The organism is Pararhizobium sp. DWP1-1-3 (assembly GCF_049896125.1).
Classification (GTDB): Bacteria; Pseudomonadota; Alphaproteobacteria; order Rhizobiales; family Rhizobiaceae; genus Pararhizobium.
In genome coordinates this window covers 1-50,789 of the sequence record NZ_JAFCTR010000004.1, presented here as the reverse complement: position 1 = coordinate 50,789, position 50,789 = coordinate 1, and the positions used below count along the sequence as shown (strand labels likewise).

The window sequence follows — 50,789 nt, the reverse complement described above, 5'->3', positions numbered from 1 at the left end:
CCGTGCGAAACGTGGTCTTTTCGCCGTCGAAGTATCTCCAGACTGAGCGACCGGTTTGGAAATCATAGTCGAACAGCTCCCACGCACCGTCACGGATCGTCATGGCTTATTCTCCCGGAAGACGGTCGGCGCGTTCCGCCTTGCCAGCAGCGAAAAGCTCCTTGGCTTTCGAAACGGGCAGATCGACGATTTCGCCAGCAGGCGTACGAACATCGGCTTCAAGCCATGCGTCGTAGAGAAGCTTTACCGGCACCGTTGATTCCTTCTTGTTCATGCCGATCGACGGCACAGGTGCCGCCGTGTCCGGCTTCGGGGCGAAGGTGGTGTTTAGCGTCTCGCCGTTGCCGGCGTTGGCGCCCGTCGTAGAGGCGTTCAGCACCTTGTCGATTTCTTCCTGAATGCGCTTGTCGCCCCAGTTTCCGGGGACCTTGATGCCGAGGTCTTCAGCATCCTTCTTGAGATCAGGCATTTCGATGTTCCTTTCGGGAATGAAAAAAGGCGGCTCCGAAGAACCGCCCCATGATGCTCAGGCTGATGACTGCCCTTACGATACGGCCGCCGAGAACGGCGTGACTTCCGTACCAGTTGCAGAACCGAAGATGTTGACGGACCAAAGGTTTGGACCAACATCTTCAAGTTCGATGCGATCACCTTTTACGCCGCCCTTGGTGGTGCCGTTCATGGTGATCGTGTCGGTATCGGCCGCTGTCTCGAAGGCAAGGGCCGTATCGCCGGCATCTTGCGCACTAAGGGCGTTGCCCGTCATCACATCAGAGCCGTTGGCGACCTGAATGATGAGGTTGTTGGAGGTGATCGTGGTACCGACGAGGATCGAGTATTTACAACCCGATCCGTAGGCCGCTGGCAGGGTCAGAACAGACCCTGCAGCGCGATTGACCACGACAGAGACATCGGCGTGCGTATTCTGATTGAGCGTCAGAGCGGCCGCCGTGATGGCTACGGGATAGTAAGACATCTGGGGTTCTCCTTAGCTCGATGCCGACATGCCGAAGAGGTCAGCGATGACCCCCAGGCCTTTTTCGTTCTTGGGCTTCAGCGTGCCTTCGCCGATCAGGACACCCTTGTCCGCATCGCCCGTCTTGGCGACGTCCTTGTCTTCCTGGATCTTGCGGAGCCAGAGGAATTCAAGGAATTCGGTGTCGATGAGGAAGGCATTACGGGCCAGTGCGGCCGTCGCCATGACGCGGTCGGGCTGGATCATGATCGTACCGAACGGACCTTCGTAGTAGTCCGCCGATGCAACGATGGTGTTGCGCTCGCCACCCTTCGACACGGCATACCGGAACGGCGCAACGTTGGCGTCCGACATGAACGTGACGAACACCGACTTGATGTACGGCGCGCCGACCAGGTGCTGGAAGTTCGCACCGCTGGTGAAGCCGGACGACATCGCACTGTCGAGCAGTGTCTTGGTGAACGCGCGCTGCGTACCGTTGGTCGGAGCGACCGTCAGGCCCGTACCAGAGTTGAACCCGCCGTTGACACCACCAGCGCCACGCGAGGCGTTCGTGGTGATCCAGGTGGGCAGACCGCCCAGCTTGCGGATGGCGCCGCCCTGTGAGGCCTGCGGCGATACAATGGCGAACTCGACATCCTTGCGGAGCTCGACGCCCTTCTTCAGCTTCTGGTACTTGCGCTTCTGCACATTGCCGGCTTCAGAAACGACTTCCTGAGTGCCGGAGATTGCCCAGCTCTTGCGCATGATCTGGGTATAGTCGCCGTACCGGCCGGGCGGCGTGATGGCGTCGAAATTGTATTCGGCACCTTCAGGCACGACGTTTTCGGCAGGCGGTGCGAGTTCGTCCACATCCCATTCAGGGTGAACGGAGACGCACTTGCCTTTCTCGATCATAGAGTAGATCGGGGTGTCTTCCGGCGTAATGCGCGACACGACGTCGGAAAGCTCTTCGCGGTTCCCGACGGCATTCGTCGTCAGGAATGTGTTGGTAACAACAGCCATGTTGGTGATCCTTCGATGATGGCCCTATTCGAAGTCGATCGACATTGCGTCCTTGATCGACCCGGTTTGATCCAACCGTTTCATCGCAGTCTGATTCTGGCGGGCTTGCGCCGCCGCCGGTCCCGTGGCTCTCGCCCGTGGCACGGCATTCGGCGCGTTGTTGACCTTCTCCAACGCCTGGCGCCTGTCCCTCTCAGCCTTCAGGCCGAGACGGGCATAGTGGACCATCTTGAACAGCCGATGGTCTGTTGCCTGGGCGGTTTCCTCTTGCGAATACCCGAACTCGGCAGCCGTCTCGAACGCATTGTTGAAGAACGTTTGGCGGGCCTTTGGATCTGCAAGCTTGGGAAAGGTCTTGAGCAGCTCTGCGTTCTCGCTGTTGAGGCGTTCCTGCTTCTGCTCGTTCGTCAGCTGTTGACCGACCTGCTGCGGCTGTTGGGCAAGCTCGATGATCTGCGAGACTTGCGTCATCGCGGAATCATAGATCGCCTTCTGCCGGGTGTACTCTGCAGGGTCTTTGACCGCCAGGATGGTCTGCGGCTCTTCGGGCAACTGATTAGCCAGAAAGTCTGCGATAGCACGCGCCGTGTTCGACACGCTGGTTGACATAGTCTCAAGAGTGCGGCCGCGATTGGCCACTTCCTGTGTCTTGGTGCGGTAGTCTCGCTCACGCATGTAGCCGAGCTTCAGTTCCTTCACAGGAACCTGCTCACCACCCTTGATGGTAACGACGAGGTCATCGTTCGGGTCGCCTGCTTCGGGCTCTTCGCCCGTGGCTTCCAGATCGAGCTCTTCGTCAGCGTTCGCACCGGTCTCTTGATCGCCTCCGGCAATCTCATCCGTCTCGGGCTCGATCCCTTGTTCCCTGCCCTGCGGGTTGGCCTGTTCGCGCTCTTCGTCGCCAGGCTCCCAGAAGTTCAGGTTTTCGGGGTTGTCGATATCGGTCGAGGGTTCAACGGTTTTGCTCCCGCCGCCTGGCAGGTTGGCACTCTCGTCTGTCATGGCTTGTCCTTCTAGACGTTCGGCGCGGGCGTTATGCCGGCGCACTATTCCCGGTAGCCTTGGCTTCCTCGATCAAGAGGTTGAGCTTGCTCCGGAAAGTTCGGATGGCGCGCGTCTCTGCCGCATAGGCGGCGCGCGTCTCATGATCTGTTGCCGATGCTCCTACGCACCGGTTGATTGCTGATGCCTCCATTTCGTCCATCAGGAGGTGGAACAAAGGCATGTCGAGCAGGGTGCGGGCAGCGGCGGCTTTCTCTGCTGGTGTCATCCTGGCTGACCTCCGATATGGACGGCTGGCATGCGGGGACCGCCGAGCATCATCTCAGCCGTGTTCTGCCGGGTCTGGAGCGCAATCTCCTGGTCGATCTGGTACCGCTTCAGTTCCGTGCTGGAATTGATCTTCTCAAGCTCGATCTCGCGATCAACTTCGATCTTGCGCTGGTCGTTTGCCACATCCGCCTGCATCTTCCGCTCTTGGATGGCGATTTCGGCCTTGGCCTTCTCCGCTGCTGGGTCGGGCTTCTGACCTTGCTCGGCTGCGCGCTTCTTGATGGCCTCCAGATCAGGCTTCGAGAAATACAGATCAGTGGACTTCAGACCGGACGCCTCGACGTGCTTCGAGATCGAATTGTAGAGATTGTCCGGCGACACATACGGATTATCGATGGCACCGAATGACGCCAGCAATTCCTTTTGCAAGGCGATGACCACCTGAGTTACGATCATGTCGCGCTCACGGGTACCGGCGCCAAGGCCAGTGTTCACCGTGGCGTCCATCTCCGCATTCCAGTAGCGCGGGTCAACCTCGACCCATTCGTCTCTCAGGCGCACCACACGGGGCTTATCCTGGTGCTTGATTGTGAGGCGTAGCAGGCCTTTGAAGACCTTCTTCAGGCCGTTGGCGATTGTGCTGACCATAAGCTCGGTCTGACCGATCCCCGCCTGTTCGATCATGGCGGAGGCCTTGGCCGTGACGTTCTGCAGCGCATCTGCCGCCATGCCGCTCGATGCGTCTGAAATCCCGGTGCGGTCTGTGATTTCATTGTCGAGATAAGTCAGCATGCCGAAAGACTGCTGAGCGACGAAGGGGACCGTCGAGAAGCCAACAGCATCGGCGACACTGACCCCGTTCGACACGCGGATCGGCTGGCCGAACTTAGGGTTCAACACTGATTCCGGGTTCTCGATCGTCCCTTCCTGGACAATCGGCTGTTGCATGTTCTGCCAATAGAGGTTGTCGAGCGTCTGGCGCAGCAGGACCGTCTTGATCTTCTGCAGGTCCTTCGTGTCGTCCGTGATCGATGTGCCTTCGCGCTCGTGCGGTCGATCCTCAGAGACGATGTCCGCAAACGGCACCTCGTCGCACTCCTCGTCTTCGAGCAGGTACTTGGCCTTGATGCCGCCTGCGTAGACCTGCCGCCGCAGTTCAGCGATGCCGTCGTCGTCGGCATCAATACGAACGTACAGCTCGTAATACTCGACCTCCTGCATGGCCTTGGCGCTGGTGTCCGACTCCGCCTCGACGTACCGGCGTCGGGTGCTCTCCTCCGCATCCTTGTCGCCGTTGCTCTCGGTCGCGGCCGGGATGTCATCGATCATGGCCCGGTCATAGCCCAGAGCGACCAGATCACTTCGGCGCAGCCGCTTGTTGATCCCGGTAATCGGGCTTTCGTCGATGTCGATCGCATCTGGATGGATCAGGAACTCTTCAGGCGGCACCGCCCCAAGGCGCGTGCATCCCAGTTCCTTACGGCGCCGGATCTTCACATCGTACATCGTTTGCGGCTGTGGGCCTTCGGGCGTGTCGATCATCTCGACTGTCTGGGCTTGCTCCAAGACTGTGATGTCGTCACCTGAAACCAGCTGGACTACAGCGTCCTCGCTCAAGCCCGTGTGCTTCGATACCGAGACCACAATCTTCTTGTCGTACCACCAGCGAATAACGCCGTTGCGAAGCTTCAGGGCGTCATTGACCGCATCCTTGACCGCCTTGTAGCCATTGCTCTCGGGGAACACGATGTTGTTGATGTAGTCGGTCGATTGTTCTGCGCCTGCCTCATCACCCGGCCCCACCGGCTGATACTCGACAATCTTGTCGCTTCCCAAGATGGTCCGAATGATCGAGGGCAGCACCTTCTTGATTGTGGTCCGAACATCGCGTGAGATGACCTGCGAGCGGCCTACAGGCGCCTCCACGTCCTTCATCACGCCATCGTAGTATTCGGTCGCCGTCTGGCGGTCCTTGGACAACTGGCCCCGATAGCTCTCGCAATCCTTGACCAAGCCATTGACCAGCTTGGACATCTCCTCATCGGACATTGCCATCAGACTACCTTCGTTGCTTTGAAGTCCCACGAACTTGCGGGCTTATTCACCACGGCCTTGCGCTTCATCATCAGCCCGTATCGAGAGGCAGAGATGACGTCGTCGTGGAGTTTCACAATCTTGCCGTCCTTGCGGTGATAGAGACGACGCTCTTCAAGCCAGAGACCGCAGGTCCGGAACACCTTCCAGCGTCCGGTCAGCATGCGGTCCAGCATGTCAGTGACGCCCGCCTCGACGCTGTTACCGCCATCGTCGAAGGTCGCCCGCTCCGGAAGCATCTTCAGCCCCTGAGCCTTGTACTGGCTTGCAAGGTTCTCGCCCGCTGCAGTGTCGTTGTTGCCATCGTGAGGCCATGCCCATGGCAGCCAGTTACCCCAAGGCTTCAGTGCGGCCGAATGGAACACCGGTGTGGCTTGCCGCTTGCGATAGTCCTTCGTCACGTAGATGACGTCGGCATCACGGTCCCAAGCAAGGTTGACGGCAGCCGTCGGGTGATCCCATCCGAAGTCGAGCCCGCCAATCTGCGGCCAGTGTTTCGGAATATCGAACGGCTCGACGATGATGTCCTCTTCCAGAACCGGAAAGACAATACCCGAGCCGAGCGTTGGAATGCCTTTGGCGCGCGCCTCACGTTCATGCGCCGGGTAGCTGGCGACAATCTTCGCTCTCTGCTCCGGTGTGTAATGTTCTGCATCGTCGATCGTCATCGAAGTGACGTGCCGCGCTTCTGTCCCGATCTCATCGGCCGCCGGCATGATAAACCTCGCGACGACGGTGGACATGCCAAGCAGGGGCGTGAAAGTAGTCTGAGCGAACTGTCCGCGCTGACCATTGTTAGTTCGGGTCAGTCCCTCGCTGTAAATGTCTTCCGGGGGCTCTTCATCGAACCATATCCCGTCAACAGTCGGTCCCTGCCACTTCTCGCGGCCCTTCTCGTAGGCTTTGAAGGCAACAACGCTGTCTTGTGCCTGGACGTCACCGCCTCCGCCCCACCGAACGACGACATTGTCGAGCAGGTCGGGCACACCCATCGCTCTCGATCGATCCCGGATGCAATCGGCAGGGATAAAGCCGGTGCCCCACTCCGCTTCCTTGGCAGGCGGGCCAACCAGGATGCGCTGCGGATTATCCCGCGTGCTTTCGCCTGTGACAGATCCGGCCCAGAGCAACGGAGGGCTATTGAACGTTGCACCGTCCCACCAGTCCGGATAACGGCCGGTTAGATGCATTGCCCATTCGGCACCGCCCGCAACCGTCTTGCCGAGCTGGTTGCCTGCCATAAAAAGACGCTCTGACTTCGTGGCGCCGGCCGTGTGGAACTCTATCTGCTTCCGGTATGGGAAGTAGAACCGGAGCTTATTTGTCCGTTTCCTTCGTCCCTGTTCCTCCAGAAGCACCATCAGCTCCTGCTTTTCCGAGAAGTTGAGTGATGCGAGCATCGAGCTGTTCCTCTGGCATCGTCTGCAAGCTGCCCGAAACGTTCAGGTCCAGCTTTTCGCCGTACTTCTTCGGTTTCAGCTTGCCGGCCATCCACTTGCGGGCATCGATGCGGAGTTGAGAGCGGCGGATTGCCTCGCCGTTCTCGCGCCATCCAAGGTTTTCGCCATCATCGTTCTTGCGCTCCATCCAGTCGTTCTGACCGTCGTCGGCAATCGTGAGGATGTCGTCGAACAGAGCGTCGGCCTGGGCCTCGCGGGCGCGTGCGTATTTGTCCGAGAACTCTTTGCGCTCCGACAGCCATTTGAACACTGAAGACTTGGACGGCATCGCATCATCGATGCATATCGCCTTTAGGCTTTCCCCGTCAGCAATGCGCTCACAAATCCGATCGGCCGTAGCCTGTTTGAACGATGTTGGTCTGCCCATGCCGACTACGCTTCCAGATCGTCCTGAGAGACCGGAACGAACCCCTTGAACTCCGGCTCGTAGACAAAGCGGTCATGCCCGCCTTCAGTGAGTACGTAGTAGCCGATCGAGTAATCAAGCTCCTGCGTGAAGCCGTCAGCCTCCTGCTTTTCGCCTTCCTTGGCTTTCGGGGCTGGAACAACAGTGACGCGCTGCGGAGAGAACCGGCTCCAGAAGCTCTGTGTCGGCGTGATGACCTCGTCCCCGACATTGATTGTGCCCGCTTCCTGATGGAGTGCGGTGATCTTGCCGGCGTCTACCGTGCCGAAGCGGCTTTGGTACTTCTTCATGGCTGGTCCTTCCGTGGCTGCGTCTGTTCCAGTATCCGCTGGAGGTCATGCCACTGCCGGTCCTGTCGTGACTGACAGGAGGCGAGGAGAACAAAAGCAGCTAGAATGATTGCTCTGGCTATGTGTAAGTCCTAACTGGAATAGTCTCTGGCTGAGGCTCTCTGCGGCTTTGTCGGATTTTTCGGGAACTGCAGAGTCGCAAGAATCGTTTCACCTCCGAAAGGAGATCAAAGATGTCCAACTCAAAGGCAAAAACCCCACTGGAAACGAAGGCTGTCTCTTACGGCGGTAGCTATGACGTTGCGTACTTTGCGAAAAAGCATGGGCTATCCATGAAGGATGCGCTTCGTCTCATCAAAACTCACGGCTCGGACCGTGATGCGGCCGATAGGGCCGCGCAAAGGTTTCATCACTAGCGTCATCTGGTGGAACCTTAGACCCACGCGCCAGTTCCGCAGAGCAGTCCGCTCTGAGGAGATAAACATGACGAAGTCAGCGAAACTTGCCATCGCACTGCCCATCCTTCTTGCGGTGGTACTGCTTCTCAAAATAATTGTCGGCTTGAGTTCCGATGCCGATTTACCGGCGACGGGCAAAGGCGTGGTCGATTCGGCAGAGCCGGGCGGTTAAGCCCGGCTCTCCATTTCTTCCAACGCGCCTAGTCTCATTTTGTTCTCTTGACAGAACCAAAAATGGTCGTTTCGAAAACAACTGCGAACGGTTCCCGAACGGATTAAGGACATCCTTAACAAACAACAGGGTGCCTACTTCCTTTGGAGGAAGTCTCTAGCTGTGGATAACCGAAGCCAAAGGGCGATCCTTAGCTCGCCAAGGGGCACCTACGAAGATGTGAGCAAATTTGCGCGAATCTTGATCACTAATGGAACGTAATGGACGCCCACCAAGCCCTACATGAATACCCGAGTGGAACGCAAGGCTTCGGCCAAGGCAGGCGATGCGTTGCAGGATGGAACGGCTGGGCCTCCCCCGGCCTTCTCAGGCAACGACTGCCTGCCTTCCTGATTGATGTGCCCTACTGCCGGCCCAAGAGTTTACGAGGACCGATTTCAGGCTACCGAGCCGTCGCCCGATCTGCAATTCATCCGGTGATCATTGCCACCGGACCAGCCAACAGAGGGCTTCTATCCGCCCGCGTCTCTATGGCTGCACTCTCTATGCCGCCTGCTGCCGCCTCTTGTTGGCGTCCTTGCAACGGGGATTTTTGTTTCTGCTTCTCGGCACAATAGTAATACCTTGCAGATGCAACTTAAATGAGCCAACTTCCGCCGATCGCCCACACACGAACTCACCGGAGCCAGAATGAAACTCTTTATTGCGAAACTGACGTACAAGAACGGCGATCGGGCTCATCCTTGGTCGCTGTTCGCCAGTACTTATGCCGATGCGGTCGCACGCCTTGAGCAAGGATCACGATCGGACGAATTTTCTCAGATCGCGGTCAAGGAGCGGCCGATAACAGAGGCATCAATTTACGGCAGAGATCCACAAAACGCTGACGGAGCCATCCTGGAACATCCAGAAATTGTCTGGGTTTCAGAAGATTGATTGGCTCCACGTGAGCAATGTAGGAGTTCAAATTGAGCCTGATCGATTACCGCGAACGCTTGATACGAGCGAAAAAAGACAGCGAAGATCAACTGGTTTGGATGGTCGAGCAAAAGGTCAAAACACAAAGCCGCACCGGCGATGAGCCATGGATAGATACGACCGAAGCAGATCTCGCCCGTCACAAAAGCAACATCGCGTTGTATGAAGAGTTGATTAGGGCAGTCGATCTCCGGCTCGCTGATGAAGCCCTCAAATAAGCCACCCAACCGGCATTGGGGTTGACACGTTTTCAGCGAATCGGGGGCATGAGAACTCTTAGGTTTAACAACATGTTGTACCAATTTTAGTCAACAACTCATCTCGGGATGGGAGCTTTTGGGGTCAATATGCGGTCAAGTGAATTTTTATTTTTTTTGTTTTTTCTTAGATAACTTCCGACAAGAAAATCAAAGCTCTTGATTCAAAAGCGATTCCTACTTGCCGGCCTGCGGTCCATGCAGGAGACGCAATGCCAGTCAACGCCAAGCGCCTTCAAAGTGTTAAAAATCACGATTGATCTTGGCTCTACGCGCTGTGCATTATCGAAAAAGGCCGAGGCAACGACAGTGTCTCACAAACACCTGAACGTCGCGCCTCGGCCTTGGTACGACAGTCGCTCGACTGCAACCGCGCGAGGGGATGGATTGGCAGGAACCGGTTCATCCCCAAGCGGACTTATCTTGCTACAAGTCGCCTGTCAGAGCAAACCCCCAGATGTAATGAATTTGCCCGCACCCGGATTTCCCGGTGATCGACTACACAGCGTCGCGGGTGGGCAGGGTCGAGGGCAACCAAAAGGCCGGTTGAACTCAGCGGCCTGATTTGTCGCCGGACGCAATTCCAACGTTGGAAACATATGAGAGGGGTTTGCGTCGAAAGTCAACATCATTTCGATTGCGAAACGATCATATGAACCGAAAATGTTTGGCACAGGCAACAAGGTCCTGCTCCAGAACCACGGCCACATCCCGCTTGTTGATACCGTGCTTCATTCCGATCTGGGCAGCTGTCAGTCCGGACGCGCAATAGTCCGTCAGGCGTGAGCTGACTAACATGCCTAGGACTGGCAACGCGACATTGAGCTCGTCCATTGCATCGAGCCGCTTGTCAGGGATGCCCTTCCAGCCGGCACCAATGTTGCCGCCCAGGTCAGGGGATGAAACCGACGCCATCCCTGCCCGTTCCCACAGCCGGGCGTAGTGTGTCCCCGCATGATAGAGATAGATTCCGCTACCGCCGCGACCATATCGCCACTCGAACGTCCCTGGCAGCGATCGGACGGACTGCCTCGTCGTGCGGCTACCCGAGACCTTGACGCTGACCTTGCTGATTTTGGTTCCGTCGCATCCAGGTGTCGTCGGCTTTGCCTTCTGCGCTTGTCTGCTCAAAGTTTGAAATCCTTCAACTGGTCAATGATCTGCTTGCGGTTGCCGACGTCTGTCCGGCCTTTTGGCGACGTTCTGTTGGCGTAAGCCTGTGGGAGGCCAATTGTCAGCTCGCGAACCGTGAAGCCTTTGGAGCGAAGCGCTATGACCTCACTCCTGCATTCCGCCTCGTCCATACGCTGCTGGTGCACTTCCTGCCGGCCGTTCTCAATCCTATTGATGCGCCAGTTATGATAGGCGCCATCATGCATGCGGTAGAATTCATAGGACACGACAACGGCAGTTGGCCGGAATTTGCGGGCGCCGTCGCTTCTGTTTGCAAGCCGGGCAACGTTGTCCTTGCCAAGGAGCTTTTCCATCATGCGACGCTGAACGTCCTCGGGGAGATGATCGATCATTGACCAGCACCCCGCCCCGTTGCTGCCGGCCACAGCGGCGCTATCCCGCAAAGTGACCGGTATCCTTCGGTCTCTGGCACGTATTCAAGCGTCACATCACCCTTGCGTCCGGACCATGAGAAGCGGGCCTTCTTGATCCAGACGACAGTTTCCTTCAGGTCCGGATCTGGAACATCGATGACAATGCCGTGGTCGGGCTTGTTGTACCAAGCCGCAGAGCCTTCGATGTCGTAGAGCGTCGGGGTGCGAGCCTCACCGCCCTTCCCCACGTCCTTGGTCGGATGTGCCAGGACAATAGCCAGAACCTGATGCTTGAGGGCGAAGCGCCTGATCTGGCGAAGAGCCCGATTGACGTACTGGGTCTCGCTCTCGTGCTTCGGACGCGCATGTTCAACCTCATTCCAAGGATCGATGACCAGCACCTTGATGCCGTGACGCATGACGGCATCGGCAGCCTTCTCCAGCAGCCACTCCAGTGTCATGTCATCGTCGTCATCCCCGGACGGGTCAGCGTCAATGAAAACGAAATGGTCCTGGATGAACTCGTCTGCTGCACTTACAGCATGACGGCTCCAATCCTTCGACGCTAGGCCAGAGACCGCGAGGCGGAGTTTGTAACGTAGCGCCGGCACCGTCGGGATCTCGAACGATGCGACGGCGATCCGCCATCCGTGAGCCCTCGCCAGATTGACGCAGAGGTTCATCGTCCAGGTCGATTTGCCGTGACCGGGAATGCCGGTGACAACCAGCAGTTCACCAAGCCAAACCTTGATGTAATCATCCATGCAGGGCCAGCCGGTCGAGTAGGCCTTAGGTTCATCGACCTCGGGGTAATCCGACAGCTGGTAAACACCCTTGACCGGATAGGGCTTCGCGTCATTGATGACCCTGACGACGGCGTCAGGGCCAAGCTGCATGCGAACGTCGTTTAGATCCTTGCAGCCTTCCGGATAGACGACGAAAGCACACCGAGCGGCACCAAGGCGTCGGACTAGTTCGGCAGCAAGACGTCGGCCCGGTCCATCGCTGTCCACCGCCAGGATGAACCGCTTGATGCGCTTGATCCGGTCGCGGTTGTTGTAGACGTATTCGAACTTGCCGTGCCGATCGTCTTCGGGATTTGCGTCGTCGAGGTTCTCCGGGTCTTCGCCATCCCGTACTGGAGGCGCGCCGTCCGGAACCGAGACCGTGCAATGAAATCCGCAGTCGATCGACGTGAGAGCGTCTATCTCGCCCTCGGTGATGACCAAGGCCTTCCGGCCGTCTTCCAATGCGGCATCGTCCATGCAGTCGGCGTTCCAGAACGTCTTGCGACCCCCCTTCCGCTGCCAGAACTTCTTGCCTGGCGCCCGGTACTTCTCGCCGACCGCCTTGCCACCGTCAATGAACGGGAACACCACGATGTTGCCGGTCGGGTCCGGCTCGACGGATGTTTCGCCGTCGGTGTTCGCGACCGATCTACCCGTATAGGCGCCGGAAAGAACGGCTATTTCCGGGTCGATCTGCCGGCTTTGGAAGGCCTTGACTCCGTATGGTCCCAGAACGTTCGTCATAAAAATCTCCGCCGTGAAATCCGCAATGATGGCAGTTGAAGCGGACGCCATCGGTCCCGATCTGCACCGAGAGGCAGGGCTCCCGTTTGTTCTTCCGGCCCGGCGAACACTCTGGGCAGGTCGTCTTCTGGTTGCCGCTGACGGTCCGCCTCAGGCGTATTCCGTGGGCGGACAGGATCTGATCGGGTGATTTCATATTCGGCCTTCACGGCGCGCTGGGGCGCCGCCTCCTGCCTCCCGGTTCGCCTTCGCCGCGCTGGCACGATCCACGGCTTCCCGTTCTTTTTTTGCCAAAGCTCCACTGACGGCGACAAACCACTTTGAGCCTTTGGTTCCGGCCCACTCGTCCAGCGCCCAAAGCTCTGCCTCCAGCCCAAGGTGAGGAAATGCCTTCTTCCACCGGGCTAGGTCCGTTTCGTTGAGACGGATGGAATTTGCTTCAAAGGCGAGAGGGCCGGACGTCGAAGGCGGCGCAACGACAACGTCGTTACTTTCTTCTTCTCTTCCTTTCCCTTCCCTTCCCTTCCCTTCGTGCCCTGTAACAGTGTCAGTGACATCGCCTGTAACAGGCTCAGTAACAGCGCTAGTGGCTGTGTCTGTAACTGCCGCTGTAACAGCACCGGTCCGCTTATCCTCTGCAGCCTGTCGTGCAGCTTCTGTCCGCTTGCTGTTCTTGCGGAGTTTACCGGCTGCGTCTGTCGCATGTTCTGTGACAGTCCTATGGTAAACACGACCGTCGCGTGTTTCCCAACCCTCCAGGAGCATTGGCCGAAGCTCTTCCCACTTGTCTGGGCTGCACATCGCTGCATCGGCAAGAACGTCGTCATCGTCCTCGATGCTGCCGGCCGGCACCTCGTGCCATGCCCGCATCCATAGATTCATGAGATAAAAGCCGAGTTCGGGTCGGCGGCGGCATCGCAACCACGTTTTGGACTTGCGCAGCTGCTCAACCTGCAAAGGCATGTAAGGCAGGCACCGAACGTCGATCTGTTCTGCGTTGCCTATCATGCGGCGCCGTCCGGGATCGCGGCGCCGGGCCGCGTGCGATGGACTGGGAATATTGCCACGTTCGACCGACGCGGTACCAAGGGTAACTTCCGGTCGTCCGCAAGGAACAGGTTCGCAAAAGTCTTCCAAGCCTGCACGGCGGCGATGCCGTCAGACAGGCTTTTGGTTTCGTCAGCTCGTGACCGAGCGGCGCAGTATTTCTCCCAAGCGCAAGTCAGCTCCTCGATCGTCGGGTGTCCACGGGGCGCAATCATGCCGTCACCTTAAGACGACGCTCGTCGCTCTCGCGAATCCACTTTAATAATTCGAACGGCCGTTCTTTGCCCTCTGGCCAGTTTTTAGCAAACCAGCGCATAACCTCATCATACGTTCGGGCAGTGAAGCTTTTTGTCGGATCACCGATATCTTTGAAGAAGGCCGCGTTGTTTTTTACCCGCCTCGAAACAGTTGAAATGGCGCATCCCGATGCACGGGCATAAACGGCCGCCGTGTTCAGCAGGGACTGGCGGAGCACTTTTTCCATTTGTTAACCTTACGGATCAATCATTCAACATCACGTAACCATGTATGATAAATCACGCTGGCGAGCAACGAAAAAATGTAGGATAGTGCGCGAATGACCGAAACAATTGCAGACAGAATTCAACAGCGGCTTGATTTGCTTGGCAAAACCCCCTCAGGCGCCGCGGTTGAGGCGGGGCTTGGGCGCTCCTCAATCCGTGATATTTTGATGGGCCGTTCCCAGCATTCACGCATCGATACGCTGCGCAAACTGAGTGTCGTTCTTGAAACCTCAGTAGAATACTTGACCGGTCAGACTGCCGATCCGGCGTCTAAAGAACGGACCGACGCCTCTGACTCATTTAATTTCCAAATCACGCAGGCCAGGACGATCCTAGAGGCGGGCGTATTTCGCCCGGCCAAAGACGCCGACAACCGAGGAAGTCCGACGGAAAACTTTGTAGCCCTTCCAGAACCGCGCCTTGCTGGATGGGAACCCAGCATTTATCTGCTCGCCGATGATTCGATGGCAGCCGCCGGATGGTCTAACCGAGATATAATATCAGCTTACCACAATCCAGACGGCGAGGTGATCGAACTTTATCACGGTACTTTTGTCATTGCCCGGCAGGAGATCGAAAGCGCAGGCTTAGTTGAATGGAGCGCGCGGCGGGTCCATGTAGAAGACGACGACCGTGTCTACCTAGAATGCGTCCCAGCGGAAAATAAGAAGACCCAGGACGCCTTCGCGACGGTTGAGATCGGTGAGGAACTTCGTCTCAACACCTACGCGGTCGATCGCGGCAGAATCATCACTATCGAAGGCTTGGTCGGAACGGTGATAAGGGAAATGCCAATCCATCAATCATGATTGATTTTTCACGCACCGCACTTGACGCGTGATTTTTCACGCCGTATCGTTGGCTTTATCAAAATGATGGAGCCGACATGACCACCTCTCTGCACGTCGACAGACACCCGATAGAGATTATCATCAACGGGCGCTTATGCCGGGTGGGTCGCGGAGAACGCCTCACACACACTCCTCAAAGCATGAGAGAGTCCGCGTGAAGGTCAGTCGCCATCATCAATCAGTTTTGACTGGCCCGATGCTCGGAGTGACCTGTAGTGCTCTCGGAGCTTTATCCAATTTTCCATCCGCTCGTCACTTGATGCTTTCTCTGCATCGAACACGATCGCCTCAATTTTATCAATCGCGCCGACGGAATTACGCACTATCTCGCCCAGGTGGGCCATTATTTCCGGCCACGAAATTGGCTGCCCGTCAGCATCAAGAAGAACGTATAGAATATGCCGATTACGCTCCATTTCGGCTTGAAGTGCGCGCACATCCACGACTTGGTATCGACGCTCTTCGTAGCGTTCGCGGATATCCTGAAGTTCTGCTTGAAGCGTTGCCCGCTCGGCGTCTCTCATATCAAGCTGGGCAGATAGCCGCTTTATTTCGTCATGAGCTTCAGACAGCTGCACCCTCCGCGCCTGTAATTCGTCGGCGAGGCGCGTTGCTGTCGTGGTGCGAACGTGATCGAGCTGGGCTTCAAGGCGCTCAAAAGTGTAGTCAATACGTTCGACAATCTCCCCGTTCATCGAGCGCTTGCCCCGCAACGATGCATCTTGCAATTTGTCTCGAAGACTTTGGGGTAAACGGAGTGTTATTCGGACTTCCGGATCAAGCATGTGCACAGCTTTCATTTTAATTCTGACGCTGTGATAGCACTATTATGACACCACGTCTTGACACCATTTCAGTGTGACACTAAAACAGTGTCAACATGGTAAACGGAGAGTTTCTATGCACCACATAACACTCAGGTTACCAGCCGACGCTAAAAAATTTATTGAGCTTCAGGCTGAACGTTTTGGGAGCTCAATGAACAGCGAGATCATCCGCAGCATTCGCGAGCGGATGGAAAAAGTGCATTGTAGGGAAATGCCGGCACCGGCCGCAGAATAGCAGCAGACGGGGAAAAGTTTCGAAGGCCCATCCCCGCCTCTGCCGAAATACCCACTTTTAACAATGAGGATGTCAAAAATGGACAAGCAGTCCAATAGCACAACTGCGCCCGAAGCTTCAATAGGTGAGCTTTCCGCTGCCATAGTCGAACGCCTCCGCGCTTCAGTCGCGAACCCCCCGATAGACGACGCCGTTATGACCATCGCCCGAGCACTCGGAGCTGCGGAAAAGCGGCGGGATTACGCTGAGGGCAAAGCGAGACACCCTAACTATAACATCAAGGAAACCTACAAAGGCGACGAGGAGCACGCCTCAGACCTAACCTACACCTTGCGCGAGATGCTTTCGCATCTTCCCGCCGAGTCGCTAGACGGAGCTGCCGTGCAAACAGCTGAACTGATCAGCCTAGTCGATTTGCTATGGGACGGAATTCCGGAAGACGCCATCGATTACCGAATGAAGAAAATGCACCGCTCAATTGAGCGCCTGCTCTTTTCCGTTCTGGGCTGCCTCAACGGCAAGCTGAGTGAGCCAGTTGAAAATTTTGTCTACCCGGATTTCACGAATAGGCACATGAACCCTTGGACGCCGATCGGCGACAGGTTCGCATTGCGGGGCATGGGGGAGGAGGCGTCATCATGAGCAGTCTTTCTCGCCGCCAGGCGCTTGGTCTCATGGCTGCGGTCGCCGTTCCCCCGACCGTCGTCGTGGCCGTAGCCGCAGCTTCGCCGATCGAGCAAGAGCCCCTTCAGCATTGGCTCGAAACGAGCGAGCCGGCTCAAGTGGCAGAATACCACGCCGCACGCCTAGCCGAGGTTATGGGGCTCATTGATCCCGAGCGGAGTTGGCGCTTCCATATCGATCACAAGCACGGCTTTGCACTCGTGTGCGGTGACAGTCGCCCGGAAGGAGCAAACGTATGAAAAAGGTTGGCCACCTATCCCCAGTAGTCTCTCTTGCAACGCTCATTCGCAACTTCACCGAGGCGCGGGCGGCTTGGGAAATTGTTTCCACCTGCGAAGGTGATTCAGACGAGTGGGCAGCGTACGAGGCTTGCGGACTTTCGGTCGTCGAATACCCATGCAAGTCGCTCGACGACGTCAGGGAAAAAGCTGCCTTCTTCCTCGAAAGTGACGACGGCGTCGAAAGCTTGGCAAATGATAGCATTACCAAAGGAAAGCTATTCATAGCGCTCTTCCTCCAGTCGCTGCTCGGCGGCGAAATTACCGTCCCTGCAATGAGTGGGGATAATGGTGCGAAGCAATGACGGCACCGGCTTCGCAGGATGGCCGCACCGCGACAAATCCAAGGTCCCGAACGAGAGTCAGTGAACGTGCCCTGACCGTCACCCTGAAGGCAATGCAGGAAGCTGGCATGCCTGTGGATAGAGTGTGCATAACCGGTGGACAGATTGAAATCCACTGTACCCCAATTGCCGGTGAAACAAGGAAAGCGAACGATGGAGGCCTCGAAAAGTGGTGAGGCCGGAAATGAAAATCGATTACCCTGGGCTGATAACGCAGAAGCTGCCGTCCGGCACCGTAATATACCGGGTGCGGCCGGCGGGCCAGCACAGCAAGCGGATCCAGATTTCAGGGTACATTGGAAGCGAAGAGTTCATCCGGCAATACTGGATCGCTCGGGCCGGCAAGAAGCCCGATCCCGAGAAAAAGCCGTCCGAACAAGAGAAGCCGAAATCCATCGGCTTTCTGGTGCGTGCCTATTTCGAGTATCTGGAAGCCCGGGTCAGTGCGGGGACGACCAGCGCAAAAACGTTAAAAAAGAAGCGCAACTTGCTGGCAAGGCTTCTGGATAAGCCCGGCAGGGAAATGCTGATCCCCCGTGAAAAGCTGATCGAGATGCAGGATAGAATGGGCGCCACGCCGGCGCAGGCAGATGCGTTCATCGAAGCCGTCAGCGTTATGTATGCTTGGGCTGTCGAACGGAAGCACATACCTGAGAACACAGCCAAGGGAATCAAGCAGGTTTACAGCAAGGGGGACGGCGCAACACCTTGGAAAGCCGCTGATGTGAAGGCTTTCCTTGCCACACACAAGTACGGTAGCAAGCCCTATGTGGCCATGCATGTCCTTTTGTGGACTGGATGCCGCATCGAGGACCTGACGACGCTAGGCCGCAAGTCGGAGTGCGTGATCGACGGTATCGAGGCGCTGCGGTGGCTGCCGAACAAGAAGGGGTCGTCTGAAGTCTGCATTCCCCTCTTCGAGACGCTCAAAAAGGCCACCAGGTCGACCAAAGTCCAGGGCGCGACGTATGTCTTGGGACGTGGAGGAAACCCTTACGCCAGCGGCGATTCGATGTCTTCGATGTTCAAGACGTGGTGCCGGGAGGCTAACCTTGACGACCTATCGGCACATGGCGTGCGCAAGGGCCTTGCCGAGATCCTGGCAGAACTGGGATGCAGCCAATACGAGATCATGGCGATTCTCGGCCATTCGGAGGCCAAGACGAGCGAGGTTTACACGCGCCGCGTGGAGCGTTGGAAACTTGCACAAACTGCTATGGGGAAGGTTGTTGAGGCGGGGGTTTTAGGTTGATTGGTCCAACGCCTCTGAGATGTTGGACCATTCCGCCTTGTATATGTTCAACAATTTCTTGTTGAATGGTGCGGTCGAGAAGACTCGAACTTCCACGGGTTGCCCCACAGCGACCTCAACGCTGCGCGTCTACCAATTCCGCCACGACCGCATCGTGGTAGATGCCGAACTGCTCCGGCGGGGCTGCATGTAGCAAAAGCGTTTGGGGTGCACAAGGGCAGGATGACAGAAAGTTGACGACAACATCAACTATTTCAACAGGCTGGTTCCTGCACCCCTGAGAATGCTGGACTCTTGGCCTTTGACGTACCATTTAGAAAAACAAATCAACAGGATTGCTTTGGTCATGCAGCGCGAAAATCTGGAAAAAACGTTCTTCGCAGCGGATGGCTGTCCGCCGGTGCGGTGGAGAATCGCGCCTTCGCTTGTCGACTATGCCGACGCGATCGAAACGATGGAGCGCGAGGCTGCGGCGATTGCCGCTGGCGAAGCGGACGAACTCGTCTGGCTCGTCGAACATCCGCCGCTTTATACCGCCGGAACCAGCGCCAACGCTGCCGACCTGGTCATGCCGGGCCGCTTTCCGGTATTCCAGACCGGCCGTGGCGGCGAATACACCTATCATGGCCCGGGGCAGCGCGTCGTTTACGTCATGCTCGACCTCAAACGGCGCAAGCAGGATGTTCGCGCCTTTGTCGCGGCGCTCGAGAGCCTGGTCATCGAAACGCTTGCCAGCATGAATGTCAGGGGCGAACGGCGCGAGGACCGCGTCGGTGTCTGGGTCCGGCGTCCGGAACGGCCTTCCCTCCCCGACGGCTCGATGGCGGAGGACAAGATTGCCGCGATCGGCATTCGCCTGCGCCGGTGGGTGAGCTTTCACGGCATGTCGCTGAACGTCGATCCCGACCTCGACCATTTCAACGGCATCGTCCCCTGCGGCATTCGCGGGTATGGCGTCACCAGCCTGGTCGATCTCGGCCTGCCGGTGATGATGACCGATGTCGACATTAAGCTTCGCCAGGCATTCGAGGATATTTTCGGCCCGGCCATCAATGACGCCGACTGTCTGCACTCCGGTCAGGAAAACAGCCGGTCCGTTGCATAGACGATCGCATAGCCGTGCAGGGCCACGGCCGAGTAAAGCCCCAGGCCACTGAGGATCCGCTCTCCGCCCGTCATCTCGTCCAGGCGGTGGCGCGGCTTGCCCCCACCGCTGCCCATCATGCTCAACAGGGCAAACACCGCGAGCCCTGCCAGCAATGCCGGCGTTGAAAGGCCGATCCGCCAGCCGACACCGGCAATGATCAGGGTGATGAGGAAGCTTCCCGCCATTCTGCTGGCGCGCGAGCGGAATATTTGGCGCAAGACCTGGCCGCCATCGAACCGGTTCATTGGCAGGAGGTTGAGCAGGTTGAAGGCGCCGAGAATCAGCAGGAAGATCAGAACCTCCGTCCCCGAGGCGAAGACGTCATTGCCGGCTGCCTTGTGCAAAACGACCGCAATCGGAATGAGGAAAGCCGACATGCCCGCTCCCATAAGCGCGCAGGTGGCAACCTCGAAGAGAGAATTGTAGGGCCTGCCGCCGATGGCAACACCACCCAGCAGCGGCACGAAGATCATCCGTACGGTCTTGTGACCAAAGGCGCGGTAAGCAGCCATGTGCCCCAGTTCGTGCAGCACGATGACCAGTGTCAAAAGTGCCGATAGCAGCAGGCCGATGCGGGTGAGACCAAAGAATGGCCACAAAAGCAGCGTCGATACAATCGCCAACCCACATTGGACAAGCGGATGTTCAAACACGGCCCGCGCCGGTTTGCTCTGCCCGGTCTCAAGCCATTGCTGCAACGCCTTTACCTCGCGCCGCAAGGCAAAAAAGCGAAAGATCAGAAACGCCAGGCCGCGGTAGCGGTCGGTCTGCTCGATGGTCAGGTGAACCCTGTCGCCGTCTTCGACGAGCCGGCGGCGTTCGCGAAAATCCTTCCAGAATACCGCGTCGAGCGCGCTGTCATCGAGCACATGAGCCTCATACTCGGTGTCCGGCACCGTTCCGGTAACTTCGATCAACCGGACGATCGGCTCTCCGTGCCGGTCGAGATGGGTATAGGTCTGCTTCACCCGGTTGGGGGCGTCCGGCACACGGTGACTGGTCAGCACCGAATGATGCCAGTCGGCGGAAGTCCCAAGGGGAAAAATCGCACTCCAGACTTTGGCCCGGCCTTCACGGAACGATCCATGCACACGCACCGTGCGCAAACCGAGCGGCACCGCCAGCAGAAGCCATAACAGTCCGACATTGATGACAAGAAGCGCGATCGCCGGTGCATGCGTCGCCATATGCGCTCTCCCATTGGTCGTCAGCCGACGTTAGCTGCAGAGCGTGAACAAATCGTGCGGGAGGCCGACATCCGCCGGCTTCCCTGCCTTTCCAGCACTATGCTGCTTCGATATGGTCGCTCGACAGGCCGGTCAGAATACCGACCTGCTCAAGCATCTTACGTTCGCGTGCCGTCAACCGGCTGCCGCGTGAGCGGGCAATGGCGCTCATCACCCGGGCGATCAGCAGAATATCGGCTTTCTGCAGCCCATTTTGCCGGCTGCCGCGCAACCCGGCCCAGACACCGTCATCCCCGGTCATCGCCATACGGATCTGTTCCAGCGCAAAGATCGACAGACTGTCGGGGATGTGCTTGGAGATGTCGATGATGTGAAACAAAAGGTCGAGTTCGATCCGCGAATTCACCACGCCGCGCGTCGAGATCATCGCAATCAGCCAATCGGCGTTCCATTCGTCCATGGCGCCTTGCGGATAGCAGGAGTGGACAATGAATTCCGTCAGGGCATCGATGAAATAGTGATGCCATTCCGGACATTTTTCGCTGCACGAGCCGTTGATCGCCAGGAGGATTACCGCGTCTTGCGATGCGGTAATCCCTGGAACGAAAACATGTTCGCGCAGAATGGCGATATCATCGGCCGTCAAGCGCGTCTTCCCGGCGATGACACATGCCGGATAAGAAAGACGAAGTTCACCCATCGTTTCTCTCCCGTTTCATCATGAAACTGAACCGAACCTAGACCAGGTGCGTTTCCAATCCGGAAAGAATGAGTGTTAGTATAGGCTTGACGGATTCAATCAATTTTTAGCATTAACCCGACCCGCCGTTCCCGCCAGATCATGAACAGGCCGGAGCCGACGATGATGGCGATACCCAGCCATTTCGACAGGGTCGGGAATTCGCCAAAAATCAGGAAGCCCAGAGCGGTTCCGGTGATGATCTCCAGATAATGGAACGGCGCTAAAAGCGACACAGGTGCTGCCTGAAACGCCTTGACCACCATCAGATGGCCATAGCCGGAGATGGTGCCGAGCGCGATGACCAGAACCCAGCCCAGCGTGGAATGCGGCAGCGACGGGATGAAATCCACCGAACCTGCGCTGTAGCCGATCGCGATGGCGGCGACCATGAACAGCGACCCGCCGATGCCGGCAATGGTCTGCATTGTCAAAGGCGTATCGGCATTGCCGACAACCCGGTTCAACAGCAGATAGCACGCAAACAGGAAGGCGCAGAATACCGGCATCAAGGATTTCAGCCCGAAAATCTCGAAACTCGGCTGGATGACGATCATGGAGCCGCCGAACCCGATGAAGATGGCAAGCCAGCGCCGCCAGCCGACTCTTTCGCGCAGGATCAGGGCCGAAAGGCAAGTGAGGATGAACGGTTCGACGAAATAGATTGCGAAGACGTCGGCCAGCGGCATGTATTTGACCGAAACGAAAAACAGCAAGGCGGCGGCGGCCAAGAGAACGCCGCGCAACAGGTTGAACCAGAGACGCTTCGGTTTCAACGCCCGCAGGCCACCCGTCGACAGAAGCATCGGCAGCACCGAGACCAGCTGGAAGAAGAACCGGTAGAACGTCACCTGCGCCGGCGACATGCCCTGATAGACCGCCATATATTTGGCGATCGCATCCATGCACGGCAGGATGATCATCGCCACAAGCATGATCGCAAGGCCCTGCATGACGGTATGCGCAGGCGTGGCGGCAGTCGGCATGGATGTGCTCAAGGGGAAAGTCCCATTTTGGGCGCCGTCCTGACAGGACGCGCACAGAAGACGCTTTTGGCGGCATTTTTGACGTGGAAGGGTGTCCAATTTCGCAGCAGGTTCTATAAATTGCAACAATGAAGTCTTCGACCGCAATCGCGGCCGCCCCGGAACTCGACCCATCCAGGCCCACAAGGCACAAGGAGAGACCGATGCGTCTATCGACCGAAACCGCCCTGGCAATGTTGCGCAGGCCAAGCGACAACGACACTCTGGGAGGCCGCATCTGGCGGGCGCGCGATGCGATGAACCTCTCGGTCAAGGATCTTGCCAACCAGCTCGGTGTCCGCGGCGATACCATTTCCGCCTGGGAGCGCGACCGCTCCGAACCGCGCACCAACCGCTTGTTCATGCTGGCCGGGGTGCTGGGGGTCACACCGGCCTGGTTGATCGCCGGTATCGGCGAAGCGCCGAAGGATGATCTTTCGAACACGGTTTCCGGCCAGTTGCGCGATCAGCTGGCGCAGGTGAAGAAACTGCACGAGCAGACGGGAAAGGCGATCTCCGCCCTTGAGATGGAGATCAACCGCGTCCTACAGGACATCTGATATTTCACCACCGATTCTCAGCCGATTCCGGCTTGAGCGCCACCGGCCACTCTGCGATTGTGGCGCAAACTCATTTCAGGGAGACGATACTCATGGACGTACGCGCCGCTGTTGCCGTGCAGGCAGGCAAGCCACTCGAAATCATGACCGTTCAGCTCGATGGCCCGCGCGCCGGCGAAGTGCTGGTCGAGGTCAAAGCGACCGGCATCTGCCACACCGACGAGTTCACGCTGTCGGGTGCCGATCCGGAAGGCCTGTTTCCAGCGATCCTCGGCCATGAAGGCGCCGGCATCGTCGTCGATGTCGGCCCGGGCGTCACCTCGCTGAAGAAGGGCGATCACGTCATCCCGCTCTACACGCCGGAATGCCGCGAATGTTATTCCTGCCTGTCGCGCAAGACCAATCTGTGCACCTCGATCCGTTCGACGCAGGGACAGGGCCTGATGCCGGACGGCACGAGCCGCTTTTCCATCGGCAAGGACAAGATCTTCCACTATATGGGCTGCTCGACCTTCGCCAATTTCACGGTTCTGCCTGAGATCGCGCTGGCCAAGGTCAACCCCGACGCGCCGTTCGACAAGATCTGTTACATCGGCTGTGGCGTCACCACCGGCATCGGCGCCGTCATCAATACGGCGAAGGTCGAAGTCGGCTCGACGGCGATCGTCTTCGGTCTCGGCGGTATTGGTCTGAACGTCTTGCAGGGCCTGCGCCTTGCCGGTGCCGACATGATTATCGGCGTCGATATCAACAATGACCGCAAGGCCTGGGGCGAAAAGTTCGGCATGACGCATTTCGTAAATCCGAAGGAAGTCGGCGACGATATCGTCCCCTATCTGGTCAACCTGACCAAGCGCAACGGCGACACGATCGGCGGCGCCGACTACACGTTCGACTGCACCGGCAATACCAAGGTGATGCGTCAGGCGCTGGAGAGCTCGCATCGCGGCTGGGGCAAGTCGGTGATCATCGGCGTTGCAGGGGCCGGCCAGGAAATCTCCACCCGTCCGTTCCAGCTGGTCACCGGCCGCAACTGGATGGGCACAGCCTTCGGTGGCGCCCGCGGCCGCACCGATGTGCCCAAGATCGTCGAATGGTACATGGAAGGCAAGATCCAGATCGATCCGATGATCACCCATACGATGCCGCTCGATGACATCAACAAGGGTTTTGACCTGATGCACCGAGGCGAAAGCATCCGCAGCGTGGTGATCTACTGACCGGGACCCGAGGCTTCGACGCCGGTTTCGGGATCACCGAACAATAGTTCCATGGGCGCCGCGTCTGTTTTAGGCGCGGCGCTTGTGTCTGAGGGCTATCTGCTCAGTTGATATGGTTCTGGATTTCAAACCGCCGGACGGTTATGCGTTCGAAAGACAACGACCGGAAACGGTCCCGTGGCGAACAGCGTGACGGGCGGAATGATCAGGCGCTGTTTCTTCGTGCCGGTGGGTCCGGCCTTGCGGCCAAGATAACAATGAAGCGATACGAGCAGTCATGTCAGAGCCAACAGAGCCAGCAAGCACCATCTATGTCGATGCCGACGCCTGCCCGGTCAAGCCGGAAATCCTCAAGGTCGCCGAGCGCCATGGCCTGCCCGTCGTGCTGGTCGCCAATTCCGGACTTCGCCCCTCCCGTGACCCGATGGTGCGCAATGTCATCGTCTCGTCCGGCTTCGACGCCGCCGATGACTGGATTGCCGAGCGTGCCCATGACGGCGACATCGTGATTACCGCCGACGTGCCGCTGGCTGGCCGCTGCGTTGCCGCCGGCGCGCAGGTGACCGGACCGACGGGCCGCATTTTCGACAAGGCCAATATCGGCATGGCGACTGCCATGCGCGATCTCGGTGCGCATTTGCGCGAGACCGGCGAGAGCAAGGGCTACAATGCCGCCTTCTCGCAACGCGACCGGTCGGCTTTTCTCGAAACGCTCGACCGGCTTTGCCGCCGCGTCAAACAACGCTAGCCAGCAGATCGGGAGCCTATATGAGCATGTCGGACAGGAAGATCGCGCATCGCCGCCATACCCCGTTCTACGCGGGCGGCATCTGCGCCGCGATCACGTTTGCGGTGTGCCTCTTTGCCAAGCCGAGTTTGGCGGTCAATCTGGCTGCCGTGGTCTTCTTTCTCGTCTATCTGCTGATGATCGCCTGGCGTATTCCGAGGCTGACCGGCGCATACCTGAAGCATCATGCTGCCGGCACCGACGAACCGGCCATCATCATCTTTGCCGTGACGCTGGCAACGGCCGCGATCTCGCTTGTCTCGCTGTTCATGGCGTTGAATACCGGTGGCAAGGAGACCCTGCTCGAACTGGTACTGGCATTTTCCTCCGTCACCCTCGGCTGGCTGACGGTCCACACAATGGCGGCGATGCATTACGCCCACAGCTATTGGAGCCTGCAGGCGACGGGGAGCGATGGCGATAATCGCGGTCTCGAGTTTCCGGGCACCAAGGACCCGGGGGGCTATGACTTCCTCTATTTCTCCTTCGTCATCGGCATGACGGCGCAAACCTCCGACATTGCCATCACCTCGACCGCCATGCGCAAGATCAATCTTGTGCATGCGGTCGTCTCGTTCTTCTTCAACACGGTGCTGGTGGCGGCTGCGGTCAACGCGGCGGTGTCGTTGGCCTAAAGCGCGGCATCGCAAAATCGCTACGCACGTTTGCGCGACATGCGCTGGTTCGTTTTCAGATTCAAGGGAGCACAGCTTGAAAGTCCTTTCCCAGAACACCGCCTTCGGCGGCATGCAGGGCGTCTTTTCGCACGATTCACAGGCCTGCGGGGTCGAGATGACCTTCGCGGTCTATATCCCGCCACAGGCGATCACAGCGCCCTGCCCGGTCGTCTGGTATCTTTCCGGGCTCACCTGCACCCATGCCAACGTGATGGAAAAAGGCGAATATCGCCGGATGGCTGCCGAGCTTGGCCTGATCATCGTCTGCCCCGATACCAGCCCGCGCGGCAGCGATGTTCCGGACGAACTGACCAACTGGCAGATGGGCAAGGGGGCAGGATTCTATCTCGACGCTACAGAGACGCCCTGGGCCGAGAACTACCAGATGTATACCTACATCACCGAGGAACTGCCGGCGTTCATCGCCCAGCACTTTCGCGCCGACATGGCCCGCCAAGGCATCTTCGGCCACTCCATGGGTGGCCACGGCGCCATGACCATCGCACTGAAGAACCCGGACCGGTTCAAGAGCTGCTCGGCCTTCGCGCCGATCGTCGAGCCCTCGACGGCAGACTGGTCGATCGGCGCCTTCGAAAAATATCTTGGTGAGGACAAGGCAAGCTGGCGGGCATATGATGCCTGCGCATTGGTGAAGGACGGCGCGCGTTTCCCGGAATTCCTGATCGATCAGGGCAAGGCCGACAATTTTCTCGAAACGGGCCTGCGGCCATGGCTGTTCGAGGATGCCATCAAGGGCACCGGCATCGGCCTGACGCTGCGTCTGCATGAGCGCTACGATCACTCCTACTATTTCATCTCGTCGTTCATGGACGAGCATCTGAAATGGCATGCCGAACGGCTGGCTTAAGCTTCAATCGTATGAATTGAGGAACCGCACCGTCCAGCACCGTGCGGATCTTTTCATTTTTCAGGATGCGGACTGGAAACGCGGCGGCGTGGCGGTTTCAACGATGCGGATGCTCGATTCGCATTGGCCATGATGACCTTCCATATCGACGACCACGTGCCAGTGGCCGGATTGCGGAATGGTCAGGCGGATCGGTGACTTGCGCGCTATGCCGCCGACGAACTGATGCTTCAGCGTTTCGGTGTAGAGCTGGAAATTGTTAGCCGTCATCAGACGCACGTTGGCGACGGCCGACAGGGTGATCTCGATCGTCACACCGGCGCGCTGCTGCTTGAGGTCGTAATGGGAGAAATTGAACTTCAGTTTTGTCATTGCACGTCCGCTCGAACCGCCTGGCCAGTGGCGGTCATATTAGAATTTGCGTGTTAAAAATTGGTTTTCCTTTGGTGCACGGTTTAGCAGCGAACTCACTTCAGATGCACCAAAACGGGCGGGCATCTTTTCCGCCACGCCGGTTTCGGCTATGGCATTTTTCCATGACACATATCTTTCTTGTTGCCGCTGGTGGCGCTGTCGGTTCCGTGCTCCGCTATCTCGTCGGGCTCTGGACGTTGCGCAGCTTCGGCCCCTCGTTTCCGTGGGGAACGCTTACGGTCAACATCACCGGATCCTTCCTGATCGGCGTCTTTGCCGAGGTGATCGCCCGTAAATTCGGCGCATCGGCGGAGATGCGGGTGTTCCTGATCACCGGCATCCTGGGCGGCTACACCACCTTTTCCGCCTTCTCGCTCGACGCGATCACCCTGCTCGAACGCGGCGAACCGGTCACGGCATTGATTTATGTGGCTTCCAGCGTGCTTCTTTCGGCACTCGCGGTCTTTGCCGGGCTGGCCCTTATGCGCGCAATGGTCTAAAGGGACCTCTCAGAGCGCCATGCGTCCAATTGGGACCGGCCTGCTCTGTCATATCAGTTTGCGCACGGATTTCCGGTCGGCACCATTGTCGAGGCGCGATGGCAATTGGATGCAGGTAGAAATAAATGGCGGGCATTGAACACAAACAAGTCGAATCCGACGAGGCGGGCATGCGCCTCGATCGCTGGTTCAAAATCCATTATCCGGGCCTCGGCTTCGGTCCGCTGCAAAAACTGCTGCGCTCCGGCCAGGTCCGCGTCGATGGCGGCCGCGTCAAATCGGACATGCGCGTCCAGCCCGGTCAGGTCGTGCGCATTCCGCCGATGGAAGTCGATCCGAAGACACGGACAGGCCCGATCGCCGGCCGTGACCTGCGGCACGCATCCGACCATGAACTTTTGTCGCGCATGCTGTTGCATGAAGACGCCAAGGTCATCGTTCTCAACAAGCCGCCTGGTATCGCGGTTCAGGGCGGCTCCGGCATCAACCGCCATATCGACGACATGCTCGAAGCCTGGACCAGCCCCAAGGGCGAAAAGCCACGCCTCGTCCACCGGCTTGACCGCGACACGTCCGGCGTTCTGGTCATCGCCCGCACCCGCGGCGCCGCCCAGAAGCTGACGGCAGCCTTTCGCGAGCGTGATACCAAGAAAACCTACTGGGCGATGGTCAAGGGTGTGCCGCGCAAGAGGGAAGACAAGATCTCGACCTGGCTGGTCAAGGAACAGACGCCGGACGGCGACCGCATGCGGATTGCCAAGCATGGCGAAGATGGCGCCGATCATGCGGTGTCCTACTACCGGATCATCGAGACGGCCGGCCAGAACCTGACCTGGCTGGAAATGGAGCCCTATACCGGCCGTACCCACCAGTTGCGCGTCCATGCCGCCCATATCGGCCACCCGATCATCGGCGATCCGAAATATTTCGGCGCCGAATTCAATTGGGCCTTCCCCGGCGGCGTTCAAAACAAGCTGCATCTGCATGCGCGGCGGATCGACGTTCCGCATCCGGATGGCGGACGCCTGATCGTCACCGCCCCGATGCCGCAACATATGGTCCAGAGCTGGAACCTGATCGGCTTCGACATGGCCAGCGCCGAGGAAGCCGACGACTGATGAAACTCGCTCTTTTCGATTGCGACGGCACCCTGGTCGACAGCGCCGGGCTGATCCACGAAGTCATGGCCCGGACGTTCGAGGATTTTGGCCTTGAACGCATCTCGCTGGAGGCCACCAAGAGCATTATCGGCCTGACGCTCGATATCGCCATAGCCCGGCTGATGCACCAGCCGCACGTGGACGATCGTGCCCAGGCGATGACGGCGCATTACAAGAAGATTTACGGCGGCGTCCGCACCGAAATGAACTTTCGCGAACCGCTGTTCGACGGCATCGCGCCGCTGATCGCTACCCTGATGAGCCGCGACGAACTGCTCTTAGGTGCCGTTACGGGAAAATCCCGGCGCGGACTTGATCAGATCTGTGCAAGCCACGGTTACGAAAAGACATTTTTCGTTTCGCGGACGGCCGACGACTGCCCATCGAAGCCGCATCCTGCGATGGTGACGGAGTGCTGCTCCGAGGCCGGCATCGACGCCAAGGATACGGTCGTTATCGGCGACGCGATCTACGACATGCAGATGGCCAAGAGCGCCGGCGCATCCGCCATCGGCGTCGCCTGGGGTTATGCGTCCGTTCCCGAGCTCATCGACGCCGGTGCGGATTACATCGCCCGGACCCCGCATGATATTCTGGACTGGATGGAGACACATCATGCCTGATATTCGCGACGATCTGCATCAGGCGCTGAGCGACCCGGATCCCGTGCGCCGCGCGCAGATACAGATGCACAAGCCATTGGCGAAGCGTTTCTACAAGAGTGTCGGCATCGGCCCGGCGGAAGACGGCGGCCATGCCATCCTGCTTGACGGCCGTACGGTCCGCACCCCGGCCAAACACTATCTGACCGTTCCGACGCAGGCCGCAGCCACTCTGCTGGCAGCCGAATGGGATGCCCAGAAGGACGAGATCGACCCGGCAACCATGCCGGTCACCCGCCTTGCCAACACGGCGATCGATGGCGTCTCCAAGGATATCCGCGCCGTTTTCGACGACATCCTGAATTTTGCCGGAACCGATCTTCTCTGCTACCGCGCAAGCGATCCGGAAGGCCTCGTCGCCCGTCAGTCGGAACGCTGGGATCCGCTGATCACCTGGGCTGCGGAAAAGCTTGGTGCGCGTTTCGTTCTCGTCGAGGGTGTCGTGCATCAGCTTCAGCCCCGCGCCGCCATCAACGGTGTTGCCGAAGCGCTGCGCGCCTATGCCACGCCGCTCGGCCTTGCCTGCCTGCACACGATCACCACGCTCACCGGCTCCGCCCTCATCGCCATCGCCTTTGCCGAAAAGCAGCTGTCGGCGCAAGAGGCCTGGGCGCTTGCCCATCTCGACGAGGACTGGCAGATCGAGCACTGGGGTACCGACGACGAAGCCTTCCAGCGCCGCGAAAACCGCTGGCGGGAAATGCAGGCGGCAACGGCGACACTCGACGCCCTGCGCTGAGTTTGAAGGCGGCCAGCAACCGACAAAAATACCCCGCGTGGAGCCCCGCGCGGGGTATTTCTCATTTCTGGCCGGTGTTGTTCAGGCGGTCAGCTTCAGCCCGGCAATACCGGCAATGATCAGCGCGATACAGCCGATCCGAACCGCTGTCGCAGGTTCGGCAAACAGCACGATGCCCAGGATTACCGTCCCGACCGTACCGATGCCGGTCCAGACGGCATAGGCGGTGCCGAGCGGCAATGTGCGCACGGCGATGCCGAGCAGAACGACGCTTGCCACCATCGAGGCGCCGGTCAGAACTGTGGGCAGAAGCTTGGTGAAGCCCTCGGTATATTTCAGGCCGATCGCCCAACCGATCTCAAGAATTCCTGCAAGGAAAAGGATTACCCAGGCCATCAATCTCTCCGTCTCAAGGGAGCGAGGCCGTCCTCGCAGATGTTCGGGTGCGGGCTGGATGCCGACCCCGTGCAGCCGTCTGCATGGGCACTCTATGCCATCCCGATCCGACGGTGACAAGAGCTTGCTATCCGTGCCAATCCTTCGCAACGTGGCCGTCCGGCGGCAAAGACAATCCGGTACCACAGGCGGTTTACCCCTTGTGCGGATGATTTCGAACGGGGAAGATAGGCGCGAAACAGGGAGTATTCCGCAATGTTTGACCATGTGTCGATTGGCGTTAAAGACCTCGATCGTTCGCTTCGTTTCTATGATGCCATCCTGACGCCGCTCGGCTACGAGCGGCTGTCGAAAACGGATACGGTGCTCGGCTATGGTTCGGACCGGATCAGCCTGTGGATCGCCAAGGTCGAAAGCCCCGTGCCCGCCGACCGCAGTTCCGGCCTGCATTTCTGCTTCATCGCACCTGATGCCGCCGCGGTCGATGCCTTCCACGCAGCCGGCATTTCCAACGGTGGCGAAGACAATGGTCTGCCGGGACTGCGGCCGGAATACAGCCAGTTCTATTATGCGGGGTTTATCATCGATCCCGACGGTTATCGCCTCGAGGCGTTTTTCAAAATTCCGGAATAGCGCCGGTTACAAGCGGCCTATTCTTTTGCAGTGCGATCCCGCTTCAGGCGATGCCAGAATTCCAGGCGTTTCAGCGTCTCGCGCTCGAAGCCGCGTTCTTGCGGCTTGTAGAAACGCGTGTCCTTGCTGCGCAATTCTTCCGGAAAGAACTCCTGTCCGGAAAAGGCATCCGGATAATCATGATCGTATTTGTAACCCTCGTGATAGCCGAGATCCTTCATCAGCTTGGTCGGGGCGTTGAGGATGCTTTTCGGCGGTGGAATGGAGCCGGTCTGGCGGGCCATCTCGAGGGCTGCATCGAAGGACCGGTAACTGGCATTGGATTTCGGCGCGGTCGCGACATAGACGATCGCCTGCGCGATGAAGAGCCGGCCTTCCGGCCAGCCGATCCGCTCGAAGGCAGTCCAGGCGGCAATCACCTGCGGCATCGCGTTGGGATCGGCCATGCCAACGTCTTCACTGGCAGCGCAGGCGAGCCGACGGAACAGCGTCGTCGGATCCTCCCCCGCATCCACCATGCGCGCGCCCCAATAGAGCGCCGCATCGACATCGCTGCCCCGCAGGCTTTTGTGAAAGCAGCTCAGCAGATTGTAGTGACCGTCCTGCGCCTTGTCGTAGATCGGCATGCGCTTCTGCAGGGCTTTGGACAGGCGCCCGATATCGAGATCACCCTCTTCGCCAAGTGACAGGACATCGTCGGCCAAGCCCACCAGATAGCGCCCGTCCCCATCGGCCATGTTGATCAACGCGGTCCGCGCGTCCTCCGTCAGCGGCAAGCGTTTTCCGACAAAATTCTCCACCCGCGCCAAGAGCAGTTCGGACGAGGCAGCATCGAACGGATTGAGCGTAAAAACCTTCAATCGCGACAGCAAGGCAGCCACTAGGCTGAAGCTCGGATTTTCCGTCGTCGCGCCGATCAGGATGACCGTGCCGTTTTCGACATGCGGCAGGAGAGCATCCTGCGTGCTGCGGTTGAAGCGGTGCAGCTCATCGACGAAGAGGATGGTCTGGCGGCCGATGGTTCGGTTATTCTTTGCCGTATCGAACACTTTGCGCAGATCGGCGATGCCGGACATCACGGCGGACAGCTGGACGAACTCCATCTTTGCCGAGGTGGCGACGAGGCGCGCAATCGTCGTCTTGCCCACACCCGGCGGGCCCCAGAGGATGAAGGACCCAACAGTGCCCGCCGACAGCATGCGGGCAATCGGTCCATTCTCACCCAGAAGGTGATCCTGGCCGATGACCTCTTCCAGCGTTTCAGGACGAAGAGCATCGGCAAGCGGCCGGTGGGTATCCTCATCGAACAGCGTCACAGGCAACCCTCCATCCGGAACGGCCGGTCCCATGACCAGCCGGAGCAACATGCTTTTGTCCCTTGGAGGCCGGGAACCCGATCACCGGAAGAACTGACGGATACGTTGACCGCCGCGCTCGATCTCGACGCGCCACAGCGATGGGTCGTCCTTGGCAATCGTTTCAAGCGTCGTGGACTTGTCGATCGGCATGCCATTGACGGCGATGATGATATCTTTTGGCTGGAAACCAACGCGGGCCGCAGGCGATCCGCGATTGATCTGCGTGATCACCACCCCTTGCGAAGACGCCGGCATCCGCAGTTCGTCGGCGAGACGCGGCGACAGATTGCCGACCACAGCGCCTGAGAAGGGATTGCGGCCCTCGATCAGCCGCTCATCGCGGGGCGACGTTTCCGGCGCTTCGGCCAGCGCAAGCTCGATATCGCGGGTCTTGCCGTTTTCACTGATCGTGACCTTGGCGACATGACCGATGCCGACGGTGGTGAGGCGATAGCCCAATGCATCAGGATGCTCGACCGGAATGCCATTGACGGCGACGATCACCTGCCCCGGCTTGATGCCGGCCTTCTCTGCCGGCCCGCCTTCGATGACGGAGCTGACCAACGCGCCGCGTGCGCGGTCGAGCCCGAGCGCATCGGCGACTTCCGAGGTCACCGGCTCAAAGCTTGCGCCGATGAACGGCCGGGTAAAGCTGCCATTGCCGCCTTCGGCAGACGCGACGAAGACCTTGACGAGATTGGCGGGAATGGCAAAGCCAACGCCGTTGGAGCCGCCGCCGCGCGAAAAGATCGCGGTATTGATGCCGATCAACTGACCGTTCATGTCGATCAGGCCGCCACCGGAATTGCCGGGATTAATCGCCGCATCGGTCTGGATGAAAAAGCCGAAGTCACCAGTGATAACCTGATTGCGGGCCAGCGCCGAAACGATGCCGCTTGTGACCGTCTGGCCGACGCCGAAGGGATTGCCGATCGCCAGCACCAGATCGCCGACTTCGACCGCATCCGAATCGCCGAGCGGCACGGTATCGAACGGACCGTCCGATTTGATCTTCAGTACGGCAAGGTCCAGCCGCTCATCCTTGAGCATGACCGTGGTTTCGAACTCGCGGCCATCGGCAAGCGCGATCTTGATGTTATCGGCATCGGTGATGACATGATAATTGGTGACGACGATGCCATTCTTGCCGACGATGACGCCGGATCCGAGCGAAGACTGCTTTTCCGACCGGTTGGGCATGCGCTGGCCGAAGAACTGCTCGAAAAACGGATCATCGGCGAAAGGCGAGCGGCTCTGAACCGTCTTTTCCGCATAGACGTTGACGACGGCATTGGCCGTCTGCTTGACCAGCGGCGCAAAGGACAGCTGCATTTCGATCTTGCTTTGCGGCAACACTTTCGGCGTCTCCGCCTGCGCCTGTGCAGCAGATATAAAAGAAACCACGTCGCCCCCGGGCTTACTCGGTTTTCCCGCAAACACCAGACCAGCAGCCAGAACACCGACGGCACCTAAGGCAACGAACGAATAGATAAAGCGCGGCATGTCAATCAGTCCCATCAAATCAATCCAGCGGACACACAGATAGGACGCCGGCTCCCAAAAAGCAAAGGCGGCCGATCACAGAAAAAAAGCCGCAGCACTTCGTCCCCGGCCCCATCAACGCATTTATCATGAGGGATCTGCGGCGGAGAAACGAACCTCATGGACAATATGCACACTGTACCGATCTGGAAACTCACACAACTGCGCTGGATGATCACCGCCACAACCTTGCAGGCGTTATTGCGAAAGGCGAACTTCAGACCCGACCAGCCGCGCGTGCCGGCGGGAAATCCTGATGGCGGCCAGTGGGCAGATGATGCGACTGGCTCAGAAGATGAAGCAACGGTCCATCGAGTTAATGACGAATTCGGCCAATACTACGTCGATCTACAGGCAATTGAAGGCTACCGTGGCGCTCACACGATAAGCAACCATGTATATCGATCAAAAGCCGAGTTGCTTGTGGGAATGGGTCCAGAAGCGTCCCGTTGGCTTCCATTTTCCGGAGCGGTCAGACGTCAAGGCAAATCGGAAGCTATCCCGACGCGCTGCGTTATGTGAACGAAACGATACTGGCGAACCTCGACACCGTCGAGGCCGTAAAAGCCGGATTGCTAGGAGTTGAGAGAGGCGAGTTAATCACCAAATATTACGGGCATGCGACAGGGGCGGAATGGTACAGGGACACCGGGTACTCGAAGCCGCGATGGCGCACCACCTATAGCGTTGGTGTACTACTCAGACGAGACCCCAGATTGCCACAAGGTTTTTTGGTTGTTACAGCTTATCCGCGAAACGAGGACTGGGAGCAGAAAGTGATGAGAGAATTCGTTGCCAAATCCCCCGGCTTCCGGGCGTTCACCAGAGCCATGCTTCATGATCCCCTCATATTCGGCTCTCATGACGAAGTCATCGACTTCGGGATCGGTCACGTTCTGCACCAGTTCCCGGAAACGGCGGATGATCTCGACAATTTTCTGGATTACTGGCTGAACGCTAATGCGACGGACCAGCAACTAGAAGATCTCTGGGCCGCATCGAACGCGGACTTTTTCCTGATCGGGGAAGCCGTTCGACCCTTTCTCGCCCGTGTCCTTGAGATGCTGCGAGAGGAACGTGGCACGCCTTCGTCGCCATAAGGCGCACAGCAAAAAGGCCGGGCGATCTCGCACCCGGCCTTCTTAAAGTCTCAGTCCGCAGACCGATTAAGCGGCGTCTGCAGCTTCTGCTTCGGCAGCAACGCGTGCGATATCCTTGGCGCCCTTGGCCGAGGTGTCGCGATCGACGAATTCAATAACGGCCAGAGCCGCATTGTCGCCGTGACGGTAGCCAGCCTTCATGATGCGCAGGTAGCCGCCGTTGCGGGTTGCGTAACGTGTTGCGATGGCATCGAACAGCTTGCCGACGACAGCAACGTCGCGGATCTGCGAGATGGCCTGACGACGAGCATGAAGGTCACCCTTCTTGCCGAGCGTGACGAGCTTCTCGACGATCGGACGGATTTCCTTTGCCTTCGGCAAGGTCGTGACGATCTGCTCATGTTCGATGAGCGAAGCAGCCATATTGGCAAACATTGCCTTACGGTGGCTTGCAGTTCTATTCAGCTTGCGGCCGGCTACACCATGGCGCATTGCTATTCTCCTTTAATTGCAGGTTCCCTCTTGAGTATGGGCCTGCCGTTTCCTGGCACATGCAGACTTTTGCCTGCTGTTTGACGGGGAAAGGCAGTCAAAACCTGCCTTTTTTATTGTTAATACTGGTCTTCGTAGCGCTTGGCGAGATCTTCGATGTTCTCGGGCGGCCATGCAGGCACTTCCATGCCGAGATGCAGGCCCATGGAAGCGAGAACTTCCTTGATTTCGTTCAGCGACTTGCGGCCAAAGTTCGGAGTGCGAAGCATTTCGGCTTCGGTCTTCTGAATGAGGTCGCCGATATAGACGATGTTGTCGTTCTTCAGGCAGTTGGCCGAACGGACCGAAAGTTCCAGTTCGTCGACCTTCTTGAGCAGTGCCGGGTTGAACGCCAGTTCGGTAACGGCTTCTTCTTCGGCTTCCTTCTGCGGTTCGTCGAAGTTGACGAAAACGCCGAGCTGGTCCTGAAGGATGCGGGCCGCAAAAGCGACTGCATCTTCACCGGTGACGGAACCATCGGTCTCGATCTGCATCGACAGCTTGTCGTAGTCGAGAACCTGGCCTTCACGGGTGTTTTCCACCTTGTAGGACACTTTCTTGACCGGCGAATACAGGCTGTCGACCGGGATGAGGCCGATCGGCGCATCTTCCGAACGGTTGCGGTCCGCAGGCACGTAGCCCTTGCCGTTGTTGACGGTGAACTCCATGCGGATCTCGGCGCCCTCATCGAGGGTGCAGATCACATGGTTCGGGTTGAGGATTTCGATATCGCCAACCGTCTGGATGTCACCGGCGGTCACAACGCCCGGACCCTGCTTGCGCACAACCATGCGCTTTGCGTCGTCGCCATCCATCTTGATGGCGATTTCCTTGATGTTCAGCACGATGTCCGTCACGTCTTCCCGGACACCCGGGATCGAGGAGAACTCGTGCAGGACGCCGTCGATCTGCACTGCAGTAACAGCAGCGCCACGAAGCGACGACAGAAGAACGCGGCGAAGCGCGTTGCCGAGAGTGAGGCCAAAGCCACGCTCCAGCGGCTCGGCAACAAGGCTAACCTTGGTGCGGCCGGAGGACGAGAACTCAACCTTGTTCGGCTTGATCAGTTCCTGCCAGTTTTTCTGAATCATATGTTTTGCCTTCTGTTCGTTGCCACCATTCAATCGTGGCAACCGAGCCTTGAAGCGCCGGGAGAGGTAACCCCCTCACCGGCTTGATGAATGCGTAAATTAAACGCGGCGCTTCTTGCGCGGGCGGCAACCGTTGTGCGGGATCGGCGTGACGTCACGGATCGAGGTGATCATGAAGCCAGCAGCCTGAAGCGCACGCAGAGCCGATTCACGGCCGGAACCCGGGCCGCAGACTTCGACTTCGAGCGTCTTCATGCCGTGTTCCTGGGCCTTCTTGGCCGCATCTTCAGCAGCCATCTGGGCTGCGAACGGGGTCGACTTACGCGAGCCCTTGAAGCCCTTCGAACCAGCCGAAGACCAGGCAATCGCGTTGCCCTGTGCGTCGGTGATGGTGATCATCGTGTTGTTGAACGACGAGTTGACGTGCGCAACGCCCGTAGAAATGTTTTTCCGCTCGCGACGGCGAACGCGTGTGGCTTCCTTGGCCATGGTATACCTTTCGTTGATCTCTGCACCGCCGTAGTACCAGCGGCTCCACCGGGCGGAGGCTAACCCCTGCCCTGAATTTTCAAGTCATGCGCGAACGGAAAAATCCGGTCTGCGCGGCGATATCGTCACTGCCGTAGTTCCAGCAGCTCCACCGGAGGGACGCAGGCGCGCCCTTCCGAAACCACAAAAGAGGCCGGCGCCGAGCGCCAGCCTCTGCATTCCCCATTTCTGGGAAATTATTTCTTCTTGCCTGCAATCGCCTTTGCCGGGCCCTTGCGGGTACGGGCATTGGTATGCGTGCGCTGACCGCGAACAGGCAGCGAACGACGGTGACGCAGACCGCGGTAGCAGCCCAAGTCCATCAGACGCTTGATGTTCATCGAGGTTTCGCGACGCAGGTCGCCTTCAACCTGATAATCACGGTCGATTGCTTCGCGGATCTGAAGAACTTCAGCATCCGTCAGTTGGTGCACACGACGTTCAGCCGGGATACCGACCTTCTCGACGATTTCCTGTGCGAACTTCGCTCCGATCCCGTGAATGTAACGAAGCGCGATTACTACGCGCTTGCTCGTCGGGATGTTGACGCCAGCGATACGTGCCACGCCTGTTCTCCTTGCTTCCAGTTGCCATCCGGCAATAGGTGCTTCGTTATGCAGCCCTTTAAGAGGCCGACTGTGAAAGTTCTGTTCGGAACACGTCAAAAGAATCGCGCCCGGACTTCGTCTTTGAAATCCGCGCCGATCCCTAGCATGCTGCGAGTTAGCGCGGTCTTTGAAGGAATCGACCGCAAAAGTCAACTCCCCGGCAGTCCTTTTTCAAGAACTGCCTTTTAGGCGTCGGCCGAAGCCGATGCCAGAATTGCGTTGATCTGCGAGGTGACGGTCTCGACCGGCGCCATTCCATCAACTGTCTTCAACTCGCCGGTCACAGCGTAGTGCTGCGACAGCGGCGCCGTCTTCTCGCGATACTCGACAAGACGCTTCTTGAATGCTTCCGGATTATCGTCGGAACGAACCTTACCGCCAGCGGCAATGGTTTCTGCTACGCGATTCTCGATGCGCCGTACAAGCGCATCTTCGTCCACTTTCAATTCGATAACCGAATCAAGCCGCAGCCCCTTGCCCGCCAGCATCTTGCCAAGGGCAACAGCCTGCGGAACGGTGCGCGGATAGCCATCGAGAATGAAGCCGTTCGCACAGTCGGCCGCATCGATCCGGTCGGAGACGATCTCGTTGACAATCTCGTCGGAAACGAGCTGGCCGGCATCCATGACGGCCTTGGCACGTTTGCCGACATCCGTCTCAGCCTGGACGGCCGCCCGCAGCATATCACCTGTGGAAAGCTGCGGAATACCGTATTTTTCCGTCAGAAGCTTGGCCTGTGTTCCCTTGCCAGCTCCCGGCGGTCCTAAAAATATTAGTCTCATCGGCCCCTCTTTCCTCCACGCAGCTTCGATTTTTTGATCAGCCCCTCATACTGCTGGGCAATCAGGTGACCCTGCACCTGTGCTACAGTATCAAGGGTAACGCTGACAACAATCAAAAGCGACGTACCACCAAGGTAGAACGGCACGCCGGTCTGCGCGATCATGACTTCGGGCAGAATGCAGACGAACATCAAGTAGATCGCGCCGAGCACGGTGATGCGCGTCAGGACGTAGTCGATGTATTCCGCTGTGCGCTCGCCTGGGCGAATGCCGAGGATGAAGCCGCCGTGCTTCTTCAGATTGTCGGCCGTGTCCTTCGGATTGAAGACGATCGCGGTGTAGAAGAAGGCAAAGAACGCGATCATGCCGCCGTAGAGCACCATGTAGAGCGGCTTGCCGTGGCCGAGAGCAGCAACGATGGTCGTGGCCCAGCCTGGCAGCGCTGCGCTGTTGGCAAAGCCTGCAAGCGTTGCCGGCAGAAGCAGAAGCGACGACGCGAAGATGGCGGGGATGACGCCGGCGGTGTTGAGCTTCAGCGGCAGATGCGAGGTATCGCCCTGGAACATCTTGTTGCCGACTTGTCGCTTCGGATACTGGATCAGAAGCCGGCGCTGGGCGCGCTCGACGAAGACGATCAGCGCGATGACGGCAACGACCATGACGATGATGGCGAGGATCAGCGGCGTCGACAGAGCGCCGGTGCGGCCCAGTTCGAGCGTACCGGCCAGAGCCGTCGGCAGATGCGCGACGATACCGGCGAAGATGATCAGCGAGATACCGTTGCCGATGCCGCGCGAGGTGATCTGCTCGCCGAGCCACATCAGGAACATCGTGCCGCCAAGCAGCGAAATGACGGTGGAGATCCGGAAGAACCAGCCGGCATCGACGACAAGGCCGTTGCCGCTCTCGAGGCCAACCGCGATGCCATAGGCCTGCAGCGTGCCGAGAAGCACCGTGCCGTAGCGGGTGTACTGGTTGATAACCTTGCGGCCCTGCTCGCCTTCCTTCTTCAGCTGTTCAAGCGACGGAACCACGGAGGTCATCAGCTGAACGATGATGGAGGCGGAAATGTAAGGCATGATGCCGAGGGCAAAGATCGCCATGCGCTCGACGGCGCCGCCCGAAAACATGTTGAAAAGGCCAAGGATGCCACCGCTCTGCCCGGCAAAAGCCTGGGCGAAAGCTTCCGGGTTGAGGCCTGGCAGCGGAATATAGGTGCCGAGGCGATATACCAGAAGCGCACCAAGGGTGAACCAGAGGCGGCGTTTCAGATCTTCGGCTTTTGCGAACGTCGCAAAATTCAGGTTGGAGGCGAGCTGTTCCGCTGCAGAAGCCATGCAATTCTCCGCGTAGCCAGTTCGGAACCCGCGGGGAAACCCGGTCAGATCCGGAAAAAGCTATCTTCTTTTTATGAAAACCGGCTTGGAAACGACTGCAACTGCAATCTCGCGCCTCACCGTGGTTCCCGATCAATATTCTGCGCCGGACGAATCCGGCAGCGCATCTGTGAGGCTCTCATATGGGAGCAAAACCGCCCGGTGTGAAGCACCCCGGGCGGTTCATCAGCAACTAATTATTCAGCAGCGCCCGAAAGCAGCTTGATCGAACCGCCAGCCTTTTCGATCTTTTCGATCGCAGGCTTGGAAGCGCCGGCAACTTCGATCGTTACCTTTGCCGTCAGTTCGCCATCGGCGAGAACCCGAACGCCATCCCTGGCGCGGCGGATTACGCCGGCAGCCGTCAGAGCGGCAGCATCGATCGCCTTGGAAGCATCAAGCTTCTTGGCGTCGATGGCGATCTGGATGCGGCCGAGCGACACGACAACAAAATCCGAACGGAAGATGTTGTTGAAGCCACGCTTCGGCAGACGGCGGTAGATTGGCATCTGGCCGCCTTCAAAGCCATTGATGGCAACGCCGGAGCGAGCCTTCTGACCCTTGACACCGCGGCCGGCAGTCTTGCCGGATCCGGAACCGATACCACGGCCGAGACGCTTGCGGTTCTTGGTCGAACCTTCGTTGTCTTTGATTTCATTCAGTTTCATGATGGTATCCCCCTCACTTCTCTTCGACGACGCGAACGAGGTGCTGGACGGCCCGGATCATGCCGCGAACGGAAGGTGTATCTTCCAGAACGCTAACCCGGTGCATCTTGTTGAGACCGAGACCGATCAGCGTTGCACGCTGTACGGCTGGGCGGCGAATGGGGCTGCCGATCTGTTCGACCGCAACCGTCTTCTTTGCAACTTCTTTGTTAGCCATTGTTCAGGCTCCCTTATTCTTCGGAAGCAACGCCGGCGGATACGCGGCGGCTCTGCAGAGTGGCATACTTCATGCCGCGCTGAGCTGCGATATCCTTCGGGTGCATCTGGCTCTTCAGGGCGTCGAACGTGGCGCGAATCATGTTGTACGGGTTCGAAGAACCAGTCGATTTCGCAACAACGTCGTGCATGCCGAGCGTTTCGAAAACGGCGCGCATCGGGCCGCCGGCGATGATACCGGTACCGGCCTTGGCAGCACGCAGCAGAACCTTGCCTGCGCCGTGACGGCCATGAACGTCGTGATGAAGCGTACGGCCCGAGCGCAGCGGAACGAAGATCAGTTCGCGCTTGGCAGCTTCGGTGGCCTTGCGGATGGCTTCCGGCACTTCACGTGCCTTGCCATGACCGAAGCCGACGCGGCCCTTCTGGTCGCCGACGACGACGAGAGCAGCAAAGCCGAAACGACGGCCGCCCTTGACGACTTTTGCGACGCGGTTGATTGCTACGAGCTTGTCAACGAATTCGCTGTCGCGCTCCTCGCGGTTCTGGCGATCATCGCGAGAACCTCTTTTTTCTTGTGCCATTGTCCTTTTCCTTTTTCTTTTCCGGGTGCAATCGGCAGATTGACAAAAAGTCGCCCCGCCCCTTCGAGGGAGCGGAAGCGACGCGCTTTATAAAAAGCGGTTCGATGATCCGCCCAGGCAAGCCCGGACGGATATCATCTCCTGGAGCATTCCACTTCAAATGCGTACATTTGAAGTGGATAAAATGCTCCAGCTTCATAAGACTAGTGCGACCTTTACGCGTTCTTCGAACGCGTGGCGCACTAGAAGTTCAGGCCACCCTCGCGGGCTGCCTCGGCGAGCGCCTTGACGCGGCCGTGATAGATGAAGGCGCCACGGTCAAAGACAACGTCCTTGACACCAGCCTTCGAGGCGCGCTCCGCGAGGAGCTTGCCAACGGCAGCAGCAGCTGCCGTGTCAGCGCCCGTCTTAAGCGACGAACGCAGATCCGTGTCGAGTGTCGAGGCAGACGCAACGGTCTTGCCAGCAACATCATCGATAACCTGTGCGTAGATGTTCTTCGACGAGCGATGAACAGACAGGCGCAGACGGCCATTGGCCACTGCCTTGACTTGACGGCGCACGCGGCTGGCGCGGCGCACAAGTGTATCTTTCCTTGTAGCCATTTCGCGTGATCCTTACTTCTTCTTGCCTTCTTTGCGGACAATCCGCTCGCCAGCATACTTGACGCCCTTGCCCTTGTAGGGCTCGGGGCCACGGTATTCGCGGATTTCTGCCGCGACCTGGCCGACCTGCTGCTTGTTGATGCCGGTGACGACGATTTCCGTCGGCTTCGGCACAGCAATCGAGATGCCTTCAGGAGTCTGATAGACCACGTCGTGGCTGAAACCGAGTGCCAGCTGCAGGTTCTTGCCCTGAAGCGACGCGCGATAACCAACGCCGTTAATTTCGAGCTTGCGCTCGTAACCATCCTTGACGCCCTTGAAGATGTTTTCGATCATCGTGCGGGACATGCCCCACTTGGAACGAGCATCCTTGGACTGATCAACCGGGGTCACCGACACCGCGTTGTTGTCTTCCAGCTTCACGACGACTTCGTCGTTAGCAACGAAGAAGAGTTCGCCTTTCGGGCCCTTTGCAGTCACTGTCTGGCCACTAACCGTGGCCGTGACACCTGCAGGAACCGGAACGGGCTTTTTACCGATACGAGACATATTTCAAACCTGTCTGTCCGTTATGGAGGTCACTGCTACCGTATTAGAATACGGAGCAGAGAACCTCGCCACCAACGTTCTGTTCGCGTGCCTGATGATCGGCCATCACACCCTTCGGAGTCGAAAGGATAGTGATACCGAGACCGTTCGCGACCTGCGGAATGGACTTGACCGAGACATACACTCGGCGGCCCGGCTTCGATACGCGGCCGATCTCACGGATCACCGACGCACCTTCGTAGTATTTCAGTTCGATATTGATCTCGGCCTTGCCGTTACCAAATTCTGTTTCCGAGTAACCGCGGATGTAGCCTTCAGCCTGAAGGACATCGAGAACGCGTGCGCGCAGCTTGGAAGCCGGAGTGGAAACACTCGACTTGCGGCGTGCAGCACCGTTGCGGATACGGGTGAGCATATCGCCCAGCGGATCAGTCATTGCCATGTGCCCGTCTCCTTACCAGCTCGACTTAACAATGCCCGGCACCTTGCCGAAATTGCCAAGTTCACGAAGCGCAATACGCGACATCTTGAGTTTGCGATAATATGCACGCGGGCGACCAGTCACTTCGCAACGGTTGCGAACGCGGGTCTTGGAACCGTCACGCGGCAGGCTCGCCAACTTCAAAGTTGCCTTGAAGCGCTCTTCGATCGGAAGAGACTGGTTCATGATGGTTGCCTTCAGGGCTGCGCGCTTGGACGCATCCTGGGCAACCGACTTACGGCGGCGATTGTTTTTTTCAATTGCGCTCGTCTTCGCCATTCAACTTAATCCTTCTGCTTGTCGTTACGGCTTACTGGCGAAACGGGAAGTTGAACTCTGTGAGCAGAGCGCGTGCTTCGTCGTCGGTCGTTGCCGTCGTGCAAACGATGATGTCCATGCCCCACATCTGATCAACCTTGTCGTAGTTGATCTCCGGGAACACAATGTGTTCCTTGACACCCATGGCGAAGTTGCCACGGCCGTCAAAGCTCTTCGGATTCAGGCCGCGGAAATCTCGAACGCGCGGAAGCGCGATGTTGATCAGGCGGTCCAGGAATTCGTACATGCGAATGCCGCGCAGGGTAACCTTTGCGCCGATCGGCATGTCTTCGCGCAGCTTGAAGCCGGCGATCGAGGTGCGGGCCTTGGTGATGACCGGCTTCTGGCCGGCAATCGCTGCGAGGTCTGCGGCAGCAACCGTCGGCTTCTTGCTATCAGCCGTCGATTCACCAACACCCATGTTGATCACGATCTTGTCGAGACGCGGGATCTGCATGACGTTTGCGTAGGAGAACTTCTCCTGCATCGCCTTGGAGATACGCTCGACATATTCGGTCTTGAGCCGGGGCTCGTACTTCTTAGCGTCAGCCATCGATCGACACTCCCGAACGCTTTGCAACGCGAACCTTCTTGTCGCCGTCGATCTTGAAACCGACGCGGGTCGGCTTGCCGTCCTGCGGATCGGCGATCGCGAGATTCGACAGATGAATCGACGCTTCCTTGTTGATGATACCGGCTTCCTGGGCCTGGGTCTGGCGCTGGTGACGCTTCACCATGTTTACGCCACGCACAACGGCCCGGTCTTCCTTAGGCAGAACCTGGAGAACTTCCCCAGAACGACCCTTGTCCTTACCGGTCAATACGACGACCTTGTCGCCCTTGCGAATCTTTTGCATCTCAATCGCTCCTTACAGTACTTCTGGAGCCAGCGAGATGATCTTCATGTGGTTCTTGGCGCGAAGTTCGCGCGGAACCGGTCCGAAGATACGGGTGCCGATCGGCTCTTTCTTGTTGTCGATAAGAACAGCTGCGTTGTTATCGAACCGGATGACGCTGCCGTCCGGACGACGGATGTCCTTGGCTGTGCGAACGACAACCGCCTTCATCACATCACCCTTCTTGACGCGGCCGCGCGGAATAGCTTCCTTGATCGAAACGACAATAATGTCGCCGACCGAAGCGTACTTGCGCTTGGAGCCGCCCAGCACCTTGATGCACATGACACGACGTGCGCCGGAATTATCCGCCACGTCGAGGTTTGTTTGCATCTGAATCATGTCAGGTCGCCTTCTTGTTGTGACCGGACCGGTTGGGCCAACCTCATCAGATTGAGGGCCCCCTGTTCCAGCTTCTAAATTTCTGTTCTCGCGCGGGATCGATCGTTGCCAGGGTGGTTTCCTAAACAGGACCTTCCGTGCGCTCAAAGCAAAAGAACGCTCGAGTCGAGCGTCCTTGCGCTGCTTCATATAGATTTTCGCAGCCGACGCAAGAGCCGGATGCGAAACTCTTAAGAATTAGGCCTGAACGGAAACCACTGTCCAGGTCTTGTCCTTGGAAATCGGCGCGCATTCCTCGATGGAAACCTGATCGCCGACCTTGTACTGGTTGTTCTCGTCATGCGCCTTGTACTTCTTGGACCGGCGAACGGTCTTCTGGAAGATCGGGTGCGCGAAACGACGCTCGACACGGACCACGACGGTCTTATCGTTCTTGTCGCTGACGACTGTGCCCTGCAGAATGCGTTTTGGCATATTCTTAGATCCTTAAGCCTTGGCTTCTGCCGCCTTCTGGCGGGCAATGGTTTTGACGCGCGCAATGCCCTTGCGGACTTCATTGATGCGCGACGACTTTTCGAGCTGGCCTGTGGCCTTCTGGAAGCGCAGGTTGAACTGCTCTTTCTTCAGCTTGGCGAGCTCTTCGTTGAGCTGATCGGCGCTGAGCGCGCGGATGGTATCGGCTTTCATTGGGCTTTACTCCTTACTCTGCAATGCGCTGAACGAAGCGCGTCTTGACAGAGAGTTTCGCAGCACCAAGGCGAAGCGCCTCGCGGGCGAGTTCTTCGCTGACGCCGTCGATTTCGAACATCATTCGGCCGGGCTTGACCTTGCAAGCCCAATATTCAACCGAACCCTTACCTTTACCCATGCGGACTTCGGTCGGCTTCGCCGTGACCGGTACGTCTGGGAATACGCGGATCCATACGCGGCCGGCACGTTTCATGTGACGGGTGATCGCGCGGCGGGCCGCTTCGATCTCGCGTGCGTTTACGCGGTTCGGCTCCTGAGACTTCAGGCCGAATTCACCGAAAGCAAGGTCGGAACCGCCCTTGGCAACGCCCTTGATGCGTCCCTTGAACTGCTTGCGGTACTTAGTGCGCTTTGGCTGCAACATTTTTTTAATTCTCCGATATTAGCTGCCAGGAACGACTGTTACGCGTTTTCGCGACGACGGTTGTTGCTGCTGGGGCCCTGGGCATCTGCCTCGGACGAACGACGCTCGGAAGCCATCGGATCGTGTTCGAGGATTTCGCCCTTAAAGATCCAGACCTTGATGCCGCAGATACCGAAAGCGGTCTTGGCTTCAGCCACACCGTAGTCGATGTCGGCGCGAAGCGTGTGCAACGGCACGCGGCCTTCACGATACCATTCGGTACGCGCGATTTCAGCACCGCCGAGACGGCCACCGCAGGTGATCTTGATGCCTTCGGCGCCAAGACGCATTGCGGACTGAACGGCACGCTTCATCGCACGGCGGAAAGCCACGCGGCGTTCGAGCTGCTGAGCGATCGACTGGGCGACGAGCGTCGAGTCGACTTCCGGCTTGCGCACTTCAACGATGTTGAGGTGCGTTTCCGACTTGGTCATCTCGCCGATCTTCTTGCGCAGCTTTTCGATGTCTGCGCCCTTCTTGCCGATGATCAGGCCCGGGCGAGCCGAGTGGATCGTGACGCGGCACTTCTTGTGCGGACGCTCGATGACCACCTTGGCGATACCGGCCTGCTTCAGCTCTTCCATGACGTAGGCACGGATCTTCAGGTCTTCGTGAAGAAGCTGACCGTATTCTGCGTTGTCCGCGAACCAGCGGCTATCCCAGGTACGGTTGATGCCGAGGCGGAAGCCGACTGGATTGATCTTCTGACCCATTATGCGGCCTCCCCTTTAGCTTCGACTTCGCGAACAACGATCGTCAGATGCGCGAAAGGCTTTTCGATACGCGATGCACGGCCACGGCCACGAGCGTGGAAACGCTTCATGACGATGGACTTGCCAACGTAAGCCTCGGCAACGATCAGGCTGTCGACGTCGAGATCGTGGTTGTTCTCTGCGTTTGCGATCGCAGATTCCAGCGTCTTCTTGACAGTGTCCGAGATCCGCTTGCGCGAGAACTCGAGTTCGGCCAGAGCCCGGTCGACCTTCTTGCCGCGGATCATCGCAGCTACCAGGTTGAGCTTCTGGGGGCTGACGCGGATCGTGCGCGCGATTGCCTGCGCCTCGTTATCCTTCAGCCGGCGTTCGGCTTTTGCCTTGCCCATAATTACTTCCTCTTTGCCTTCTTGTCCGCACCGTGACCGTAATAGGTCCGGGTCGGAGAGAATTCACCGAACTTGTGACCGATCATGTCTTCGTTGACACTGACCGGAACATGCTTGCTGCCATTGTAGACGCCGAACGTGAGACCGACGAACTGCGGCAGGATGGTGGAGCGACGGCTCCACATCTTGATCACTTCGTTGCGGCCGCCTTCACGAACCTTCTCAGCCTTCTTGAGAAGATAGCCGTCAACAAACGGACCTTTCCATACTGAACGAGTCATTGGAGACTTCCTCTCTTACTTCTTACGCTGATGACGCGAGCGCATGATGAACTTGTCTGTCGACTTGTTCGAGCGCGTACGCTTGCCCTTGGTGGGCTTACCCCAAGGCGAAACCGGATGACGGCCACCCGAGGTGCGGCCTTCACCACCGCCGTGCGGATGGTCAACAGGGTTCATGACGACGCCGCGAACGTGCGGACGCTTGCCACGCCACACCGAACGGCCGGCCTTGCCGTCGTTGATGTTGCCGTGGTCAGGGTTGGAGACTGCACCGACCGTTGCAAGGCAGGAGCCGTGCACCAGGCGCTGTTCGCCAGACGACAGGCGAAGGATCGCCATGCCCTGGTCGCGACCGACCAGCTGAACGTAGGCGCCAGCCGAGCGAGCGATCTGACCGCCCTTGCCTGGCTTCATCTCGACGTTGTGAACGATCGAACCAACCGGCATGTACTGAAGCGGCATGGTGTTGCCCGGCTTCACGTCAACCTGCTTTTCCGAGGCGATCACCTTGTCGCCGGCAGCAAGACGCTGCGGAGCGATGATGTAAGCCTGCTGGCCGTCCGCATAGTTGATCAGCGCGATGAACGCCGTGCGGTTCGGGTCGTATTCCAGACGCTCGACCGTGCCTTCGACGTCGAACTTGCGACGCTTGAAGTCGATCAGGCGGTAGGTCCGCTTGTGACCGCCACCCTGGTAACGCACGGTGATGCGGCCAGTGTTGTTGCGGCCGCCCTTGGAGGACAGGCCTTCGGTCAGCGACTTGACCGGCTTGCCCTTGTGCAGGCCGGACCGGTCGACGATGACCAGCTGGCGCTGGCTCGGGGTGGTCGGATTGAAACTTTTCAATGCCATTGTTCTATTCCTCAGAGTCCGGTTGAGACGTCGATGGTCTGACCGTCAGCGAGCGTGACGATTGCCTTCTTGACGTCCTTTTGCCGGCCAGCGAAGCCACGGAAGCGCTTCAGCTTGCCCTTGCGGACCAGCGTGTTGACAGCCGTAACCTTGACGCCGAACAGTGCTTCGATTGCAGCCTTGATTTCAGGCTTCGAGGCATCCTTGGCGACGTTGAAGATGATCTGGTTCTGTTCAGAAACCAGCGTCGACTTTTCGGTGATCGACGGAGCGAGGATCACATCGTAGTGGCGAAGGTCAGTCATTTGAACCGCTCCTCGAGAGCTTCAACTGCAGCTTTGGAAAGCACGAGCTTGCCGCGGCGCAGAATGTCGTAAACATTGATGCCCTGCACCGGCAGAACGTCCACATTCGGGATGTTCTGAGCTGCGAGCTTGAAATTGCTGTCCAGTTCGGCGCCGCCGATGAACAACACGTTGGTCAGGCCGAGCGTCGCGAATGCGCCGGTCAGCGCCTTCGTCTTGGCTTCAGCAGCAACCAGGCTGTCAACGATGATCAGCTCTTCGGCACGCAGCTTGGCGGACAGCGCGTGGCGCAGGCCGAGAGCACGAACCTTCTTGGGCAGGTCATGGGCATGGCTGCGAACAACCGGGCCGTGAGCCTTACCACCGCCGCGGAACTGCGGAGCACGAGCCGAATGGTGACGAGCGCGGCCCGTACCCTTCTGCTTGAACATCTTGGCGCCGGTGCGTGCGATTTCTGCACGGCCCTTTGCCTTGTGCGTACCCTGCTGCTTCTTGGCAAGCTGCCAGCGAACGACGCGGGCAATGATATCTTCGCGCGGCTCTAGGCCGAAAATCGCGTCGGACAGGGAAACCTTACCGGCCTCTTTGCCCTCGAGTGTGGTGACGTTGAGATCCATGATCTGGCCCCCTTACTTGGCTGCGCGCACAGCGGCAGGACGCGGAGCGTCAGCCGGAGTGCCGGACTTGATGGCGTCGCGAACGACGATCCATGCGCCCTTGGAGCCGGGTACGGCGCCCTTGACGAGGATCAGACCGCGGTCTTCATCGGTGGAGACCACTTCCAGGTTCTGGGTGGTGATGCGTGTCTGACCCATGTGGCCAGCCATGCGCTTACCCTTCCAGACGCGGCCCGGATCCTGGTTGGAACCAGTCGAACCATGCGAACGGTGCGATACGGACACGCCGTGCGTTGCACGCAGACCGCCGAAGTTGTGGCGCTTCATGGCACCGGCAAAACCCTTACCGGACGATGTACCGGTGACGTCGACCAGCTGGCCGGCGACGAAATGGTTTGCAGTGAGCTCAGCGCCGACATCGATCAGGTTGTCCGACGAAACGCGGAACTCGATGACCTTGGCCTTCGGCTCTACGTTGGCGGCAGCGAACTGACCACGCAACGGCTTGCTCGTGTTCTTGACTTTAGCCTGGCCGGCACCGAGCTGAACTGCGGTGTAGCCATTCTTGTCTTCTGTGCGATGGGCCACAACCTGGCAGTTTTCCATCCGCAATACTGTAACTGGGATGTGCTCACCAGCGTCGTTATAGACGCGGGTCATCCCAATCTTCTGTGCAATCACACCTGAACGCATTGGTTCATTCCTCTTAAGAGTTAGCGACGGAGAAAACCCCGTTGCATCTCTGGTTTAAGGTCTCCCTCTTTTCGTCCGATCCAGTTGGGATCATCCGATCGAAGGGTCGCCCGTTTTTGGAAGCCGTTGGACCGAAATCCACGTACCTTCCTTGTTTTTAAAGCTTGATTTCCACGTCTACGCCGGCAGCGAGGTCGAGCTTCATCAGCGCGTCAACAGTCTGGGGCGTAGGATCGACGATATCGAGGAGGCGCTTGTGGGTGCGCATCTCGAACTGTTCACGGCTCTTCTTGTCCACGTGGGGCGAGCGGTTGACAGTAAACTTTTCAATCCGCGTAGGAAGCGGCACCGGACCACGAACCGAAGCGCCTGTGCGCTTGGCCGTCGAAACGATTTCCCGCGTGGAGGCATCAAGAATCCGGTGATCAAACGCCTTGAGGCGGATACGGATATTCTGGCCGTTCATTCGAGTTATCCTTGTTGTTGTAAGCGAAAGCCCCAGGGTGAGGCATTTCGTTATTCGTTTCCGGGTGCTGATGCTTCAAAGAGCACAAAGAGCAAATCACTCTCTGTCCGTTTCTGCAATTCGACCCGCACATATACGGAATCGGCGCCCGACACAATGACCGAACGCCCACGAAAGCACGTTTTTTCGCGCTTCCGTCAATTCGAGAGGCATACACCTTGAGGCGCAGGCTTCGACCAACAAATATTCAGGGAAGCGGCGCTGAAAGCGCCGCTTCCCAACCGAGTGAATTACTCGACGATCGAGGCGACGATGCCGGCGCCGACGGTGCGGCCGCCTTCGCGGATGGCGAAGCGCAGCTTCTCTTCCATCGCGATCGGAACGATCAGCTCGACGGAAACCGTGACGTTGTCGCCAGGCATAACCATTTCCGTGCCTTCAGGAAGCGACACGATGCCGGTCACGTCCGTCGTACGGAAGTAGAACTGCGGACGGTAGTTGGTGAAGAACGGCGTATGACGGCCGCCCTCTTCCTTCGTCAG

General features: G+C 58.4%; 72 protein-coding genes, 1 tRNA gene and 1 pseudogene (1 of these 74 running past the window's edge). 23 read left to right on the top strand and 51 right to left on the bottom strand.

From position 1 onward, the window contains the following. From ACP7BS_RS11255 to ACP7BS_RS11210, 10 genes are all read right to left on the bottom strand, one after another. On the bottom strand, positions 1–103 hold the beginning of the coding sequence (locus ACP7BS_RS11255) for a hypothetical protein (protein WP_426238170.1). It extends 221 nt beyond the left edge of the window; the window shows 103 of its 324 coding nt (coding positions 1–103); it begins with the start codon at positions 101–103; its stop codon lies beyond the left edge, outside the window. A gap of 3 nt (positions 104–106) precedes the next feature. After that, positions 107–469 (bottom strand): hypothetical protein, encoded by a 363-nt coding sequence (locus ACP7BS_RS11250; RefSeq protein ID WP_426238168.1) that lies wholly within the window; start codon positions 467–469, stop codon positions 107–109. A 75-nt stretch (positions 470–544) separates the two neighbouring features. Next, a complete protein-coding gene (locus ACP7BS_RS11245; protein WP_426238166.1) occupies positions 545–976 on the bottom strand; it encodes a hypothetical protein in 432 nt (143 codons plus the stop codon). A gap of 12 nt (positions 977–988) precedes the next feature. Next, complete coding sequence (locus tag ACP7BS_RS11240) at positions 989–1,981, bottom strand: DUF5309 domain-containing protein (protein ID WP_426238164.1); 993 nt, start codon at positions 1,979–1,981, stop codon at positions 989–991. Between the two features lie 24 nt (positions 1,982–2,005). After that, a complete protein-coding gene (locus ACP7BS_RS11235) occupies positions 2,006–2,983 on the bottom strand; it encodes a hypothetical protein (RefSeq protein WP_426238162.1) in 978 nt (325 codons plus the stop codon). A 31-nt stretch (positions 2,984–3,014) separates the two neighbouring features. Further along, a complete protein-coding gene (locus tag ACP7BS_RS11230; RefSeq protein ID WP_426238160.1) occupies positions 3,015–3,251 on the bottom strand; it encodes a hypothetical protein in 237 nt (78 codons plus the stop codon). Then, positions 3,248–5,311, bottom strand: a complete 2,064-nt coding sequence (locus ACP7BS_RS11225) for a portal protein (RefSeq protein ID WP_426238390.1) — start codon at positions 5,309–5,311, stop codon at positions 3,248–3,250. The genes ACP7BS_RS11230 and ACP7BS_RS11225 overlap by 4 nt, the downstream gene beginning before the upstream one ends. Beyond that, the gene (locus ACP7BS_RS11220; RefSeq protein WP_426238159.1) at positions 5,308–6,747 is read right to left on the bottom strand and encodes a terminase large subunit domain-containing protein; all 1,440 of its coding nucleotides are present in this window, start codon (positions 6,745–6,747) and stop codon (positions 5,308–5,310) included. Before ACP7BS_RS11220 ends, ACP7BS_RS11225 begins: the two co-directional genes overlap by 4 nt. After that, positions 6,665–7,174: a terminase small subunit protein gene (locus tag ACP7BS_RS11215; protein WP_426238157.1), complete on the bottom strand. Its 510-nt coding sequence runs from the start codon at positions 7,172–7,174 to the stop codon at positions 6,665–6,667. The genes ACP7BS_RS11220 and ACP7BS_RS11215 overlap by 83 nt, the downstream gene beginning before the upstream one ends. A gap of 5 nt (positions 7,175–7,179) precedes the next feature. Continuing rightward, a complete protein-coding gene (locus ACP7BS_RS11210) occupies positions 7,180–7,503 on the bottom strand; it encodes a hypothetical protein (protein WP_426238155.1) in 324 nt (107 codons plus the stop codon). A 483-nt stretch (positions 7,504–7,986) separates the two neighbouring features. On the opposite strand from ACP7BS_RS11210, the gene ACP7BS_RS11205 reads away from it, so the two are divergent. The 3 genes from ACP7BS_RS11205 to ACP7BS_RS11195 all read left to right on the top strand — a co-directional run bounded on the left by ACP7BS_RS11205 (position 7,987) and on the right by ACP7BS_RS11195 (position 9,329). After that, entirely contained in the window at positions 7,987–8,133 is a 147-nt protein-coding gene (locus ACP7BS_RS11205) for a hypothetical protein (RefSeq protein ID WP_426238153.1), read from the top strand. A 690-nt stretch (positions 8,134–8,823) separates the two neighbouring features. Next, on the top strand, positions 8,824–9,069 hold the full coding sequence (locus ACP7BS_RS11200; protein ID WP_426238151.1) for a hypothetical protein: 246 nt from the start codon (positions 8,824–8,826) through the stop codon (positions 9,067–9,069). Between the two features lie 32 nt (positions 9,070–9,101). Next, positions 9,102–9,329, top strand: a complete 228-nt coding sequence (locus tag ACP7BS_RS11195) for a hypothetical protein (protein WP_426238149.1) — start codon at positions 9,102–9,104, stop codon at positions 9,327–9,329. A 687-nt stretch (positions 9,330–10,016) separates the two neighbouring features. Here the strand turns inward: ACP7BS_RS11195 and ACP7BS_RS11190 are convergent. Continuing rightward, positions 10,017–10,283, bottom strand: a complete 267-nt coding sequence (locus ACP7BS_RS11190) for a hypothetical protein (protein WP_426238398.1) — start codon at positions 10,281–10,283, stop codon at positions 10,017–10,019. Positions 10,284–10,474: 191 nt separating this feature from the next. Here ACP7BS_RS11190 and ACP7BS_RS11185 point away from each other — a divergent pair, with 191 nt between their 5' ends. Then, positions 10,475–10,897: a hypothetical protein gene (locus ACP7BS_RS11185; RefSeq protein WP_426238147.1), complete on the top strand. Its 423-nt coding sequence runs from the start codon at positions 10,475–10,477 to the stop codon at positions 10,895–10,897. Here ACP7BS_RS11185 and ACP7BS_RS11180 read toward each other — a convergent pair. The 3 genes from ACP7BS_RS11180 to ACP7BS_RS11170 all read right to left on the bottom strand — a co-directional run bounded on the left by ACP7BS_RS11180 (position 10,891) and on the right by ACP7BS_RS11170 (position 13,978). Then, positions 10,891–12,447: an AAA family ATPase gene (locus ACP7BS_RS11180; protein ID WP_426238145.1), complete on the bottom strand. Its 1,557-nt coding sequence runs from the start codon at positions 12,445–12,447 to the stop codon at positions 10,891–10,893. The two genes, ACP7BS_RS11185 and ACP7BS_RS11180, sit on opposite strands and share 7 nt — an antisense overlap. A 192-nt stretch (positions 12,448–12,639) precedes the next feature. After that, positions 12,640–13,455 (bottom strand): DUF1376 domain-containing protein, encoded by an 816-nt coding sequence (locus ACP7BS_RS11175; RefSeq protein WP_426238143.1) that lies wholly within the window; start codon positions 13,453–13,455, stop codon positions 12,640–12,642. A gap of 250 nt (positions 13,456–13,705) precedes the next feature. Beyond that, positions 13,706–13,978, bottom strand: coding sequence for a hypothetical protein (locus ACP7BS_RS11170; RefSeq protein ID WP_426238141.1), 273 nt, complete (start codon positions 13,976–13,978; stop codon positions 13,706–13,708). A 93-nt stretch (positions 13,979–14,071) separates the two neighbouring features. On the opposite strand from ACP7BS_RS11170, the gene ACP7BS_RS11165 reads away from it, so the two are divergent. Next, positions 14,072–14,827, top strand: a complete 756-nt coding sequence (locus ACP7BS_RS11165; RefSeq protein ID WP_426238139.1) for a helix-turn-helix domain-containing protein — start codon at positions 14,072–14,074, stop codon at positions 14,825–14,827. Between the two features lie 203 nt (positions 14,828–15,030). Here ACP7BS_RS11165 and ACP7BS_RS11160 read toward each other — a convergent pair whose 3' ends face one another. Beyond that, the gene (locus ACP7BS_RS11160) at positions 15,031–15,654 is read right to left on the bottom strand and encodes an Arc family DNA-binding protein (RefSeq protein ID WP_426238137.1); all 624 of its coding nucleotides are present in this window, start codon (positions 15,652–15,654) and stop codon (positions 15,031–15,033) included. A 115-nt stretch (positions 15,655–15,769) separates the two neighbouring features. On the opposite strand from ACP7BS_RS11160, the gene ACP7BS_RS11155 reads away from it, so the two are divergent. The 5 genes from ACP7BS_RS11155 to ACP7BS_RS11135 all read left to right on the top strand — a co-directional run bounded on the left by ACP7BS_RS11155 (position 15,770) and on the right by ACP7BS_RS11135 (position 18,489). Then, entirely contained in the window at positions 15,770–15,931 is a 162-nt protein-coding gene (locus ACP7BS_RS11155; RefSeq protein ID WP_426238135.1) for an Arc family DNA-binding protein, read from the top strand. A gap of 78 nt (positions 15,932–16,009) precedes the next feature. Next, a complete protein-coding gene (locus ACP7BS_RS11150) occupies positions 16,010–16,573 on the top strand; it encodes a hypothetical protein (RefSeq protein ID WP_426238133.1) in 564 nt (187 codons plus the stop codon). After that, entirely contained in the window at positions 16,570–16,854 is a 285-nt protein-coding gene (locus tag ACP7BS_RS11145) for a hypothetical protein (protein WP_426238131.1), read from the top strand. The genes ACP7BS_RS11150 and ACP7BS_RS11145 overlap by 4 nt, the downstream gene beginning before the upstream one ends. Next, positions 16,851–17,198, top strand: a complete 348-nt coding sequence (locus tag ACP7BS_RS11140) for a hypothetical protein (RefSeq protein WP_426238129.1) — start codon at positions 16,851–16,853, stop codon at positions 17,196–17,198. The genes ACP7BS_RS11145 and ACP7BS_RS11140 overlap by 4 nt, the downstream gene beginning before the upstream one ends. A 223-nt stretch (positions 17,199–17,421) precedes the next feature. Then, positions 17,422–18,489: a tyrosine-type recombinase/integrase gene (locus tag ACP7BS_RS11135; protein WP_426238127.1), complete on the top strand. Its 1,068-nt coding sequence runs from the start codon at positions 17,422–17,424 to the stop codon at positions 18,487–18,489. A gap of 66 nt (positions 18,490–18,555) precedes the next feature. On the opposite strand, the gene ACP7BS_RS11130 is transcribed toward ACP7BS_RS11135, so the two are convergent. Continuing rightward, positions 18,556–18,640, bottom strand: a tRNA-Leu gene (locus ACP7BS_RS11130). A gap of 195 nt (positions 18,641–18,835) precedes the next feature. Between ACP7BS_RS11130 and lipB the strand changes: the two genes are divergently transcribed. Beyond that, the gene (gene lipB, locus ACP7BS_RS11125; protein ID WP_426238125.1) at positions 18,836–19,594 is read left to right on the top strand and encodes a lipoyl(octanoyl) transferase LipB; all 759 of its coding nucleotides are present in this window, start codon (positions 18,836–18,838) and stop codon (positions 19,592–19,594) included. Here the strand turns inward: lipB and ACP7BS_RS11120 are convergent. The 3 genes from ACP7BS_RS11120 to ACP7BS_RS11110 all read right to left on the bottom strand — a co-directional run bounded on the left by ACP7BS_RS11120 (position 19,567) and on the right by ACP7BS_RS11110 (position 22,515). After that, positions 19,567–20,823: a hypothetical protein gene (locus tag ACP7BS_RS11120; RefSeq protein WP_426238123.1), complete on the bottom strand. Its 1,257-nt coding sequence runs from the start codon at positions 20,821–20,823 to the stop codon at positions 19,567–19,569. The two genes, lipB and ACP7BS_RS11120, sit on opposite strands and share 28 nt — an antisense overlap. Positions 20,824–20,920: 97 nt before the next feature. Beyond that, positions 20,921–21,523, bottom strand: coding sequence for a hypothetical protein (locus ACP7BS_RS11115; protein WP_426238121.1), 603 nt, complete (start codon positions 21,521–21,523; stop codon positions 20,921–20,923). 95 nt (positions 21,524–21,618) lie between these two features. Further along, complete coding sequence (locus ACP7BS_RS11110) at positions 21,619–22,515, bottom strand: DMT family transporter (RefSeq protein WP_426238389.1); 897 nt, start codon at positions 22,513–22,515, stop codon at positions 21,619–21,621. Positions 22,516–22,751: 236 nt separating this feature from the next. Here ACP7BS_RS11110 and ACP7BS_RS11105 point away from each other — a divergent pair, with 236 nt between their 5' ends. From ACP7BS_RS11105 to fghA, 5 genes are all read left to right on the top strand, one after another. Beyond that, positions 22,752–23,147: a helix-turn-helix domain-containing protein gene (locus ACP7BS_RS11105; RefSeq protein ID WP_426230084.1), complete on the top strand. Its 396-nt coding sequence runs from the start codon at positions 22,752–22,754 to the stop codon at positions 23,145–23,147. A gap of 92 nt (positions 23,148–23,239) precedes the next feature. Beyond that, positions 23,240–24,367, top strand: coding sequence for an S-(hydroxymethyl)glutathione dehydrogenase/class III alcohol dehydrogenase (locus tag ACP7BS_RS11100; RefSeq protein ID WP_426230083.1), 1,128 nt, complete (start codon positions 23,240–23,242; stop codon positions 24,365–24,367). A gap of 277 nt (positions 24,368–24,644) precedes the next feature. After that, entirely contained in the window at positions 24,645–25,115 is a 471-nt protein-coding gene (locus ACP7BS_RS11095; RefSeq protein WP_426238119.1) for a YaiI/YqxD family protein, read from the top strand. Positions 25,116–25,135: 20 nt separating this feature from the next. Further along, positions 25,136–25,789: a DUF1345 domain-containing protein gene (locus tag ACP7BS_RS11090; protein ID WP_426238117.1), complete on the top strand. Its 654-nt coding sequence runs from the start codon at positions 25,136–25,138 to the stop codon at positions 25,787–25,789. Between the two features lie 76 nt (positions 25,790–25,865). Continuing rightward, positions 25,866–26,699, top strand: coding sequence for an S-formylglutathione hydrolase (fghA, locus tag ACP7BS_RS11085; protein ID WP_426238115.1), 834 nt, complete (start codon positions 25,866–25,868; stop codon positions 26,697–26,699). 60 nt (positions 26,700–26,759) lie between these two features. On the opposite strand, the gene ACP7BS_RS11080 is transcribed toward fghA, so the two are convergent. Further along, on the bottom strand, positions 26,760–27,071 hold the full coding sequence (locus ACP7BS_RS11080; protein WP_426238113.1) for a DUF1883 domain-containing protein: 312 nt from the start codon (positions 27,069–27,071) through the stop codon (positions 26,760–26,762). Between the two features lie 164 nt (positions 27,072–27,235). Between ACP7BS_RS11080 and crcB the strand changes: the two genes are divergently transcribed. The 4 genes from crcB (at position 27,236) to ACP7BS_RS11060 (ending at position 30,174) form a co-directional block, all read left to right on the top strand. Further along, positions 27,236–27,613: a fluoride efflux transporter CrcB gene (gene crcB / locus ACP7BS_RS11075; RefSeq protein WP_426238111.1), complete on the top strand. Its 378-nt coding sequence runs from the start codon at positions 27,236–27,238 to the stop codon at positions 27,611–27,613. A gap of 125 nt (positions 27,614–27,738) precedes the next feature. Further along, complete coding sequence (locus ACP7BS_RS11070) at positions 27,739–28,731, top strand: RluA family pseudouridine synthase (RefSeq protein ID WP_426230077.1); 993 nt, start codon at positions 27,739–27,741, stop codon at positions 28,729–28,731. Continuing rightward, on the top strand, positions 28,731–29,396 hold the full coding sequence (locus ACP7BS_RS11065; RefSeq protein ID WP_426238109.1) for an HAD-IA family hydrolase: 666 nt from the start codon (positions 28,731–28,733) through the stop codon (positions 29,394–29,396). Before ACP7BS_RS11070 ends, ACP7BS_RS11065 begins: the two co-directional genes overlap by 1 nt. Then, positions 29,389–30,174, top strand: a complete 786-nt coding sequence (locus ACP7BS_RS11060) for an ATP12 family chaperone protein (RefSeq protein WP_426238107.1) — start codon at positions 29,389–29,391, stop codon at positions 30,172–30,174. The genes ACP7BS_RS11065 and ACP7BS_RS11060 overlap by 8 nt, the downstream gene beginning before the upstream one ends. A gap of 81 nt (positions 30,175–30,255) precedes the next feature. On the opposite strand, the gene sugE is transcribed toward ACP7BS_RS11060, so the two are convergent. Then, positions 30,256–30,570 carry a quaternary ammonium compound efflux SMR transporter SugE gene (gene sugE, locus ACP7BS_RS11055; protein WP_426238105.1) on the bottom strand — a complete coding sequence of 105 codons (315 nt, stop codon included), beginning with the start codon at positions 30,568–30,570 and terminating at the stop codon, positions 30,256–30,258. A gap of 255 nt (positions 30,571–30,825) precedes the next feature. Here sugE and ACP7BS_RS11050 point away from each other — a divergent pair, with 255 nt between their 5' ends. After that, positions 30,826–31,203: a VOC family protein gene (locus ACP7BS_RS11050; RefSeq protein ID WP_426238103.1), complete on the top strand. Its 378-nt coding sequence runs from the start codon at positions 30,826–30,828 to the stop codon at positions 31,201–31,203. 17 nt (positions 31,204–31,220) lie between these two features. Here ACP7BS_RS11050 and ACP7BS_RS11045 read toward each other — a convergent pair whose 3' ends face one another. Both ACP7BS_RS11045 and ACP7BS_RS11040 read right to left on the bottom strand, forming a co-directional pair. Further along, positions 31,221–32,552, bottom strand: a complete 1,332-nt coding sequence (locus tag ACP7BS_RS11045; protein ID WP_426238388.1) for a replication-associated recombination protein A — start codon at positions 32,550–32,552, stop codon at positions 31,221–31,223. Between the two features lie 48 nt (positions 32,553–32,600). After that, complete coding sequence (locus ACP7BS_RS11040; protein ID WP_426238387.1) at positions 32,601–33,893, bottom strand: DegQ family serine endoprotease; 1,293 nt, start codon at positions 33,891–33,893, stop codon at positions 32,601–32,603. 330 nt (positions 33,894–34,223) lie between these two features. Here ACP7BS_RS11040 and ACP7BS_RS11035 point away from each other — a divergent pair, with 330 nt between their 5' ends. Both ACP7BS_RS11035 and ACP7BS_RS11030 read left to right on the top strand, forming a co-directional pair. Continuing rightward, the gene (locus tag ACP7BS_RS11035) at positions 34,224–34,625 is read left to right on the top strand and encodes a hypothetical protein (protein ID WP_426238101.1); all 402 of its coding nucleotides are present in this window, start codon (positions 34,224–34,226) and stop codon (positions 34,623–34,625) included. Between the two features lie 194 nt (positions 34,626–34,819). Continuing rightward, on the top strand, positions 34,820–35,203 hold the full coding sequence (locus ACP7BS_RS11030) for a hypothetical protein (RefSeq protein ID WP_426238099.1): 384 nt from the start codon (positions 34,820–34,822) through the stop codon (positions 35,201–35,203). A 66-nt stretch (positions 35,204–35,269) separates the two neighbouring features. Here ACP7BS_RS11030 and rplQ read toward each other — a convergent pair whose 3' ends face one another. From rplQ to tuf, 28 genes and pseudogenes are all read right to left on the bottom strand, one after another. Then, complete coding sequence (rplQ, locus tag ACP7BS_RS11025; RefSeq protein WP_113317595.1) at positions 35,270–35,695, bottom strand: 50S ribosomal protein L17; 426 nt, start codon at positions 35,693–35,695, stop codon at positions 35,270–35,272. Between the two features lie 119 nt (positions 35,696–35,814). Next, complete coding sequence (locus tag ACP7BS_RS11020) at positions 35,815–36,825, bottom strand: DNA-directed RNA polymerase subunit alpha (protein WP_037100639.1); 1,011 nt, start codon at positions 36,823–36,825, stop codon at positions 35,815–35,817. A 99-nt stretch (positions 36,826–36,924) separates the two neighbouring features. Further along, a complete protein-coding gene (rpsK, locus tag ACP7BS_RS11015; protein ID WP_018328263.1) occupies positions 36,925–37,314 on the bottom strand; it encodes a 30S ribosomal protein S11 in 390 nt (129 codons plus the stop codon). Positions 37,315–37,550: 236 nt separating this feature from the next. Continuing rightward, positions 37,551–37,919, bottom strand: coding sequence for a 30S ribosomal protein S13 (gene rpsM / locus ACP7BS_RS11010; protein ID WP_071832785.1), 369 nt, complete (start codon positions 37,917–37,919; stop codon positions 37,551–37,553). Between the two features lie 227 nt (positions 37,920–38,146). Then, complete coding sequence (locus tag ACP7BS_RS11005) at positions 38,147–38,743, bottom strand: adenylate kinase (protein ID WP_426238097.1); 597 nt, start codon at positions 38,741–38,743, stop codon at positions 38,147–38,149. Then, positions 38,740–40,080: a preprotein translocase subunit SecY gene (secY, locus tag ACP7BS_RS11000; protein WP_426230070.1), complete on the bottom strand. Its 1,341-nt coding sequence runs from the start codon at positions 40,078–40,080 to the stop codon at positions 38,740–38,742. The genes ACP7BS_RS11005 and secY overlap by 4 nt, the downstream gene beginning before the upstream one ends. 236 nt (positions 40,081–40,316) lie before the next feature. Then, positions 40,317–40,787 carry a 50S ribosomal protein L15 gene (gene rplO / locus ACP7BS_RS10995; RefSeq protein WP_426230069.1) on the bottom strand — a complete coding sequence of 157 codons (471 nt, stop codon included), beginning with the start codon at positions 40,785–40,787 and terminating at the stop codon, positions 40,317–40,319. A gap of 13 nt (positions 40,788–40,800) precedes the next feature. Further along, positions 40,801–41,004: a 50S ribosomal protein L30 gene (rpmD, locus tag ACP7BS_RS10990; RefSeq protein WP_426230068.1), complete on the bottom strand. Its 204-nt coding sequence runs from the start codon at positions 41,002–41,004 to the stop codon at positions 40,801–40,803. A gap of 13 nt (positions 41,005–41,017) precedes the next feature. Continuing rightward, the gene (gene rpsE, locus ACP7BS_RS10985) at positions 41,018–41,587 is read right to left on the bottom strand and encodes a 30S ribosomal protein S5 (protein WP_060505083.1); all 570 of its coding nucleotides are present in this window, start codon (positions 41,585–41,587) and stop codon (positions 41,018–41,020) included. 242 nt (positions 41,588–41,829) lie between these two features. After that, positions 41,830–42,192: a 50S ribosomal protein L18 gene (gene rplR, locus ACP7BS_RS10980; protein WP_037169470.1), complete on the bottom strand. Its 363-nt coding sequence runs from the start codon at positions 42,190–42,192 to the stop codon at positions 41,830–41,832. A gap of 12 nt (positions 42,193–42,204) precedes the next feature. Beyond that, a complete protein-coding gene (gene rplF, locus ACP7BS_RS10975; protein ID WP_037169468.1) occupies positions 42,205–42,741 on the bottom strand; it encodes a 50S ribosomal protein L6 in 537 nt (178 codons plus the stop codon). Positions 42,742–42,784: 43 nt separating this feature from the next. Further along, positions 42,785–43,183 carry a 30S ribosomal protein S8 gene (rpsH, locus tag ACP7BS_RS10970; RefSeq protein ID WP_056335736.1) on the bottom strand — a complete coding sequence of 133 codons (399 nt, stop codon included), beginning with the start codon at positions 43,181–43,183 and terminating at the stop codon, positions 42,785–42,787. Between the two features lie 12 nt (positions 43,184–43,195). Further along, entirely contained in the window at positions 43,196–43,501 is a 306-nt protein-coding gene (gene rpsN / locus ACP7BS_RS10965; RefSeq protein ID WP_037100611.1) for a 30S ribosomal protein S14, read from the bottom strand. 31 nt (positions 43,502–43,532) lie between these two features. Continuing rightward, positions 43,533–44,093 (bottom strand): 50S ribosomal protein L5, encoded by a 561-nt coding sequence (rplE, locus tag ACP7BS_RS10960; RefSeq protein ID WP_426230067.1) that lies wholly within the window; start codon positions 44,091–44,093, stop codon positions 43,533–43,535. Then, positions 44,086–44,397, bottom strand: coding sequence for a 50S ribosomal protein L24 (rplX, locus tag ACP7BS_RS10955; protein ID WP_060638392.1), 312 nt, complete (start codon positions 44,395–44,397; stop codon positions 44,086–44,088). Before rplX ends, rplE begins: the two co-directional genes overlap by 8 nt. 12 nt (positions 44,398–44,409) lie before the next feature. Beyond that, a complete protein-coding gene (rplN, locus tag ACP7BS_RS10950) occupies positions 44,410–44,778 on the bottom strand; it encodes a 50S ribosomal protein L14 (RefSeq protein WP_018328276.1) in 369 nt (122 codons plus the stop codon). Positions 44,779–45,015: 237 nt separating this feature from the next. Beyond that, entirely contained in the window at positions 45,016–45,252 is a 237-nt protein-coding gene (rpsQ, locus tag ACP7BS_RS10945; RefSeq protein ID WP_037100601.1) for a 30S ribosomal protein S17, read from the bottom strand. A 12-nt stretch (positions 45,253–45,264) separates the two neighbouring features. Beyond that, entirely contained in the window at positions 45,265–45,465 is a 201-nt protein-coding gene (gene rpmC, locus ACP7BS_RS10940; RefSeq protein WP_113243433.1) for a 50S ribosomal protein L29, read from the bottom strand. Positions 45,466–45,478: 13 nt separating this feature from the next. Beyond that, positions 45,479–45,892, bottom strand: coding sequence for a 50S ribosomal protein L16 (gene rplP / locus ACP7BS_RS10935; RefSeq protein ID WP_018239489.1), 414 nt, complete (start codon positions 45,890–45,892; stop codon positions 45,479–45,481). A gap of 38 nt (positions 45,893–45,930) precedes the next feature. After that, positions 45,931–46,644, bottom strand: coding sequence for a 30S ribosomal protein S3 (rpsC, locus tag ACP7BS_RS10930; RefSeq protein WP_037100592.1), 714 nt, complete (start codon positions 46,642–46,644; stop codon positions 45,931–45,933). Next, positions 46,644–47,033 (bottom strand): 50S ribosomal protein L22, encoded by a 390-nt coding sequence (gene rplV / locus ACP7BS_RS10925; RefSeq protein ID WP_018328280.1) that lies wholly within the window; start codon positions 47,031–47,033, stop codon positions 46,644–46,646. Before rplV ends, rpsC begins: the two co-directional genes overlap by 1 nt. Before the next feature lie 2 nt (positions 47,034–47,035). Further along, complete coding sequence (gene rpsS, locus ACP7BS_RS10920; RefSeq protein ID WP_037100590.1) at positions 47,036–47,314, bottom strand: 30S ribosomal protein S19; 279 nt, start codon at positions 47,312–47,314, stop codon at positions 47,036–47,038. 15 nt (positions 47,315–47,329) lie between these two features. Further along, complete coding sequence (gene rplB, locus ACP7BS_RS10915) at positions 47,330–48,166, bottom strand: 50S ribosomal protein L2 (protein ID WP_113243431.1); 837 nt, start codon at positions 48,164–48,166, stop codon at positions 47,330–47,332. Between the two features lie 11 nt (positions 48,167–48,177). Beyond that, positions 48,178–48,471, bottom strand: coding sequence for a 50S ribosomal protein L23 (locus ACP7BS_RS10910; RefSeq protein WP_113243430.1), 294 nt, complete (start codon positions 48,469–48,471; stop codon positions 48,178–48,180). Continuing rightward, entirely contained in the window at positions 48,468–49,088 is a 621-nt protein-coding gene (gene rplD, locus ACP7BS_RS10905; RefSeq protein WP_426230065.1) for a 50S ribosomal protein L4, read from the bottom strand. The genes ACP7BS_RS10910 and rplD overlap by 4 nt, the downstream gene beginning before the upstream one ends. 12 nt (positions 49,089–49,100) lie before the next feature. Continuing rightward, the gene (rplC, locus tag ACP7BS_RS10900; protein WP_318412344.1) at positions 49,101–49,781 is read right to left on the bottom strand and encodes a 50S ribosomal protein L3; all 681 of its coding nucleotides are present in this window, start codon (positions 49,779–49,781) and stop codon (positions 49,101–49,103) included. A gap of 157 nt (positions 49,782–49,938) precedes the next feature. Beyond that, positions 49,939–50,247, bottom strand: a complete 309-nt coding sequence (gene rpsJ / locus ACP7BS_RS10895) for a 30S ribosomal protein S10 (protein ID WP_003507767.1) — start codon at positions 50,245–50,247, stop codon at positions 49,939–49,941. A 290-nt stretch (positions 50,248–50,537) separates the two neighbouring features. After that, positions 50,538–50,789 (bottom strand): annotated as a pseudogene (gene tuf / locus ACP7BS_RS10890) (elongation factor Tu); the annotation flags it as partial.

What these genes read in the sequence shown, in the direction of transcription:
- ACP7BS_RS11070 (WP_426230077.1), top strand. Translation starts at nt 27,739, where the DNA reads ATGGCGGGCATTGAACACAAACAAGTCGAATCCGACGAGGCGGGCATG.
- rplV (WP_018328280.1), bottom strand. Translation starts at nt 47,033, where the DNA reads ATGGGCAAGGCAAAAGCCGAACGCCGGCTGAAGGATAACGAGGCGCAG.
- ACP7BS_RS11060 (WP_426238107.1), top strand. Translation starts at nt 29,389, where the DNA reads ATGCCTGATATTCGCGACGATCTGCATCAGGCGCTGAGCGACCCGGAT.
- ACP7BS_RS11045 (WP_426238388.1), bottom strand. Translation starts at nt 32,552, where the DNA reads ATGGGACCGGCCGTTCCGGATGGAGGGTTGCCTGTGACGCTGTTCGAT.
- rplC (WP_318412344.1), bottom strand. Translation starts at nt 49,781, where the DNA reads ATGCGTTCAGGTGTGATTGCACAGAAGATTGGGATGACCCGCGTCTAT.
- ACP7BS_RS11090 (WP_426238117.1), top strand. Translation starts at nt 25,136, where the DNA reads ATGAGCATGTCGGACAGGAAGATCGCGCATCGCCGCCATACCCCGTTC.
- ACP7BS_RS11105 (WP_426230084.1), top strand. Translation starts at nt 22,752, where the DNA reads ATGCGTCTATCGACCGAAACCGCCCTGGCAATGTTGCGCAGGCCAAGC.
- ACP7BS_RS11115 (WP_426238121.1), bottom strand. Translation starts at nt 21,523, where the DNA reads ATGGGTGAACTTCGTCTTTCTTATCCGGCATGTGTCATCGCCGGGAAG.
- ACP7BS_RS11095 (WP_426238119.1), top strand. Translation starts at nt 24,645, where the DNA reads ATGTCAGAGCCAACAGAGCCAGCAAGCACCATCTATGTCGATGCCGAC.
- rpsJ (WP_003507767.1), bottom strand. Translation starts at nt 50,247, where the DNA reads ATGAACGGCCAGAATATCCGTATCCGCCTCAAGGCGTTTGATCACCGG.
- rpsE (WP_060505083.1), bottom strand. Translation starts at nt 41,587, where the DNA reads ATGGCACAAGAAAAAAGAGGTTCTCGCGATGATCGCCAGAACCGCGAG.
- ACP7BS_RS10910 (WP_113243430.1), bottom strand. Translation starts at nt 48,471, where the DNA reads ATGACTGACCTTCGCCACTACGATGTGATCCTCGCTCCGTCGATCACC.
- rpmC (WP_113243433.1), bottom strand. Translation starts at nt 45,465, where the DNA reads ATGAAAGCCGATACCATCCGCGCGCTCAGCGCCGATCAGCTCAACGAA.
- rplF (WP_037169468.1), bottom strand. Translation starts at nt 42,741, where the DNA reads ATGTCTCGTATCGGTAAAAAGCCCGTTCCGGTTCCTGCAGGTGTCACG.
- rpsQ (WP_037100601.1), bottom strand. Translation starts at nt 45,252, where the DNA reads ATGCCAAAACGCATTCTGCAGGGCACAGTCGTCAGCGACAAGAACGAT.
- ACP7BS_RS11140 (WP_426238129.1), top strand. Translation starts at nt 16,851, where the DNA reads ATGAAAAAGGTTGGCCACCTATCCCCAGTAGTCTCTCTTGCAACGCTC.
- ACP7BS_RS11220 (WP_426238159.1), bottom strand. Translation starts at nt 6,747, where the DNA reads ATGCTCGCATCACTCAACTTCTCGGAAAAGCAGGAGCTGATGGTGCTT.
- rpsN (WP_037100611.1), bottom strand. Translation starts at nt 43,501, where the DNA reads ATGGCGAAGACGAGCGCAATTGAAAAAAACAATCGCCGCCGTAAGTCG.
- ACP7BS_RS11020 (WP_037100639.1), bottom strand. Translation starts at nt 36,825, where the DNA reads ATGATTCAGAAAAACTGGCAGGAACTGATCAAGCCGAACAAGGTTGAG.
- ACP7BS_RS11200 (WP_426238151.1), top strand. Translation starts at nt 8,824, where the DNA reads ATGAAACTCTTTATTGCGAAACTGACGTACAAGAACGGCGATCGGGCT.
- ACP7BS_RS11150 (WP_426238133.1), top strand. Translation starts at nt 16,010, where the DNA reads ATGGACAAGCAGTCCAATAGCACAACTGCGCCCGAAGCTTCAATAGGT.
- ACP7BS_RS11040 (WP_426238387.1), bottom strand. Translation starts at nt 33,893, where the DNA reads ATGCAGCTGTCCTTTGCGCCGCTGGTCAAGCAGACGGCCAATGCCGTC.
- ACP7BS_RS11180 (WP_426238145.1), bottom strand. Translation starts at nt 12,447, where the DNA reads ATGACGAACGTTCTGGGACCATACGGAGTCAAGGCCTTCCAAAGCCGG.
- ACP7BS_RS11240 (WP_426238164.1), bottom strand. Translation starts at nt 1,981, where the DNA reads ATGGCTGTTGTTACCAACACATTCCTGACGACGAATGCCGTCGGGAAC.
- ACP7BS_RS11080 (WP_426238113.1), bottom strand. Translation starts at nt 27,071, where the DNA reads ATGACAAAACTGAAGTTCAATTTCTCCCATTACGACCTCAAGCAGCAG.
- crcB (WP_426238111.1), top strand. Translation starts at nt 27,236, where the DNA reads ATGACACATATCTTTCTTGTTGCCGCTGGTGGCGCTGTCGGTTCCGTG.
- rplR (WP_037169470.1), bottom strand. Translation starts at nt 42,192, where the DNA reads ATGGCTACAAGGAAAGATACACTTGTGCGCCGCGCCAGCCGCGTGCGC.
- rpsH (WP_056335736.1), bottom strand. Translation starts at nt 43,183, where the DNA reads ATGGCAATGACTGATCCGCTGGGCGATATGCTCACCCGTATCCGCAAC.
- rplQ (WP_113317595.1), bottom strand. Translation starts at nt 35,695, where the DNA reads ATGCGCCATGGTGTAGCCGGCCGCAAGCTGAATAGAACTGCAAGCCAC.
- ACP7BS_RS11170 (WP_426238141.1), bottom strand. Translation starts at nt 13,978, where the DNA reads ATGGAAAAAGTGCTCCGCCAGTCCCTGCTGAACACGGCGGCCGTTTAT.
- rplP (WP_018239489.1), bottom strand. Translation starts at nt 45,892, where the DNA reads ATGTTGCAGCCAAAGCGCACTAAGTACCGCAAGCAGTTCAAGGGACGC.
- ACP7BS_RS11005 (WP_426238097.1), bottom strand. Translation starts at nt 38,743, where the DNA reads ATGAGACTAATATTTTTAGGACCGCCGGGAGCTGGCAAGGGAACACAG.
- ACP7BS_RS11230 (WP_426238160.1), bottom strand. Translation starts at nt 3,251, where the DNA reads ATGACACCAGCAGAGAAAGCCGCCGCTGCCCGCACCCTGCTCGACATG.
- rplB (WP_113243431.1), bottom strand. Translation starts at nt 48,166, where the DNA reads ATGGCATTGAAAAGTTTCAATCCGACCACCCCGAGCCAGCGCCAGCTG.
- ACP7BS_RS11190 (WP_426238398.1), bottom strand. Translation starts at nt 10,283, where the DNA reads ATGGCGTCGGTTTCATCCCCTGACCTGGGCGGCAACATTGGTGCCGGC.
- ACP7BS_RS11155 (WP_426238135.1), top strand. Translation starts at nt 15,770, where the DNA reads ATGCACCACATAACACTCAGGTTACCAGCCGACGCTAAAAAATTTATT.
- ACP7BS_RS11250 (WP_426238168.1), bottom strand. Translation starts at nt 469, where the DNA reads ATGCCTGATCTCAAGAAGGATGCTGAAGACCTCGGCATCAAGGTCCCC.
- rplD (WP_426230065.1), bottom strand. Translation starts at nt 49,088, where the DNA reads ATGGATCTCAACGTCACCACACTCGAGGGCAAAGAGGCCGGTAAGGTT.
- ACP7BS_RS11205 (WP_426238153.1), top strand. Translation starts at nt 7,987, where the DNA reads ATGACGAAGTCAGCGAAACTTGCCATCGCACTGCCCATCCTTCTTGCG.
- rpsK (WP_018328263.1), bottom strand. Translation starts at nt 37,314, where the DNA reads ATGGCCAAGGAAGCCACACGCGTTCGCCGTCGCGAGCGGAAAAACATT.
- rplO (WP_426230069.1), bottom strand. Translation starts at nt 40,787, where the DNA reads ATGAAACTGAATGAAATCAAAGACAACGAAGGTTCGACCAAGAACCGC.
- rpsS (WP_037100590.1), bottom strand. Translation starts at nt 47,314, where the DNA reads ATGACTCGTTCAGTATGGAAAGGTCCGTTTGTTGACGGCTATCTTCTC.
- ACP7BS_RS11145 (WP_426238131.1), top strand. Translation starts at nt 16,570, where the DNA reads ATGAGCAGTCTTTCTCGCCGCCAGGCGCTTGGTCTCATGGCTGCGGTC.
- rplX (WP_060638392.1), bottom strand. Translation starts at nt 44,397, where the DNA reads ATGCAAAAGATTCGCAAGGGCGACAAGGTCGTCGTATTGACCGGTAAG.
- rplN (WP_018328276.1), bottom strand. Translation starts at nt 44,778, where the DNA reads ATGATTCAGATGCAAACAAACCTCGACGTGGCGGATAATTCCGGCGCA.
- rplE (WP_426230067.1), bottom strand. Translation starts at nt 44,093, where the DNA reads ATGGCTGACGCTAAGAAGTACGAGCCCCGGCTCAAGACCGAATATGTC.
- secY (WP_426230070.1), bottom strand. Translation starts at nt 40,080, where the DNA reads ATGGCTTCTGCAGCGGAACAGCTCGCCTCCAACCTGAATTTTGCGACG.
- rpmD (WP_426230068.1), bottom strand. Translation starts at nt 41,004, where the DNA reads ATGGCTAACAAAGAAGTTGCAAAGAAGACGGTTGCGGTCGAACAGATC.
- sugE (WP_426238105.1), bottom strand. Translation starts at nt 30,570, where the DNA reads ATGGCCTGGGTAATCCTTTTCCTTGCAGGAATTCTTGAGATCGGTTGG.
- ACP7BS_RS11160 (WP_426238137.1), bottom strand. Translation starts at nt 15,654, where the DNA reads ATGCTTGATCCGGAAGTCCGAATAACACTCCGTTTACCCCAAAGTCTT.
- ACP7BS_RS11110 (WP_426238389.1), bottom strand. Translation starts at nt 22,515, where the DNA reads ATGCAGGGCCTTGCGATCATGCTTGTGGCGATGATCATCCTGCCGTGC.
- ACP7BS_RS11135 (WP_426238127.1), top strand. Translation starts at nt 17,422, where the DNA reads ATGAAAATCGATTACCCTGGGCTGATAACGCAGAAGCTGCCGTCCGGC.
- ACP7BS_RS11065 (WP_426238109.1), top strand. Translation starts at nt 28,731, where the DNA reads ATGAAACTCGCTCTTTTCGATTGCGACGGCACCCTGGTCGACAGCGCC.
- ACP7BS_RS11050 (WP_426238103.1), top strand. Translation starts at nt 30,826, where the DNA reads ATGTTTGACCATGTGTCGATTGGCGTTAAAGACCTCGATCGTTCGCTT.
- ACP7BS_RS11165 (WP_426238139.1), top strand. Translation starts at nt 14,072, where the DNA reads ATGACCGAAACAATTGCAGACAGAATTCAACAGCGGCTTGATTTGCTT.
- ACP7BS_RS11100 (WP_426230083.1), top strand. Translation starts at nt 23,240, where the DNA reads ATGGACGTACGCGCCGCTGTTGCCGTGCAGGCAGGCAAGCCACTCGAA.
- ACP7BS_RS11035 (WP_426238101.1), top strand. Translation starts at nt 34,224, where the DNA reads ATGGACAATATGCACACTGTACCGATCTGGAAACTCACACAACTGCGC.
- ACP7BS_RS11245 (WP_426238166.1), bottom strand. Translation starts at nt 976, where the DNA reads ATGTCTTACTATCCCGTAGCCATCACGGCGGCCGCTCTGACGCTCAAT.
- ACP7BS_RS11210 (WP_426238155.1), bottom strand. Translation starts at nt 7,503, where the DNA reads ATGAAGAAGTACCAAAGCCGCTTCGGCACGGTAGACGCCGGCAAGATC.
- ACP7BS_RS11175 (WP_426238143.1), bottom strand. Translation starts at nt 13,455, where the DNA reads ATGATAGGCAACGCAGAACAGATCGACGTTCGGTGCCTGCCTTACATG.
- ACP7BS_RS11215 (WP_426238157.1), bottom strand. Translation starts at nt 7,174, where the DNA reads ATGGGCAGACCAACATCGTTCAAACAGGCTACGGCCGATCGGATTTGT.
- rpsC (WP_037100592.1), bottom strand. Translation starts at nt 46,644, where the DNA reads ATGGGTCAGAAGATCAATCCAGTCGGCTTCCGCCTCGGCATCAACCGT.
- lipB (WP_426238125.1), top strand. Translation starts at nt 18,836, where the DNA reads ATGCAGCGCGAAAATCTGGAAAAAACGTTCTTCGCAGCGGATGGCTGT.
- ACP7BS_RS11120 (WP_426238123.1), bottom strand. Translation starts at nt 20,823, where the DNA reads ATGGCGACGCATGCACCGGCGATCGCGCTTCTTGTCATCAATGTCGGA.
- ACP7BS_RS11235 (WP_426238162.1), bottom strand. Translation starts at nt 2,983, where the DNA reads ATGACAGACGAGAGTGCCAACCTGCCAGGCGGCGGGAGCAAAACCGTT.